Genomic DNA, 57,287 nt, shown 5'->3' on the forward strand with positions numbered 1-57,287 from the left:
GCGCTGAAGGATCCGGCGACGGGCCTCCCGAACGGCAAATTCGCCTTTATCGTTGATAAGGGCGCTTCCGGGGTCGAAGCTCATTTCTATGAAGCCAATGGCACGCCGAGCAAGGATACGCTCGGCAACGATCTCGTCACCAGCATCGGCGGGGCGAAGCCGAATTCCGACTTCGATTGCGTGAGCGCGACGGCCTTGAAGAGCGGCGGACTCGCCGTCGCCTATGTTGCGGCGGACGGCCCTGATTTCGGCGACGTCTACGTTCGCATCGTCGGGGCCGACGGCGTGGCGGGTCAGCCGCTCAAGGTCAATGCCCGCGCATCCCTCGACGGTCCGGGCTCGCAGAAGGACCCGGCCATTTCGGAAACGGCCGACGGGCGCCTGGCCGTTTCATGGCACGACCCGTCCCTTGGCAACGGCCTGATCTCCACAACCGTCCTGGACCTCCGGACGGCCAAGGTCACCGTGACCGGCACGTCGCATAGCGATATCTATGCCCCATCGGAGTTCTCTGGCGACAACCTCGATGGCAAGGATGGAATCGACACTCTGACCTTCAAAGGGGCGAGCGCGGGCGTCGCAGTCAACCTCGCCGAAGGCAAGGGTACAGCGGGCGATGCAGCCGGCGATACCTATACGAACTTCGAGAACGTCATCGGCTCGAACTTCGCCGACAACCTCGTCGGCGGCGCAGGCGTCAACGTGCTCAATGGCGGCGCAGGGAACGACTATCTCGACGGAGGCGCTGGCGCCGATGTGATGATCGGCGGGGCCGGCGGCGACACCTTTATCGTGAACGATGCCGGCGACGTGCTCCAGGAGAGTGCCGACGGGAGCATTGACACGGCTTATTCTTCCGTCAGTCACACGCTCGAAGCCTATATCGAGAACATGATTGCCACGGGCTCCGATGCGATCAGCCTCACCGGCAACGGCTGGAACAACAGCCTGGTCGGCAACAGCGCCAACAACACGCTCCTCGGCTATGGCGGAAACGACATGCTGAACGGCGGCGCGGGCGCCGACTACATGGACGGCGGCGCGGGCAACGACGTCTACTACATCGACAATGTCGGCGATGTCGTTCGCGACAGCGGCTCCGGCGATGTCGATACGGTGATCGTCAATGTCAGCTACGATCTCGGCACCCTCGTCGGGATCGAGAACATCACCGGCTCCGGCACCGCCTCGATCACCCTGAAGGGCAACGCCTACGCCAACCTCCTCGCCGGAAACGATGGCGCCAACATCATCTACGGCAATGCCGGCAGCGACTCCCTCCTCGGCTATGGCGGTAACGACCGGATCCATGGCGGGCTCGGCGCCGACAAGCTCACAGGCGGCACGGGCCGCGACATCTTCGTGTTCGATTCGAACCCGAAGACGAAAGGCAATGCCGACAAGATCCTGGACTTCGTGGTGAAGGACGATTCGATCTACCTGGAGAACAAGTACTTCAAGGTCGGCTCGAAAGGCTCCCTCACGAAGCCGGCCGCGCTTGCGAGCAAGATGTTCTACACCGGCGCCAAGGCTCACGATAAGGATGACCGGATCATCTACGACAAGAAAAAGGGCGTCCTTTATTACGACGACGACGGCATCGGCGCGCACAAAGCCGTTGCCTTCGCTACGCTGAAGAAGGGCCTCAAGATGACCTATCACGACTTCTTCGCGATCTGACCATCGGACTGGCGAAGTGCCGGACCGCAAGCAAGGAGGCGCCCGCATCGGGCGCCTTTTTGTTGCTGGCGAGACCCTTTTCCAACCCGGCCCCTGCGCCAGATGGTGGTTCGTCGAAACCCTCGGTCGATCGGGTGACGAGGGCGTGTCAGGAGCCCTTCATGTCCTACGAACTCTACTATTGGCCCAGCATCCAGGGACGCGGGGAATTCGTGCGGCTCGCGCTCGAGGATGCAGGTGCGGATTATGTCGATGTGGCACGGGAGCCGAAGGGCATGTCTGCCATGATGCGCCTGATGGAGACCTCGGACAGGCCGCCATTCGCTCCGCCCTTCCTGAAGGACGGCGATACGATAATCGGGCAGACGGCGGCGATTCTTCTCTATCTCGGCGCCCGGCACGGTCTGGCTCCCAAGGACCCGGCGGGCGGGCTGTGGACGCACCAGATCCAGCTCACCATCGCCGATTTCGTCGGGGAAGCCCATGACACGCATCACCCGGTTGCGATCAGCCTCTACTACGAGGACCAGAGGGAGGAAGCGCTCCGCCGAGCCGCCGAGTTTCGCCGGAACCGCATGCCCAAATTCCTCGGCTGGTTCGAGACCATCCTCGAGCGGAACCAGGCCGGCCACGCTCACCTCGTTGGCGCGGCGGCCACCTATGCCGACCTGTCCCTTTTCCAGGTCCTGGCAGGCCTCTCCTACGCGTTTCCCGAGGCTGCGAGGCGGGCCTTGCGCAAGACCCCGCACGTCGCGGCCCTGTGCGATGCCGTAGCGGTGAGGCCACGGATCAGGGCCTATCTCGCCAGCGAGCGGCGCATCCCCTTCAACGAGGACGGGATTTTCCGGCACTATCCCGAACTCGACGGCTAGCGCACTTACAGGAGCCGGTTCGCCGTGACCGGCGTGCGCCGCCCGAGGACACGAGCATCGGCTGGAATGTCCCTCAGGCAAACGGCAACGATGCCTTAACAGTCACATGCGCAATGTCGGGCCGCGGGCGGTCCGCGGCGCGGCGACAGCCAAGGCCATGGATGTCCGCGATGCATGCGCGGAGGATCCGATGAGCGACGAATCAGAAACCATTGCGACCCGCCTCTGGCGCGACCGGGTGAATCTGCGCGAAGCGGAGCGCGATGCCGCCCTGGTCCGGGTCCGGCAGATGGAAGCCCGTCTGGCGGACCTGACGGCCGAGAATGCCCGGCTCACTGCGGAGATTGCGCGCCTCAGGATGGCGGCTGCCTCGGAGGCCATGGCTCCCGTCTCGGAGACGGAACTCCAGATGGAGGCCCTGCGCGGCGCCCTCCTCCCCCTCATCTCGTCGCCGGATCTCTCCCGCGACGCAGCCTGAGGCGGGCGCGGACAAAAGCCTCAGGCCGCCAGGCGACCCATGGCCTCGTTGAGGCACTCGACCGCAACGTTTCTGCCGACGCGGGCGGCGAGGCTGCAGCCTTTGGGCACCTCGCGCCAGCCCATGGCCTTGTCGTCGATGGGCTCGGAGACCACGAGAAGGTTGCCGGCACTCTCGCGGAAATACAGGGTCGGCGGCTGGCCATCGCAGGACCAGCGATAAGCCCAGAGGCTGTCGCCGTCGGTCACGGCAGCCGTGAATCGCAAGGGCTCGGCGATGCCGGCCTCCTCCATCAGGCCGCGCACCTGCTTGAGGGTGCGTGCCATGGCCGCCACGGGATTGGCTTCGAGTCCGTTGGCAAGGGCGAGGAGGAAGATCGCTTCCGAATCCGTCGTGCCGTGCCGCTTGTCGTAAAGCTCGTCGGGAATGAGCGCCTCGAGGCGACGCTTGATTCGCCCGTAACCGCCGATCTGGCCATTGTGCATGAAAAGGTGACGCCCATGGGCGAAGGGATGGCAATTGGCCCGGGTTGTGGAGGTGCCGGTGGAGGCGCGCACATGAGCGAAGAAAAGCCGGGAGCGTACCTGATCGCACAGGCTCCTGAGGTTCTCATCCGACCAGGCTGGGCGAACCTCGCGATAGAGCCCCGGCTCGTCACGCTCGCCGTACCAACCGATGCCGAACCCGTCCCCGTTGGTCTCTGTCTTGGCCTCCACCGCGTGGAGCGACTGGTGGACAAGGGAATGCGCAGGCGCGCAGACAAGGTCGGTCAGGAAGATCGGCTCTCCCCGATAGGCAAGAAAGCGGCACATCTTTGTTCCCAGTCCCCGAGCGGCACCGTCTGAAACGTTGTTTTACTGTCTTTCGGACAGGGTGAACAGCCGGTTAACGGGCCGGCGGTATCCCATTCCATGCCTCGCGGGGAGTGCCGTCGCCCCTCGGTTTTGAAAACCGGTTCCCACTTTCCGCCAAATTGCTCTAAACGTCGCGGCGTCGCACAACGCAGCGGCATTTGGCCAGCCGCACTGGCGAGGGGGGATTTTTATGCTTCGTGCCTTGAGCCTGGCGCTTGCCGCAGCGCTGATCGTTTTGCCGGAGGCCGCCTTCGCGGCGGAGCTCGACGGGCGCAGCCTCGGCCCGGTCTGGGCGTTGCCTTTCGCGGGCATCCTGCTCTCGATCGCCCTCTTCCCGCTGCTGGCGGCCCACGCCTGGGAGCATCACCAGGGGAAGATCGCCACCCTGTGGGGACTTCTCGTCCTCGTTCCGATGGCTCTCGCCTATGGGCCATCGACGGCCGTCAGTGCTCTCGTCCATACGGCCTTCCTCGAATACATTCCTTTCATCCTGCTCCTGCTCGCCCTGTTCACGGTCGCGGGCGGCATCCTCATCAGGGGCAATATCCACGGCGCGCCGGCAACCAACACCGTCCTGCTCGCCATCGGCACGGTGCTGGCGAGCCTCATCGGCACCACCGGCGCGTCGATGGTGATGATCCGCCCCGTCCTGCGCGCGAACGACGACCGCGTCCATAATGCCCATGTGGTCGTGTTCTTCATCTTCCTGGTGTCGAATATCGGCGGTTCGCTGACTCCGCTGGGCGACCCGCCGCTCTTCCTCGGCTTCCTGCGCGGGGTCGACTTCTTCTGGACCACGACCCATCTCTTTCCGGAAACCGTGTTCGTCAGCGTCGTACTGCTCGCGCTCTTCTTCGTCTTCGATGCCTATCTCTATCGCAAGGAGGGGCGCGTCCGTCCCGACCCCACCCCGGACCAGCCGGTGCATATCAAGGGCGGCATCAATTTCATCCTGATTCTCGTCATCATCGGTGCCATTCTCTTCAGCGCCACCGCCGATCTCGGCCGCTTCACCCTCTTCGGCACGGAGATCGAGACCGCCAATGCGATGCGCGACGCGATCATGATCGCCGTGACCCTGGTCTCCCTCGCCCTGACCCCACAGGCGAGCCGCGAGGAGAACGGCTTTTCGTGGGGCCCGATCAAGGAAGTCGCCAAGCTCTTCGCCGGCATCTTCGTGGCGATCATCCCCGTGCTCGCCATGCTCAAGGCCGGCGCGGAAGGGCCCTTCGCACCCCTCGTCGCATTGGTCTCGAATCCGGACGGCAGCGCCAACAATGCCGCCTATTTCTGGCTCACCGGCGGCCTGTCGTCGTTCCTCGACAACGCCCCGACCTATCTCGTCTTCTTCGAGCTCGCCGGCGGCGATCCCCAGCATCTGATGACGACCGGCGCGCTGACCCTGGCCGCCATCTCGGCCGGCGCCGTGTTCATGGGCGCCAACTCCTATATCGGCAACGCTCCGAACTTCATGGTCTATGCCATCGCCCGCGAGAACGGCGTGAGCATGCCGAGCTTCTTCGGTTATCTCCTCTGGTCGGGACTGATCCTGATTCCGATCTTCATCGTCGCGACCCTGCTGTTCTTCCGGCATTAGGGGGGCCGCTCCTGTCATTCCGGGACGGCCTATGGGCCTGGCCCGGAATGATGGAGGAGATCAGTCGCCCAGCCGATCCGCCACATCTTCCGCGATCGACAGGCTCGAGGTCAGCCCGGGACTCTCGATGCCAAAGAGGTGCACGATCCCGGGCAAGCCATGCTCCGCGGGACCATCGATGATGAAATCCGCCGCCTTCTCACCGGGTCCGGTGAGTTTCGGGCGGATGCCCGCATAATCGGGCACCAGCGCGCCGTCGGGGAGGCCGGGCCAGTAGCGGCGGATGGAGGCATAGAAGCTCTCGGCGCGATGCGGATCGACTTGGTAGGCCTCACGCTCGATCCATTCCACGTCCGGACCGAAGCGCATGCGCCCGGCAAGATCCAGGGTGACATGGGTCCCCAGGCCGCCATCGACGGGGGCAGGATAGATCAGGTGCGAGAAGGCGGGCTTGCCGAGGCAGCCGAAATAATTGCCCTTGGCGAGGACCAGCGGCGGCACGCGGCTTTCCGGATAATCCTCCGTCGTGAGGGCCAGTGCCTGGGCGCCCAGGCCTGCGGCATTGATCACGGCATCGACGGGAAGGGCCGCCGGCTCCGCGCCGCCCGTATGCGCCTCCCAGCCATTCGCTGCCCGCGCGATACGCTCGACCCGGGAGTGGAAGGCGATCATGCCGCCCGCGGCTTCGAGGTCGCCCTGGAGGGCCAGCATGAGGGCATGACTGTCGACGATCCCCGTCTCGCGGGAGAGCACCGCGCCGGTGCAGGCGAGGTTTGGCTCGAGGGCCTTCGCCTCGGCAGCGCTCAGGAAGGACAATCCCTCGACACCGTTGGCGATGCCCTGCTCGTAGATGCCTTCGATCTTCGCCTGCTCGAGATCGTTCGTCGCGACGATGAGCTTGCCGCACCTGGCATGGGGAACGCCGTGGCTCTCGCAGAACGCATAGAGCATCCGCCGTCCGGCGACGCAGTGGCGGGCGCGCAAGGAGCCCGAAGGGTAATACATGCCCCCGTGGATCACCTCGCTGTTGCGGGAGGACACGCCGTTGCCGATCCCGCCCGTCTCCTCGGCGACGATCACGCTATGGCCGCGCCGGGCGAGCGCTCGGGCAACGGCGAGGCCGACAACCCCGGCACCGATGACAAGTACGTCCATTTCCGACACCTCAACGAAAAGCGGCGGCCCGAAAGCCGCCGCCTCTTCCCTTCAAAGCAGGAAAGCACCTAGGCCGCAATCGAGGTCTGCGGGGCGGCTGCCCTCACATCGGCGTCCACATGATCCTCGAAGCGCTTGAAGTTCTCGTTGAACATGTCGACGAGGCGCTTCGCGGTCTGGGCGAAAGCCGCCTTATCCGCCCAGGTCTTGACCGGGTAGAGGATGTGCGGCTCGACACCGGGCACGGAGGTGGGCACGGCGAAACCGAAATACGGGTCGCGGCGGAAATCCGCGCGAGAGAGCGAGCCATCGAGGGCGGCGGTCAGCAGGCGGCGCGTGACGCGGATCGGCATGCGCCGGCCGGTGCCGTACTTGCCGCCGGTCCAGCCGGTATTCACCAGCCAGCAATCCACGTGGTGCTTGGCGATGAGGTCCCGCAGCAGGTTGCCATACACGGACGGATGGCGCGGCATGAACGGCGCACCGAAGCAGGTGGAGAAGGTCGCCTCCGGATCCTTCACGCCCTTCTCCGTGCCCGCCACCTTCGCGGTGTACCCGGAGAGGAAGTGATACATGGCTTCAGCCGGGGTCAGCTTCGCGATGGGCGGCAATACGCCGAAGGCATCGCAGGTGAGCATCACGATGTTCTTCGGAATCCCCGCGCGGCCCGTGGGGCTGGCATTCGGAATGAAGTCGAGCGGGTAGGCGCAGCGTGTGTTCTCGGTCTTCGACGCATCGTCGAAATCGGGAATGCGGGTGATCGGATCGACAGTCACGTTCTCGAGCACCGTGCCGAAGCGCTCGGTGGTGGCGAAGATCTCGGGCTCGGCCTCGCGCGACAGGCGGATGGTCTTGGCATAGCAGCCGCCCTCGAAGTTGAAGACGCCGTTCGGACTCCAGCCATGCTCGTCGTCACCGAGCAGGATCCGGTTCGGATCGGCCGACAATGTCGTCTTTCCGGTGCCCGAGAGCCCGAAGAAGACCGCAACGTCATTCGAGTGGCCGACATTGGCCGAGCAATGCATCGGCATGACGTATTCGCCGGGCAGCACGTAGTTGAGATAGGTGAAGACAGACTTCTTCATTTCGCCCGCATAGGACGTGCCGCCGATCAGCACGATCTTGCGCGTGAAGTCGCAGGCGATCACCGTTTCCGAACGGCAGCCGTGACGGGCCGGATCCGCCTTGAAGGAGGGCAGGTCGATGATGGTGAGTTCCGGAACGTAATCCTTCAGCTCGCCCAGTTCGGGACGGATGAGCAGGTTGCGGATGAACAGGGAATGCCAGGCGTATTCCGTGAAGACCCGCGCCTTGACGCGATAGGACGGATCGGCGCCGCCGTAGAGATCCTGGGCGAACAGTTCCTTGCCCCTGGCATGGGCCAGGAAGTCCTGCAGCAGGGTCTCGAAATGCTCGGGCGTCATGGCGCCGTTGTTGTCCCACCACACGGCGTCCTCGGTTGCGGCGTCCCGGACGACGAACTTGTCCTTGGGAGAGCGGCCGGTGTGCACGCCGGTCTCGGCGAGGAGCGCCCCACCGCGGACGAGCTGGGTTTCACCCCTGGTCAGGGATTGCTCGTAAAGGGCTGGGGCCTCGAGATTCCAAAAGACCCGTTTCAGATTGCGGAAGCCGATGGCTTCAGCGCCATGCGCGCTGTTGAAGACGCCGATAGTGTCCACGAAAGACTTCTCCTGATCGCCGGCCGCGCGAAGCGGCCCGGATGCCATGCCAGATGGCGCTGTCTCTTAACGGCCCCTTGCGGTATAAGGTTTCCTTCCGCACGAGGCGGGGGGATTGTTTAAGACCTGAAGCGTCGCCGTCAACCGACGGCGTTCCATTTCATTCCATTTTTGCCATGGGGCCCACCTAATACCCGTTCATCTACGGTTGAGGTGACATCGTTAAATATCCGGAACGGCTTGCCGACCCCTGGCACTTTGCCGGGGAAACCTTACTTATGCCATCAGAAAGGCACAGTTCGGCACGTTTTCTCGCCTCAGGCGTTATTTCGGAACGCGCCGCCGCCGGTCGATTCAAGCAAGGAAGAGTTCATGCCAACGATCGCTCTCGTCGATGACGATCGCAACATCCTCACCTCGGTCTCCATCGCCCTCGAGGCGGAGGGATACCGGATCCAGACCTACACCGACGGTGCCTCGGCTCTCGACGGCCTGAAGCATGCCCCGCCGGATCTGGCGATCTTCGACATCAAGATGCCGCGCATGGACGGGATGGAGCTCCTGCGCCGGCTGCGTCAGAAATCCGATCTGCCGGTGATCTTCCTGACCTCCAAGGACGAGGAGATCGATGAGCTGTTCGGCCTCAAGATGGGCGCCGACGACTTCATCCGGAAACCCTTCTCCCAACGGCTTCTCGTCGAGCGCGTGAAGGCGGTTCTGCGCCGCTTCGCACCACGGGATCAGTCCTCCCCCCGCGAGGCGGATGCGAAGGCGCTTGAGCGCGGCCAGCTCAAGATGGATCCGGAGCGCCATGCCTGCACCTGGAAGGGCGAGCCAGTGACGCTCACCGTGACCGAATTCCTGATCCTTCAGGCACTCGCGACCCGCCCCGGCGTGGTGAAAAGCCGCAATGCGCTGATGGATGCGGCCTACGACGACCAAGTCTACGTGGATGACCGCACCATCGACAGCCACATCAAGCGCCTGCGCAAGAAGTTCAAGTCGGTTGACCCTAGCTTCGAAATGATCGAGACCCTCTACGGCGTCGGCTATCGCTTCAAGGAAGGCTGACGCCCGAAAGCCCTGAGAGAGGCATGAAGGCTGACCCGATCGACGTTGAAGCCGTGACCGACGACCCTCCTCCACCGCGCGGATTGCTTGCGCGGCTGAGGCGCCTTGGCCGCATGCTGACGCAGCGCGCCTCGTCGAGTCTGACCCGGCGCATCGTGGTGCTCAATCTCGGCGGACTCGTCGCCCTGCTCATCGGCTTCCTCTACCTCAACCAGTTCCGGCAGGGACTCATCGAGGCCCGGGTCCTCAGCCTCCTGACGCAGGGCGAGATCATCGCGGGCGCCATTGCCAGCTCGGCGACGGTGGAAACCGACACGATCACCATCGATCCCGACAAGCTCCTGCAGATGCAAGCCGGCCAGACGGAGAGGTTCAACGAGGAGAGCTTTTCGCCGCTCGAGTTCTCGATCAATCCCGAGCGGGTCGCTCCCCTCCTCCGTCGCCTGGTGACCCCGACCCGGACACGCGCCCGGATCTTCGACCGGGAGGGCGCTCTCCTGCTCGACTCGCGCAACTTCTATTCCCGTGGCGACATTCTCCGCCAGGACCTGCCCCCGGTTGCGGACGAGGATACGAGCTTCATCGAGCGGAGCTGGAACACCATCCGCAGCTTGTTCCGACGGAAGAAACGCGCGGTCTATGAGGAACCGGGACCCAGCAACGGCAAGTCCCTCCCGGAGGTGCAGCAGGCCTTCGGCGGCCAGCGGGCCTCCGAGGTTCGCACCGACGCCCGCGGCGACACGATCGTGTCCGTCGCCGTTCCGGTCCAGCGATTCCGGGCGGTCCAGGGCGTTCTGTTGCTTTCGACGCAGGGCGGGGACATCGACGCCATCATCGCTTCGGAACGCTTCGCCCTGCTCCAGGTGTTCGTGATCGCCGCGCTGGTCATGATCGTGCTCTCGCTCCTGCTCGCGGGCGCCATCGCCGGTCCCGTCCGGCGCCTGGCTGAAGCCGCCGAGCGGGTCCGATGGGGAACGAAGTCGCGCCAGGAGATCCCGGATTTCACGAACCGCTCCGACGAAATCGGCCATCTTTCCGGTGCGCTGCGCGACATGACACGGGCGCTCTACAACCGGATCGATGCCATCGAGAGCTTTGCCGCGGACGTTGCCCATGAACTGAAGAACCCCCTCACTTCCCTGCGCAGCGCCGTGGAGACGCTCCCTCTGGCCCGCAGCGAGGATTCCCAGAAACGTCTCATGTCGATCATCCAGCACGACGTGAGGCGCCTCGACCGGCTGATCAGCGATATTTCGGATGCGTCGCGCCTCGATGCCGAGCTTGCCCGTGCCGATGCCGAGCCGATCGACATGGCGCGACTTCTGGAAGCCGTGGTGTCGGTGGCGAACGAGCGCCGGCGCGAGGGTGATCCTGTCGTGCTCCTCAAGGTCGAGCCGGAAGGGCGCAAGCTCTTCACCATCTTAGGCCACGACAACCGGCTGGGCCAGGTGTTCAACAACCTGATCGACAATGCCCGCTCCTTTTCGCCCCCCGGCGGGACGGTGCGGATCTTCCTGCGCCGGCGCAAGGGCGACGTCGAGATCGTCGTGGAGGATGACGGCCCCGGCATCGAGCCTCATGCCTTCGACCGGATCTTCGAGCGCTTCTACACCGACCGGCCCGAACAGGGGTTCGGCCAGAATTCCGGGCTCGGCCTGTCCATTTCCCGGCAGATCATCGAGGCGCATCGCGGCACGATCCGGGCCGAGAATCGCCTGGGGCCGCCGGACGAGACCGGCGAGCCGCGGCGGCTCGGCGCCCGCTTCGTCATCCGCCTGCCGGCGGCCGGCCAGCAGGGGTGACCGCCATGACGGGCGACGGAACGATCCACGCCGGCTGCGCCATGATCGGCGAGGCGGGGATCCTGATCCGGGGGGCATCCGGCTCCGGCAAGTCGACCCTCGCCCGCGAGCTGGTGCGGCAGGCCCATGCGAGCGGTCTTTTCGCCTGCCTCGTCAGCGACGACCGGACCAGGCTGCAGGCGCGCAACGGCCGCCTGGTGGCGCGACCGGTCGCATCCATCGCCGGCTATCGGGAAATCAGGGGTATCGGGATCGTGCAGGGCCCGTTCGAGGGAGCCGCGGTGATCCGGCTCGTCATCGACCTTTCGGAGGAGGAGCCGCTTCGCCATCCCGAAGCCGCGGATTCCCACATTCTGCTCTGCGGCGTCTTGCTCCGTCGCATCCGCGCCCAAACTGGGGCACCCTTGCTCGACATCGCCCTGGGCAGTCTGAGCGGTGTCTACGACGCGGTGGTGACGGTGTGATGAAGTTTTTATCTTCTCTGCTCTTGCGCTTAGCTTCGCGGTGCACAAAATAGCGGCTCCGCTCAAAGGAGCGATCGGACCAGTAACATTATGATTGGCATGGTGCTCGTCACCCACGGGCAACTCGCGACAGAGTTCAAGGCTGCGCTCGAGCACGTAGTGGGGCCCCAGGAGCAGCTCGAAACGATCACGATCGGACCGGACGACGACATGGAAACGCGGCGCAAGGACATCATGGCCGCGGTCTGTCGCGTCAATTCGGGCCAGGGCGTCGTGGTCCTCACCGACATGTTCGGGGGAACGCCCTCGAATCTGGCCCTGTCGTGCATGAACGGCAGCTCGGTCGAAGTCGTCGCCGGGATCAACCTGCCGATGCTCATCAAACTGGCCAGCGTCCGCGACGAGGAATCGTTGACCGACGCCGTCTCCCATGCTCAGGAAGCGGGTCGGAAATATATCAACATTGCATCGCGTGTTCTGACCGGGAAATAGACTCACATGGACCGTTCCGTCGACGAGGATTGTGACTGCCCGCCAACCTCCGTCCCCGATGGCGCCCAGGTCCGGGAGATCCGGATCACCAACCGGCGGGGGTTGCACGCCCGCGCCTCCGCCAAGTTCGTGCAGACCGTGGAACGCTTCGGTTCCGATGTCACCGTCACCCGCTGCGGCGAGACCGTGGGCGGGCGATCGATCATGGGGCTGCTGACCCTGGCTGCGGCCCAGGGCACCACCATCACCGTCATCGCCAAGGGACAGGACGCCGATTCCTGCCTGCAGGCCATCGACGACCTCGTCTCGAACAAGTTCGGCGAGGACGAGTGACCGGGAACATATAAAGACATCTTTATATCTTGATTGCCTCGTCGACGGCTCTCTGATAGACACGGCACCAATTCATCCGGTGCAACGAAAGAGCCTGAGAGAGCCCCATGAGCCAAGCTGCCGTGACAAGCGCGAGCGCCGCGCACGATTATTTCGTCAAAGACATCAGCCTTGCCGATTTCGGCCGCAAGGAGATCTCGATCGCCGAGACCGAGATGCCCGGCCTCATGGCGGTGCGCGAGGAATACGGGCCGAAGCAGCCCCTGAAGGGCGCCCGCATCGCCGGCTCGCTGCACATGACCATCCAGACCGCGGTCCTGATCGAGACCCTGAAGGCTCTGGGCGCCGATGTCCGCTGGGTCTCCTGCAACATCTACTCCACCCAGGACCACGCCGCCGCCGCGATCGCCGCCGCCGGAATCCCGGTCTTCGCCTATAAGGGCGAGACCCTGACGGAGTACTGGGACTTCACCGCCAAGCTGTTCGACTGGCACGGCGGCGGCGTCCCGAACATGATCCTCGACGATGGCGGCGACGCCACCATGCTCGTCCATCTCGGCCTGCGCGCCGAGCAGGGCGACGTCGCATTCCTGGACAAGCCCGGCGCCGAAGAGGAGGAGGTTCTCTTCGCCCTCATCAAGCGCCTCCTGAAGGAGAAGCCGAAGGGCTGGTTCGCCGAGGTCGCCCGGTCGATCAAGGGCGTCTCGGAGGAGACCACAACGGGCGTGCATCGCCTCTACATCATGGCGAAGGAAGGCAAGCTCCTCTTCCCGGCCATCAACGTCAACGACTCGGTCACCAAGTCGAAGTTCGACAATCTCTATGGTTGCCGCGAATCCCTGGTGGACGGCATCCGCCGCGGCACGGACGTGATGATGGCCGGCAAGGTCGCCATGGTCGCGGGCTTCGGCGACGTGGGCAAGGGCTCCGCCGCCTCGCTCCGGCAGGCCGGTTGCCGCGTCATGGTCTCCGAAGTCGATCCGATCTGCGCCCTCCAGGCCGCCATGGAAGGCTATGAGGTCACGACGATGGAGGATGCCGTTTCCCGCGCCGACATCTTCGTCACCGCCACCGGCAACAAGGACGTGATCACCCTCGACCACATGCGCGCCATGAAGGACCGGGCGATCGTCTGCAACATCGGCCACTTCGACAACGAGATTCAGGTCGCAGGCCTGAAAAACCTCAAGTGGAACAACATCAAGCCGCAGGTCGACGAGATCGAGTTCCCCGACGGGCACCGCATCATCCTGCTCTCGGAAGGCCGTCTCGTGAACCTCGGCAACGCCATGGGTCACCCCTCCTTCGTCATGTCGGCCTCGTTCACCAACCAGACGCTGGCGCAGATCGAGCTCTTCACCAACGAAGGCAAGTACGAGCGCAAGGTCTACACCCTGCCGAAGCACCTCGACGAGAAGGTCGCCTCGCTCCACCTGGAAAAGATCGGCGTGAAGCTCACCAAGCTGCGCCCGGACCAGGCCTCCTATATCGGCGTATCCGAGAAGGGCCCGTTCAAGCCGGATCACTACCGCTACTGAGCACCCTCCGAAGGGTCTTTGGACAAGCCCGGCAATGCCGGGCTTTTTCATGCCTCCTTTTCTCCGCTGCCCCTCCGATTCGGCAGGCTTGACCCTGAGCTGTGGCTCCGCTGCAATGCTCGCCGACAGATTGTCCACAGGTTCTCCAAAGGAAGCTTAAGGGGACCTTAACCCCCTTTCTGGCGGAGTCGGGGGTGGTCTAGAGTGAACGCGATTCGTCCGGTCGTGTCGGGTTTTTCGAACCGGGACGCAGTTCCGTTCATGGATAGATCGAGACCCATTCCAGCGGCGCCGAGGGCGCACCGGGAGAGGGACGGCTTTGGCCTGGCGTCAGGGCGCCAAACGAGGGAAGGACAGCACGGGATGGCCCGGCAGAGGGAGCGTCACGACGGCAGCGAGGGCAGGAAGCGACCGCGCATGCCCGCCTTCGCGCCTCTGGCGGCAGCCTTCCTGGCGGGGACATCCTGGCCCGCCCTCGGCGCCGAGCTCCCGCTTTCGCTCCCGGAGGGGGCCGCCGACATCCTGGGCTTTTTCCAGGACCTCAAGCTCGAAAGCGCTGCCTATTTCGGCCTTTTTCTCGGGCTCGTCGCGTTTTCCACCACGTCGGCGCTGATGCTCCTGCGCGAGCAGCGGCGCCATACCCGGATCGAGCGGGCCCTGCGCGCCGAGGTGGCGTCCTTACGCGGGGCCGACGACCGTGCGACTCTCCTCATGGGGTCCGAGCGTCAGCTCCTGGTGAGCTGGCAGGGCCGCGATGCCGAACCGCGGTTCGAAGGAGATCCCTCGATCATCGCCGAAGGCGCGCCCGCCCAGCGTGCTCTCGCCTTCGGCGCCTGGCTCGCCGCAGCGGACGCGGCAGCCCTCGACACGGCCCTGGAACAGCTCCGGGAGCGCGGCGAGATCTTCCGCCTCACCGCCCGCACCCTCGGACACCGCTTCATCGATGTGGAGGGACGCACCGTCGGCGGCCGTGCCATCCTGCGTCTCAGGGACGTGACCATCGACCGGGCGGAGCTGCTCACGGTACGGTCGGACCTCGCCGTGGCGCAGGACGATCTGCGGGCCATGACGACCCTGCTCGACGCCATCGTCTATCCGCTCTGGATCCGCGACGAGACGGACAGGCTCATCTGGGCCAACCAGGCCTATCTGCGCTCCATCGAAGCCGCCGACATCGCGGACGCGGCGGCCCGCTCTCTCGATCTCCTGAGTCAGCGGACGCGGGAGGAGTCGCAGCGGCGGCGCCAGAGCGGCGCGACCTTCGCGGCCCGTGTCACGGCCGTGATGGCAGGGCAGCGCTCGATCCTCGACGTCGTGGAGCATCCGACACCCAGCGGGAGCGCCGGCATCGCCATCGACGTGTCGGAACTCGAAGCCGTGCGCACCGACCTGCAACGGCAGATGGACGCCCATGTCCGCACGCTCGACCAGTTGCCCACGGCTGTGGCGATCTTCGACGGATCGCAGCAGCTCATCTTCAGCAATGCCGCCTATCAGCAGCTCTGGGGCCTCGATCCCGCGTTCCTCGCCTCCCGTCCCACCGACGGCGAAGTGCTCGATCGGCTCTATGCTGCGCGCAAGCTGCCGGAGCATGCGGATTTCCGCGCCTGGAAGACCGAAATCCTTGCCAGCTACCGTGCCGTCGATTCGCACGAGACCTGGTGGCACCTGCCCGACCGGCGCACCGTGCGCGTCGTGATGAATCCCAATCCGCAGGGCGGCGTGACCTATCTCTTCGACGACGTCAGCGAGCATATCCAGCTCGAGTCGCAGGTGACGGCGCTGACAAGGGTCCAAAGCGAAACCCTCGACACGTTGAAGGAAGGTGTCGCGGTGTTCGGTTCCGACGGGCGGCTCAAGCTTTCGAACCGCGCTTTCATGGACATGTGGAATGTCCCGCCGGAGATGACGGCGGACCATCCCCATATCGATACGATCATCAAGACGTGCCGCGTCCTCGCTCCGCGGGACGAGCCCTGGGTCGACATTCGCGGCGCGGTCGCCGGCCTGCCGGACATGCGCATGGGCTTCAGCTGCCGGATCGAGCGGCGCGACGGCTCGACACTGGATTGCGGCGCGCAGCCGTTGCCGGACGGAGCCACGCTCCTGACCTTCATCGACGTCACCGCCAGCGTCAACGTGGAACGCGCGCTGACCGAGCGCAACGAAGCCCTGGAGAAAGCGTCGCGCCTGCGCGACGAATTCGTCCATCACGTCTCCTATGAGCTGCGTTCACCCCTCACCAACGTGATCGGCTTCGCACAGCTTCTCAGCGACGACGGCACGGGCGCGCTCAATCCGCGCCAGCGCGATTACACCGACCACATCATGCGGTCCTCGGCCTCGCTGCTCGCGATCCTGAACGACATCCTGGACCTTGCCTCCATCGATACCGACTCCCTCGAACTCACCCCCGAAATCGTCGACATCCGTTCCACCATCGAGGCCGCCATGCGCGGGCTTGAGGACCGGCTGGCCGAAGCGTCCCTCCAGGTGATCATCGACGCTCCCGAGGACATCGGCTCCTTCGTGGCGGACGGAAAGCGCGTCAGGCAGATCCTGTTCAATCTGCTGTCCAATGCGGTCGGCTTCTCCTCGCCGGGCCAGAGCATCACCGTCTCCGCCCGCAAGAGCGATGGCGAGGTGATCTTCCAGGTGAAGGATCAGGGCCGTGGCATCCCGCCCGAGATCAAGGCGCGGATCTTCGACCGGTTCGAGAGCCACACGCTCGGCACGCGCCATCGCGGCGTCGGTCTGGGACTGTCGATCGTGCGCTCCTTCGTAGAGTTACACGGGGGACGCATCGAACTGGCCTCGACGCTCGGAGCCGGCACGGTCGTGACCTGCATCTTCCCCAACGAGCGATATGAGTCGCCCTCCGATGGCCGTTCCGCGCATCATGCGGTCCCGTCGCTGGCTGCGGAATAGGAACAGCGATGGCGAATGGATTGGCTCTCATGACCGCGCAAGACGATTGGAACGATCCGGCCTGGATCGTCGCCCTGTCCGACGAGGAGGCCACGGAAGGTTTCGCCCGGCTTCTGATCGATGAACTGCGTCCCGGTGACCTCGTGACTCTCTCCGGTGGTCTCGGCGCCGGCAAGACGACCTTGGCGCGCGCTCTCGTGCGGGGACTGGCCGGAGACCCGCATCTCGAAGTGCCGAGTCCGACCTTCACCCTCGTTCAGTCCTATGAAGGAGCGCACCATCCCGTCGTGCATGCGGATTTTTACCGCCTCGGCGGCGGTCAGGAACTTCATGAACTCGGATGGGATGAGATGACGGAGAACGCCATCTCTCTCGTCGAATGGCCGGAGCGCGCCGACGAAGCCCTGAAGGAGGAACGTCTCGACATCCACCTTGACTTCGCCCCTGGCGGCGCAGGCGCGGGCCGGGTCGCGGTCGTGACCGGTACCGGCGGTTTCGCCGTGCGGCTCCGAAGGCTGAAAGCCTTCCATGCCCTCGTGGAGCGCAGCGGCTGGAGGGATGCGATCCGGGTGCCGATGCCGGGCGATGCTTCGGTGATCCGCTCCTACGAGCGCCTCGTGAAGCCGAACGGCGAGACCGCGCTTCTCATGATCTCGCCGCCCCGGCCCGTCGGACCGCCCGTGCGCCGCGGCAAGCCCTACACCACCATCGCGAAGCTGGCCGAGACCGTCCACGCCTTCGTCGCCCTGGACAAGGGCCTTCGGTCGCTTGGACTCAGCGCCCCCGAGATCTTTGGCGAAGACCTCGACACGGGCCTCCTGATCATCGAGGACCTCGGCAGCGAACCGGTCGTCGATGCCAACGGCCCGATCCCGGAGCGCTATGCGGAAGCGGTCCGGCTTCTCACGCGTCTCCACGGCATGGCCCTGCCCGAGGTCCTGCCGGTAACGGAGGGACTGGACTACGCGCTGCCGCACTACGATCTCGAAGCACTGCTCATCGAGGTGGAGCTCCTGCCCGACTGGTACGTGCCGCACATCATCGGCAGCCTTCTCTCGGGATCCGCGCGGGCGGAGTTCGTCAACCTCTGGACGGACACCCTGTCGGAAATTCTCGCGGGCCCGACGACCTGGACCCTTCGCGACTACCACTCGCCGAACCTCATCTGGATGCCCGAGCGCGAAGGCCTGCAGCGCGTCGGCATCATCGATTTCCAGGACGCGGTCCTGGGCTCTCCGGCCTACGATGTCGCCTCCCTGCTCCAGGATGCACGGGCAACCGTGCCGCCGGACCTCGAACTCAAGCTGATCGGCCTCTATGCCCGCGAGCGCAGGGCGAGCGATCCGTATTTCGACGTGGCGGCCTTCGCGCGCGCCTACGCGATCATGGGCGCGCAGCGCGCCACGAAGATCCTCGGCATCTTCGCGCGGCTCGACCGGCGCGATGGCAAGCCGCACTACCTCAAGCACCTGCCGCGGATCGAGGCCTATCTCGCCCGCAACCTCGCTCATCCCGCCCTGTCGCGGCTGCGTGCATGGTACGAGGCCTATCTGCCCCGCCTCATTCCGCATCTGCCCGCCGACGACTTTCCCCCAGCGCCCTGAGTTTGTCCTTGACCGACGTGTCCCACGCCCCCACCGCCGCCATCATCCTCGCCGCGGGCCTCGGCAAACGCATGCTGCCGATCACCGCGACGATGCCGAAGCCCCTGGTGAAAGTTGGCGGCAGGACCCTGATCGACTTCGCCCTCGACAGGCTCGACGAGGCCGGCATCGCCACCGTCGTCGTGAACGTCCACCACTTCGCGGACATGCTCGAAGCACACTTGCGCACACGCAAAATGCCGCACATCGTCATTTCCGACGAACGCGACGCGGTGCTCGAAACCGGTGGCGGCGTGAAGAAGGCGCTGCCTCTTCTGGGCGAACATCCCTTCATTACGTTCAATTCCGATTCCATCTGGGTCGAAGGCGCGGAACCGAATCTGTCCCGCCTCAGGAAGGCCTGGGATCCGGCAAAGATGGATGTGCTGATGCTCGTCGCCCCTTTATCCACAAGCATTGGGTATGAGGGCCGTGGCGATTTCAGCATGGATGCGGATGGCCGCCTGCAGCGTCGCAGGGGCGATGAATCGGTGCCTTTCGTCTACGCGGGCGTCGCCATCGTGAAGCCGGAACTCGTCGCCGATACGCCGGACGGGCCATTCTCGGCGAACCTTTTCTATGATCGCGCCATTGCGAGAGAGCGCCTCTACGGGTTGCGCCTCGACGGGCAATGGCTGCATGTTGGTGAGCCTCAGGCCATTGCTGAGGCGGAAGAGTGCCTTGCCGCCCATGCACGGTGAGGCGCGCGATGTCGAGTACGATCGGACATGATGGATCTACCCCGGAACGGGGCGACGATCCTTCTTCCAGGCGCGTTGCCCCGACTCGAGACACTTCCTCGCGGGTTTTCTCCATTCCGCCGGGCTGTCCCTTTCTGCCGACTCTCGTCGATGCGCTGATGAATGGGTGCCTCGTCGGTCCTTTGCCCGACGACCCCGCCGCCCTCGCCGATGTCACTCTCTACGTTCCGACACGCCGTGCGACGCGGGCACTCGTGACGCTTTTCGCCGAACGCGGCGGCGGGCGCGCGCAGCTTCTGCCGCGCATCGTGCCGCTCGGCGAAGCGGACGAGGCCGAGTTCGAACTCACCGGCCTCGAGGGCACCCCGCTCGAGGAAGCAGCATCCCTGAAGCCGCCGATCCCACCGCTCGAGCGGCGCCTGATCCTCACGCGGCTGATCCAGCGCTGGTCGGCGCAAGTGGATCGCACGCTCCTGCAACTCGGGCCGGACGTGCCCTTCCTCGTCCCTGGATCGCCCGCAGACGCGGTGAGTCTCGCGGGCGATCTCGAGACCCTGATGGATGCCTTCACGACCGAGGGCGTCGACTGGCATGCGCTCGAACTCGCCGTCGATGCCGATTATTCCGAGTATTTCAGGATCACCCGCGACTTCGTGCAGATCGTCAGCGAGAACTGGCCGAAGATCCTCGCCGAACGACAGGCGAGCGACCCGGCCGCACGCCGGGGCGCGCTGATCGAGGCGGAGGCGAGGCGTCTCCTGCGCGACCGGCCGGACGGCCCCATGATCGTTGCCGGTTCCACGGGCTCGATCCCGGCCACCGCCAATCTCATCGCTGCCATCGCCCGCCTGCCGAAAGGCGCCGTCGTCCTGCCCGGCCTCGACACGGATCTCGACCCGGAGAGCTGGGCCTCCATCGGCGATATCGCGGACAGCGACACGGATCCGGTCCACAGCCATCCCCAGGCGGCCTTGCGGCGCCTTGTGGATCGCCACCTGCGCGTGCCGCGCTCGTCGATCACCGTCCTCGGAGCGCTTCCCGCGGCCGCCAGGGCGCGCCACCGCATGCTGTCGGAGGCGCTGCGGCCGGCGGACACGACCGACCGCTGGGCGCAGATCCCGACGCAGGAGCGTCTCGCCCTTGCGGAGGAAGGCTGCGCGGACCTCACCGTCATCGAGGCCACGGACGAGCGCGAAGAGGCGGTTGCGATCGCCGTCGCGCTGCGCGAGACCCTGGCCGAGCCGGAGCGCACGGCGGCCCTCGTCACGCCGGACCGGGCGCTGGCGACCAGGGTCGCCGCGGAACTGGCGCGCTGGGGCCTTGCGGTGGAGGACTCCGCCGGCGTCCCCCTTTCGGAGACGCTGGGAGGACGCCTCGCGCGCCTTGCCGCCGATGCGGCTGCGGACAATCTGGAGCCTTTGCGGGTTCTTGCGCTCCTCGCCCATCCGCTGGTTCGCCTGGGCTGGCCCCGCGAGACGGTGGAGCATGCGGCCGGGGTTCTCGAAATCGGCGTGCTGCGCGGCCCCGCGCCGGCCCCGGGCTTCGCAGGCATGCGCCTTGCACTTGCGGAGAACCGCGCCGGGAAAGGACATCGCACACCACGGCCGCGCAGGCGCCTCAGCGACGAGGAATGGGATCTCGCGGACGCGCTTCTGCAGCGCCTGGAGATCGCCTTCGGCGACTTCACGCCCGCCTGCCGTGGCGAGGGCATTCTCGACCTGATCGCGCTGACGGAGGACCACCGGCGCGCCGTTGCCGCTCTCGCGGATCTTCCCCCCGAGGAAGCCGAGCGCGTCGAGCGCGACCCGTCGATGGAATCGCTCGAGGCGCTCTTCGACGACCTGCAATATTCCGAGATCCGGAAGGAAGAGGACCAGCCGCTGCAGGGTCGTTTCACGGATTACCCGGCCTTCTTCACGACGCTCGCAAAGCAGCAGAGCCTGAGTCCCTCGCCGCGCTCGACCCATCGCCGTCTCAAGATCTTCGGTCTCCTCGAAGCGCGCCTGCTCTCCGTGGACCGGGTCGTCCTCGGCGGGCTCGACGAGGGCACCTGGCCGCCACGCACGGTGACGGACTCGTTCCTCAACCGCCCCATGCGCGCGCGCATCGGCCTCGCACCGCCGGAACGGCGGATCGGCCAGACTGCGCACGATTTCGTCCAGGCCCTCGGCACCCGCGACGTCATCGTCACCCGCGCCCAGAAGCGCGACGGCTCCCCTATGGTTCCCTCCCGATTCCTGCAGCGCCTGAAGGCCTTCACCGGCAAGGATGCCTGGGAGGGCATGGTGCGGGCGGGCGAGCGCTATCGCCGTCTCGCGCGCAGCCTCGATGCGCCGCCCGCCAGCGCGCCTCTGGCACGCCCGCGGCCGAGGCCCGATCCGGCCCTGTTTCCGCGCTCCTTGAGCGTGACGGAAATCGAGACGCTGCTGCGCGATCCCTATTCGATCTTCGCCCGGCACATCCTCAAGCTCGACGCACTCGACGCGATCGCGGTCGCGCCCACCGCCGCCGATCGCGGGACCATCATCCACGATGTGCTCGGCGGCTTCGCGGAGACATATCCGAAGGCGCTTCCGGCGCTCGCCCTGGAAGATCTCCTCGGCCGCGGCGCGCAGGCCTTTACCGCCATCGAGACGGCGTTTCCGGAGCTCTACGCGGAATGGTGGCCGCGCTTCACGCGCCTCGCCGCGGCTTTCGTGGAGTGGGAGCAAGGCCGGCGTCCGGACCTCGTCGAAGTCTATCCCGAGCGCTCGGGCGCGCTGCCGATCACCCTCGCCGACGGCTCGGTGTTCACCCTGCGCGCCCGCGCGGACCGCATCGAGCACCGGCGCGACGGCGGCTTCACCATCGTCGATTTCAAGACCGGCCAGCCGCCCGGCGTGCGCGAGGTCTATGCGGGATTCTCGCCGCAGCTCACGCTGGAGGCGATGATGCTGATGCGCGGCGCCTTCAAGGGCCTGCCGGTCGCGAAGGACACGCCAGAGCTCCTCTATGTGCACACCACCGGAGGACGCACGCCTCTGAATCCCCGCGAGATCAAGCCGGGACGGGACGAGACGCGCACCGTTGCAGAAATCGTCGAGGAACATCGCCGCCGCTTCGAAGGAATGATCGCCCGCTATGCGGCGGGAGAGGCGCCCTACGTCTCGCGGCCCTTCCCGAAATATGCCCGGCGCTTTTCCGAATACGACCATCTGGCCCGCGTGAAGGAATGGTCTCTCGCCAGCAATGGCGGCGGGGAGGGATTCGAATGAGAGCCGATCTCGTCGTTCCCGATCACACCAAGGAGGCCCAGCGCCGCGCCGCCGATCCAAGCGCCTCCGCCTGGGTGTCGGCCAATGCCGGCGCGGGAAAGACGAAGGTGCTGACCGACCGCGTGGTGCGTCTCCTGCTCGCCGGTTCGCCGCCGGGGCGGATCCTCTGCCTGACCTTTACGAAGGCAGCCGCCGCTAACATGGCGATCCGCGTGTTCGAACGCCTCGGCAAGTGGGTGACGCTCGACGAGGACAGCCTGATCGCGGATCTGACCGAGCTCGAGGGAAAGCGCCCGAGCCGCGAGCAGGTGCGGCTCGCACGCACGCTTTTCGCACGGGCCGTCGAAACGCCCGGCGGACTCAAGATCGATACCATCCATGCTTTCTGCGAGCGGCTCCTCCATCTCGTGCCCTTCGAGGCCAACGTGCCGGCGCGCTTCGCGGTGCTCGACGAAAGCCAGACCGACGAGATGCTGGCGCAGGAAACCGCCAACGTGCTGGCCGATGCCGCGAGCGGCGACTATCCGCATCTCAACGAGGCGCTCGCGGTCGTGAGCATGGAGGCCGCCGGCGACACCATGACGGCGGCGCTCAACGCGGCGCTGCGATGCAAGGCGTTTCTTCATCATCCCAATGGTCTCGATGCCGGCCTCGCACGCATACGGACGGCTCTTGGGCTGGAGCCTGGGGAAGACCTTGCATCCATCGAGCGCGCCATGCTCGAAGACGGCATCGCTCCGTCGGAATGGCCCGGCATCGCGCAGGACCTGCTGCGCGGGAAGGTGACGGACCAGAAACGTGGAAGACTTCTGGCCGAAGCGGCGCTCATCGAAGTCCCGGCGGAAAAACTCGGACGCTATCTCAGCGTCTTCTTCAACAAGGATGGTACGAAGGCGAAAGGTTCCGCCTTCCTGACCAAGGATGTCGACGGCGTCCTCCTCGAACGGATGCTCAAGGAGCAAGAGCGCCTTTCGAAGTTCGACGACAAACGCAAGGCTGCCCGCGCGCTCGAGCGCACAGGGGCGCTGTTTACGCTCGCCGCGGAGATCGGCACACGCGTCGAGCGGGCAAAGGGACGCTATGGAGCGCTCGACTTCCAGGATCTCATCGACAGAACGCTGACGCTTCTGTCCCGCCACGACGCGGGCTGGATCCTCTACAAGCTCGATCGCGGCATCGATCATGTGCTGATCGACGAGGCGCAGGACACCAATCCCGAACAATGGGAAATCCTGCGCCGCATCACCGAGGATTTTACGTCCGGACATGGCGCAAGCGGACGGCGGATCCGGACGCTGTTCGCAGTCGGCGATCCGAAGCAGTCGATCTACGGCTTCCAGGGCGCGGCGCCGCAGGAGTTCGAGGCCGGCCGGCAGGCATGGGCGCGCAAGGTCGCCGCGGCGAGCCTGCCTTTCGAGGATGTGCGGCTGACGGTCTCCTTCCGTTCCACGCGCGCGGTGCTCTCGGCGGTCGATGCCACCTTCGCGGTTCCGCGGCACTTCAAGGGATTGTCCTTCGAGGACGAAGCCGTCGGCACGGTGCACGAGACGGCCCGCCCGCATGCTCCGGGGCAGGTGGAACTCTGGCCCACCGAAACGCCCGCCGACGAGGAGGAGCCGGAAGCTTGGGTCCTGCCCGTCGACGGGCAGGAACAGCAGGCGCCCCCCGTAATCGTTGCGCGGCGCATCGCAAAGGCTATTCTGACCTGGACGACCAGCGGCGACGAGCGCGGCCGGATCTGGACCGCCGGTGACATCCTTGTGCTCGTGCGCAAGCGCGGCGCGGCGTTCGAGGCCGTGATCCGCGCCCTCAAGGAAGCTGGCGTGCCGGTGGCGGGCGCCGACCGACTCAACATCGGTGAGCATATCGCCGTTCTCGACCTCGTCGCGGCCGGGCGCGCGGCGCTTCTTCCGCACGATGATCTCACTCTCGCGACGGCCCTCAAATCGCCCCTGGTCGGCCTGACCGACGATGACCTGATCCGCATCGCGGCCGGCCGTCCCGATGACGAATCGCTTCTGTCGGCTCTCGAACGCCACGCGAAAGAGGGTGACAAGGCGGCCCTTCGCGCGCTGGATGCCCTAGGGGCATGGCGCGGTCTCGCCCGCACCCATGGCCCCTTCGGCTTCTTCGCGACCCTGCTCGGCCCGATGCAGGGGCGCCGGCGGCTCGTGGCGCGGCTCGGCAGCGAGGCGGGCGATGCCATCGACGCGTTTCTCTGCTTCGCCCATCAGGCGGAGCAGACGGAGACACCCTCGCTCACCGTGTTCCTCAACCGGTTCGAATCGGCCTCTCACACCATCAAGCGCGATCTCGACTCGGGCAATAACGAGGTGCGGGTGATGACGGTGCACGGGGCCAAGGGCCTGGAGGCGCCGATCGTGATCCTGATCGACGGCTGCGACGTGCTCGGCCGCGATCCGCCTCTCCTCCAGCTGCCTGTCAGCGGAGCCACGGTCCCGGTCTGGGCACCGGGAAAGAACTCCGACTGCGCGGCGATGGGCGCGGCCCGCAATGCGCTGCACGCGAAGGGGTACGAGGAGCACAACCGGCTGCTCTATGTCGCCATGACCCGGGCGAAGGACCGGCTCGTGATCGCGCCCTATCTGACCGGCCGCAAGGACTCGCCCCAGGAGGCCTGGTGCGAGATGGTGCGCCAGGGCTGGCTTGCCGCCCGTCATGGCAAGGAGCTGCCTGCAGTCCCGTTCGATCCCCTGGTCCTGTGGCAGGACGATCACTCCGGGCTGGCGGCGTCCGCGGAGGAGGCCGCCGCCCTCGCCCCCGTCGACGTCCCCGATTGGCTGACCGGCGAGGCGGAACCGGAGCCGGAGCCGCTGCCGCCGATCAGGCCCTCCAGCGCGCTCGGAGCGGCCGACCGCATGACGCGCCCCGGAGATGGCCCCTATGCGCCGGAGGCCCGGCTGCGCGGCACCCTGATCCATGCGCTTCTGGAGCGGCTGCCGAGCCTGCCCCGGGCGCATCGGGAGCCCATGGCCCGCGCCTATGTGAAGGCGCGCGCACCCCGTCTGCCCGAGGAACTGCGCGAAACCGTCGTCGCCCACGCGCTCGCGGTCATCGACCACGAAGCCATCGCCCCGCTTTTCGGGCCCGGCTCCCGTGCCGAGGCGCCCATCGCAGGGCGGATCGAGACCTCTGAAGGATTCATCCTCGTCTCGGGCCAGATCGACCGCCTCGCCATCCTCGACCGGGAGGTGCTGGTGGCGGATTTCAAGACCACGGCGCGTCCGCCACGACCGGGCCAGGCCCCCCCGCGCTCCTATGTGGCCCAGCTCGCCCTCTACCGGCGGCTGCTGCAGGAGATCTATCCGGAGAAGGCCGTGAGAGCGTTCCTGGTCTGGACAGCGGGGCCCGTCATCCACGAGATGTTGGAGGCGGAGATGAACCAGGCACTAACTTTTGTGGCTGCATGATCTGTGGCCGGCGCAGGGCCGTTGCTTGATTCCACCTTGGGCCGTTCTTACCTTGATGGAATCGTCGAGCGGCTCGCTGCTGAGTCGCGCTGAAATGACAAAGGTGATGGTATGGCGACCGTGAAGGTGACCGACGCGAGCTTCTCGCAGGACGTCCTGAATTCCTCCGAACCCGTCGTGGTCGATTTCTGGGCGGAATGGTGCGGCCCGTGCCGCATGATCGGCCCGGCGCTCGAGGAAATCTCCAACGAGATGGCCGGCAAGGTAAAGATCGCGAAGCTCAACGTCGACGAGAACCCGCAGGTTTCGTCCCAGCTCGGCATCCGCTCGATCCCGGCCCTGATGATGTTCAAGGATGGCAAGGTCGTGGCCCAGAAGATCGGCGCCGCCCCGAAGGGCGACCTCGCCAAGTGGATCCAGGCCTCCGCCTGATTCCCTCAACCCAAGGACTTTGAAAGGGGCCGGAAGGCCCCTTTTTCATGTGTGCTGTCAGTCCGGATGCTGCTCATGGAAACGCCTCCGCATGACCGGGTGCGCCGCTATTCCGGCAGCGTCCCGTTGGCCGCCAGAACCTCGCCGGCGAGATAGAGCGAGCCGCAGATGAGGATCCGCGGGGGGCGATCCCAGACATAGTCGTGCAGCGACGCGAGGGCCGATTCGACGCTCGGCTTCGTGGAAACGGTCAGGCCCACGCTTTCCGCGATGCTCGCCACCTCCTCCGCCGGGCGGGCGGCGATCTGGCCGGCGATCGGCACGGCGATGACTTCCCGGGCGAGCCCGAGGAAGTTCCTGAAGAACGCCTCCGAATCCTTGGTCCCCAGCATGCCGACGACGAGCACCAGCGGCACGTCGCTGCTGTCGCTCCGGTCGGCCATGGCGGCGGCGAGCACCCGGCCCCCATCGGCGTTATGGCCGCCGTCGAGCCAGATCTCGCAGCCTTCCGGCGCGACCTCCGGCAGGCGGCCCCTGGCGAGGCGCTGCAGGCGGCCGGGCCATTCCGCCCGGGTCAATCCTGCCTCAAAGGCCGCGGTCTCGAAGCGGTCGAACCCGGCTGCCCGCAAAGCCGCGACGGCGGTCCCCGCATTGATGTACTGGTGGCGCCCCACGAGTTTCGGACGCGGCAGATCGAGGAGTCCCTTCTCGTCCTGATAGACGAGACGGCCGCCCTCCTCATGCACGGAGAAGTCCTGCGAGCCGACAAGGATGGGAGCCGCACCGACCCGCTCGGCCTCGTCGCGCAGGGTCTCGTCGGCGGCGAGATAATCCTGCGCCGCGATGACGGCCGGACAGCCGCGCTTGAAGATGCCGGCCTTTTCCCGGGCGATGCCCTCCAGGGTCGTGCCGAGATATTCCGCGTGGTCGTGGCCGATGGAGGTGACGACGGCGGCGGCGGGCGCATCGACGACATTCGTGGCGTCAAAACGACCGCCCAACCCCACCTCGAGCAGGAGCACGTCGGCCGGCTCCTCGGAGAACAGCAGCAGCGCCGCGGCCGTGGTGATCTCGAAGACGGTGATCGGCGCGCCCGCGTTGACCTTCTCGCAGCGCCGCAGCGCCTCGACGAGCCGGTCCTCCTCCACATAGCGGCCGCCGCCGAACCGGCCGAGGCGGATGCGCTCATGGAAGCGCACCAGATGCGGCGAGGTATAGACATGCACCGCGAGGCCGGCGCTCTCGAGGATCGCCCGCATGAAGGCGATGGTGGAGCCCTTGCCGTTGGTGCCCGCCACGTGGATGACGGGAGGCAGGCGCCGCTCGGGATGGCCGAGCTGGGCCAGAAGCCGTTGGATGCGCCCGAGCGACAGGTCGATGGTCTTCGGGTGCAGGGCGAGAAAGCGCGCGATCAGCGCATCGGAGGAATCCATCACCCTGCTTGTCCCGTTCAGGCGGCCTTGGCCGGAGCCTTGGTGAGAAGGCGGGAGAGCCGGGCGATGGTGGGCTTCAGGTCATGCCGGTGCACGACCATGTCGACCATGCCGTGGTCCTTCAGGTATTCCGCGCGCTGGAAGCCGTCGGGCAGCTTTTCGCGGATCGTCTGCTCGATCACCCGCGGACCGGCGAAGCCGATCAGGGCGCCCGGCTCCGCGAGCTGCACGTCGCCGAGCATGGCGTAGGACGCGGTCACGCCGCCGGTCGTCGGATTGGTGAGGACGACGATATAGGGCAGCCTCGCATCGCGAAGGCGCCGGACGGCCACGGTGGTGCGCGGCATCTGCATGAGGGAGAGAATGCCCTCCTGCATGCGCGCGCCGCCGGAGCCGGCGAAGAGGACGAAGGGGGTCTTCTTGTCGAGTGCCGTGTCGGCACCCTTCACGAAGGCCTCGCCGGCCGCCATCCCGAGGGAGCCGCCCATGAAGCCGAAATCCTGCACGGCGATGGTCATCGGCACGTCCTCGACGCGGCCGAAACCGACCTTGAAGGCGTCCTGCTGGCCCGTCTTGGCACGGGCATCCTTCAGCCGGTCCACATAGCGCTTCTCGTCACGGAACTTGAGCGGATCGACGGGAGCCTCTGGCAACGCCACATCGAGCCAGGTGCCGCTGTCGAACATCAGGCCGAGGCGCTGGGTGGCGGAAATGCGCATGTGGTGGTTCGAACCGGGAATGACCCACTGGTTCGCCTCCACATCCTTGTGAAAGACCACCTGCCCCGTATCCGGGCACTTGATCCAGAGATTGTCCGGCGTCTCACGCTTGAAGAGCGTCTTGATCTTCGGTCGGACGACTTCGGAAATCCAGTTCATGACTCATACCCTTTCGTCATGCCCGGACCGGATCCGGGCATCCACGCTTTGAAGCGTGGTCGGACGTGAAGAACCGGGCCAGGCCCGGTCTCGCCGCCCATGGTTCACGCAGCGGCCTTCTTCGCCACCGAGCGCACGCCCTCGCTCAACTCCTTCACCAATGTGGTGACGGCCTCGACCGTGTGCGAGGTGGCGCGGTCGTCGGCGTCGAGGGTGCCCTTCAGGGCGTCGATCAGCGCCGAGCCGACCACGACCCCGTCCGCCCCTTGAGCCACCGCCGCCGCATGGGCGCCGCTCTTCACGCCGAAGCCCACCACAACGGGCAGGGGCGTGTGGCGCTTGATGCGCTCCACCGCCGTGGCGACCTTGCCGAAATCGGGGGTCGCCGCGCCGGTGATGCCGGTGATCGAAACGTAATAGACGAACCCGGCCGTGTTGGCGAGCACCGCCGGGAGGCGCTTGTCGTCGGTGGTCGGCGTCGCGAGGCGGATGAAGGCGAGCCCGGCCTTCAGGGCCGGCAGGCACAGCTCGTCGTCCTCCTCCGGGGGCAGATCCACCACGATCAGCCCGTCGACGCCGGCTTCCTTGGCGTCGGCGAGGAAGCGGTCGACCCCATAGACATAGATGGGATTGAAATAGCCCATCAGGATCACGGGAGTCTCGCCGTCCTCCTTCCGGAAGCGGCGGACGAGCTCGAGGGTCTTGACGGTGTTCTGCCTGCCCTTCAGGGCCCGCAGGCCCGCCGCCTGGATCGCCGGGCCGTCGGCCATCGGATCGGTGAACGGCATGCCGAACTCGACGATGTCGGCGCCCGCCTTCGGCAGGGACCGCATGATCTCGAACGAGGTCTCGAGATCCGGATCACCGGCCATGATGTAGGTCACGAGGGCGGCGCGGCCTTCCGCGCGGCACTTCTCGAAACGGGCTTCGATGCGCTGTGTCATGGGCTCTTCTCCACCTCTCCCTCAGGGAGAGGCCGGCGCGGAGCGCCGGGTGAGGGGTTAAGGCCAAGCCGGGCGGGACACAAGCCCTCACCCGCTCGCCATGGGCTCGCGAGCTCTCCCCGGCGGGGAGAGACGAAGGGGTTGCCTTACAGCTTGGTCCCCAGAATCTCGGCGATCTGCGGGACGTCCTTGTCGCCGCGGCCGCTGATATTGACGACCATCAGATGGTCTTTCGGCTTCTTGGGCGCGAGTTCCATGACCTTGGCGATGGCATGGCTCGATTCCAGCGCCGGGAGGATGCCCTCGAGCCGCGAGCAGAGCTGAAAGGCGTCGAGCGCCTCCTGGTCGGTGGCGGAGATGTAGGTCACCCGGCCGACATCGTGCAGCCAGGAATGCTCCGGGCCGATGCCCGGATAATCGAGGCCCGCCGAGATGGAATGGGCGTCCTGGATCTGGCCGTCGTCGTCCATCAGCAGATAGGTGCGGTTGCCGTGCAGCACGCCGGGGCGGCCGCCGGTCAGCGAAGCCGCATGGAGCTTGTCGAGGCCGTGGCCCGCGGCCTCGACGCCATAGATCTCGACGCCGCGGTCGTCGAGGAAGGGATGGAACAGGCCGATGGCGTTGGAGCCGCCGCCGACGCAGGCGATGAGCGAATCCGGCAGGCGGCCTTCCGCCTGCATCATCTGCTCGCGGGTCTCGTTGCCGATGACGCACTGGAAATCGCGCACCATGGCCGGATAGGGATGCGGTCCCGCCACCGTGCCGATGCAGTAGAAGGTGTCGGCGACATTGGTGACCCAGTCGCGCAGGGCCTCGTTCATGGCGTCCTTGAGCGTCTTCGTGCCCGACTGCACCGGCACGACCTTGGCGCCGAGCATGTTCATGCGGAAGACGTTGGGCTTCTGCCGCTCCACGTCGACGGCGCCCATATAGACGATGCACTCCAGCCCGTAGCGGGCGCAGAGGGTCGCGGTCGCGACCCCGTGCTGGCCGGCACCGGTCTCGGCGATGATGCGCTTCTTGCCCATGCGGCGGGCGAGAAGGATCTGGCCGAGCACGTTGTTCACCTTGTGCGCGCCGGTGTGGTTCAGTTCTTCGCGCTTGAAGTACACCTTCGCGCCCCCGAGATGCTCGGTCATGCGCTCGGCGAAATAGAGCGGACTCGGGCGGCCGATATAGTGGGTCATCATCGACGCCATCTCGGCATGGAAGGCCGGGTCGGCCTTGGCCTCCTCGTAGGCCTTTTCCAGGTCGAGGATGAGCGGCATCAGAGTCTCGGCCACGAAACGGCCGCCGAACGTGCCGAAATGGCCGCGTTCGTCCGGGCCGGTGCGGAAGGAATTGGGTTGCGCCTGAGCTGTCACGCCTGTTTTCGCCTTGCGCTGTTGAGCATTCGCCGGGATGGATAGCGGATTTCCGACGGGGATGCGCGTTTTTATTGACCCTTCGCGGCAAATGCCGCACGGGCCGACCTGATGAAATTCTCGATGCGGGACGGATCCTTGATCCCGGGTCCGCGCTCCACCCCCGACGACACGTCGACGGCCGGCGTTCCGGTCAGGCGGATGGCCTCGGCCACGTTGTCGGGCGTGAGCCCTCCTGACAGCATGAAGGCGAGGCTGGGGTCAAGCCTGGCGAGGAGCCGCCAGTCGAAGGGAAGGCCGTTGCCGCCGGGCAGCGCATCCGCCCGGGCCGGGGGCTTGGCATCGAGAAGGAGGCGGTCGGAGACCTCCTCATAGGGTGCCAGGGCGGCGAGATCGGACGCGTCGGCGATGCCGATGGCCTTGATCACCGGCCGCCCGAAACGGGCGCGGATGTCCCGCACCCGGGCCGACGATTCACGGCCGTGCAACTGAAGAAGGTCGGGATCGAGCGCCGCGATCGCCTCCGCGATGGCGGCATCGTCCGCGTCGACGAGCAGCACGACGCGCTGCGCCCGGCCCCGGGCCTGCCGGGAGAGGGCGCGGCCCTGATCCAGGTTCACATGGCGCGGACTCTTGGGAAAGCGCGCGAAGCCGACGAGGTCCGCGCCGGCGTCCAGGGCGGCGTCGAGGGTCTCGGGCGTCGAAATCCCGCAGATCTTGATCAGGGTGTCCATGGCCGCATGTTATCCCGGTTGCGCGACCTTGCGCCATACCAGCATCGCCGCAGCCAGATCCTCGAGGGCGGCCCCGACCGACTTGAAAACCGTGATGGCGTCCTCGGCGCGCGGCGGAGCATGGCGGCAGAGAAGGGCCAGATCGCCCCTCACGTGGCTTTCCGGGATCGCGCCGGCTTTCAGGGCCACCGCCACGTCCCCGCCCTCGTGTTTGGCGGCCTGGGTGTCCACATGGACTTGCCCCCGCAGCAGGGCCTCGTCGTCCGCCTCGCGCATGGAGAGGTTGAAGGCGCCGACGAGGTCGAGATGCGCGCCGGCCTTCAGCCAGGCTCCCTTGACGACGGGCGCGGTGGACAGGGTGGCGCAGGAGACGAGATCCGCCTGGCGTACGGCCGCTTCGAGATCGGTCGCCGCCGTCACGGGCAGCCCCTCGGCCCGGAGCGCCGCGGCGAGGCTTTCGGCCTTCTCCGGCCGGTGGTTCCAGAGCGTCACCTCGGCGATCGGGCGCTGGCTCATATGGGCGCGGATCAGGAACGGCGCGAGGGCGCCCGATCCGACCATGACCATGCGCCGGGTGTCCTTGCGGGCCAGAAACCGTGCCGCCAGGGCCGAGGCGGCAGCCGTGCGCCACACCGTGAGCCGCGTGCCGTCGAGGGCGGCGCGGGGCTCCCCGGTCGCTCCATCCATGAGCAGATAGGTGCCCATGACGCTGGGAAGGCTCCTGGCGCCATTGTCGGGGAAGACCGAGACGATCTTCACCCCGACGAAGCTGTCCGCCGCGGCCGGGCCCGTCCAGGCGGGCATGAGCAGGAGCGTGCCGTGGCTGCCCGGACGCTCGATGTCGTGATGGTGACGAACGGGGGCGACCATGTCGCCGCGAAAGGCATCGCCGAGGGCATCGATCAGGTCGGGAAAGCTGAGGGCCCGATCGATCTCGGCAGAGGTGATGACGCGCATGAACGTTAGAAGGTTGGAGTCCGAGAAGGGGGAAGGGACGGCAGGGACGACGTCGTCTGGCCTTGCGCGCGCAGACGCTCGGTCTCGTTGCGCAGGCTGGTCACCTCGCGGCGGAACTGGCGGCGCGCACGCCGGTGCTTGCCCTGGGCGAGCCAGGTCGCCGTGCCGCCGATCACCACGCCGACCATGACGGCAAGGAAGATCACCGCGAAGAGCGGCAGCTGCATGGCGAATTCAGGCACGTCGCGGGTGAACGGGTCCAGGGAGAGGGTCACCGGCGACCGGTTCGCGACCGCGAGCAGCACGATGAGAACCGCAACCGGCAAAAGGACGAGCGCCTTGAGAAACCGAACCACGAAGCCATCCTCTCCCGTTACTGGGCCGCTGCCGCCTTGAGCGGCCTCGGCGACGTGTTGAGGCGCTGGCGCATTTCCTTGCCGGTCTTGAACACGGGCACGACCTTTTCCGAAATCTCGACCGATTCGCCGGTGCGCGGATTGCGCCCGGTCCGGGCATCCCGCTTCTTGACCGAGAACGCCCCGAAGCCGCGAAGCTCAACCCGGTCCCCCCGCGCCAGAGCGTCGGCGATCGTGTCGAGAATCGCGTTCACGATGTTCTCCACGTCTCGCTGATACAAATGCGGGTTCTGCTCAGCGATCTTGAGCACGAGTTCGGATTTTATCATTGGGCGTTATATCTTTGATGCAACTTTACTTTTCGGAAGGGTGCCAGACGGCCAGAAGACCGTCAAGCCGCGCCGCCTCGAGTCCGGAGGCGCTTCGGCGCAGGGTGCCCGCCAGGGTCTCGAGGCCCATCAGGTCGGCACCGGCGGCGGCCAGGGCGAAGATCGACAGGTCCCGCTCGCCCCGCGGCTTCCAGTCGCGCACCGGCAGGTTCGGATGGACGCCCTTCTCCCGTTCGAGCCAGGCGATGGCGTCGCGCTCCGTGCCGAGGGCATCCACGAGCTTGAGCGGGAGTCCCTGGTGGCCGCTGAAGACCTGGCCCGTGGACACGGCCGCAAGCTCCGCATCGTTCATCTGCCGCCGCTCGCGGACGAGGCGCTTGAACCAGTCATAGGTGTCGCCCACCACCTGCATGATGGCGGCGCGGGCCTCCGGGCTCGTGGGCGTGAAGGGATTCGGCTCCGCCTTGAGGGGCGCCGACTTGATCGCCTCGACCTTGACCCCGACGTGATCGAGGAGACCGGATACGTCGGGGTACTGGAAGAGGACGCCGATGGAGCCGACGAGCGCGGTCTCGCGGGCAACGATGTGATCGGTCGCCATGGCCGTGATGTAGGCGCCGGAGGCCGCCGTCCCGTCCACGAAGGCCACGACCGGCTTCTTCTCCGCGAGGCGGCGGATGTTGCGGAAAAGCTCCTCGGACCCGGTGGTGGTGCCGCCCGGGCTGTTGATGGAGATCACGACGCCCGAGACCGAGGGCGCCTTGCCGACCCGCTCCATGAGGTCCGCCATGCGCTGGTTGCCGGTGATCAGGCCGCTGACCGAAATGCGCGCCACCTGGGCGCTCGCCGGGAAGCCGAGACGGTCGGAGGCGGAATAGCCGAGGACGAGGACGGCGGCGATGAGGGCAAGCACCCCGACGACGCGCCAGAAGGTGATCTTGCGGCGCAAGCGGCGGCGGTCGGCGATGGCTTCGGCGTCGATCGGCATCGGTCTCGTCTCGCGATTCTGGCAAACCCTGAAGGTCCTACCTTAAGCCCTTTTTCGGATTCATCGACTCCGAAAGCGGCGCAAGGTCTTCCTGACTGCATCCTCCCCGGCCGGATCCGGCCGGGAGAAATGCTTTATGGCGGAAGCAGATAGGGCGGCAAGGGCGCGCGCCAATGAAGCAGCGGCTCTTTTCTAGATCCCTGGACGCGGCCAGAAGATGCGGATCAGGAATGCCGCGGCGGCAACCCACAGCAGAATGATGACTACGGCGGCCGCCCGGCTCACCGGCCGCTCCATCCGCGTCCTCGCCTCTGCCCGCAACTCCTCCATCAGCGGGGGTGGAATCAGCCGGATCGCCAGGAGAATGCCGAGCGGGACGAGCACCAGGTCGTCGAGATAGCCGAGGAGCGGGATGAAATCGGGGATGAGATCGATCGGGCTGAGCGCATAGGCCGCGACGAGCCCGGCCACGAGCTTCGCCAGCAGCGGCACCCGCGGATCCCGCGCCGCGAGATAGAGCGCCACCACATCGGTCCTGACCGCCCGCGCCCAGCGGCGGGCCCTGGCGAGCGGTCCGGGATCCTCGCTCCCACTGTTTCCCATGCGGCGGCTCCGGTGGACAACACACCATCATAACAAAAAACCCGCGCGAAGATCGCGCGGGTTTCGTTTCTGATCCCGGATCGCCCCGAGGTCGGGGCGATCCAAGCCGTTGCCGGCCGGATTACTTCTTGTCCGTCGTCTTGGCCTTGAGGGCCGCGCCGAGGATGTCGCCGAGCGACGCGCCTGAATCGGCCGAGCCGTACTGCGCCATGGCTTCCTTCTCCTCCGCGACCTCGAGGGCCTTGATGGAGAGGGTGACGCGGCGAGCCTTGCGGTCGAACTGGGTGACGCGGGCGTCGACCTTCTCGCCGGCCGCGAAGCGCTCGGGGCGCTGGTCGGCACGGTCACGCGCAAGCTCGTTGCGCTTGATGAAGGTGGTGAGGTCCGTATCGACGATCTTCACCTCGATGCCGCCGTCCTTCACCTCGAGAACCTCGCAGGTGACGACCTGGCCCTTGCGGATCTCGCCGGCTTCCGCGAACGGATCGCCGCCGAGCTGCTTGATGCCGAGGGAGATGCGCTCCTTCTCGACGTCCACGTCGAGAACCTGGGCGCGCACCATGTCGCCCTTCTTGAACTCGTCGATGACCTGCTCGCCCGGACGGTTCCAGTCGAGGTCCGAGAGGTGGACCATGCCGTCGACGTCGTTCTCGAGACCGATGAAGAGACCGAACTCGGTCTTGTTCTTCACCTCGCCCTCGACTTCCGAGCCGACAGGATGCTTCTCGGCGAAGGCCTCCCACGGATTCTGCAGGGTCTGCTTCAGGCCGAGCGAGATACGGCGCTTCACCTGATCGACCTCGAGGATCACGACCTCAACCTCCTGCGAGGTGGAGATGATCTTGCCGGGATGGACGTTCTTCTTGGTCCAGGACATCTCGGACACGTGGATCAGGCCTTCGATGCCCGGCTCCAGCTCCACGAACGCGCCGTAATCGGTGATGTTCGTGACGCGGCCCTTCAGCTTGGCGCCGACGGGATAACGGGCAGCGATGCCCTCCCACGGATCGGCGAGCAGCTGCTTGATGCCGAGCGAGATGCGGTGCGTGTCGTGGTTGATCTTGATGATCTTCACCTTGACCGTCTGGCCGATGTTCACGACCTCGGACGGATGGTTCACGCGCCTCCACGCCATGTCGGTGACGTGCAGCAGGCCGTCGATGCCGCCGAGATCAACGAACGCACCGTACTCGGTGATGTTCTTGACCACGCCGTCGATGACCTGACCCTCTTCGAGGTTCGCCACGAGCTCGGAACGCTGCTCGGCGCGGCTCTCTTCGAGAACCGTACGGCGCGACACGACGATGTTGCCGCGGCGGCGATCCATCTTGAGGATCTGGAACGGCTGGGCCACGCCCATGAGCGGGGTGACGTCGCGCACCGGGCGGATATCGACCTGGGAGCGCGGCAGGAACGCCACGGCGCCGTCGAGGTCGACGGTGTAGCCGCCCTTCACCTGGTTGAAGATCACGCCGTTGACGCGCTCGCCGGCCTCAAAGGCCTTCTCGAGCTTCACCCACGACTCTTCGCGGCGGGCCTTGTCACGGGAGATGACGGCCTCGCCCAGCGCATTCTCGATGCGCTCGACATAGACCTCGACCTCATCGCCGACCGCAATGGTCTGATCGCGGTTGGGGCCGGCAAATTCCTTCAGGGCCACGCGGCCCTCGGTCTTGGCGCCGATATCGATGACCGCGACGTCTTTCTCGATCGCGACCACCTTGCCCTTCACGACCGAGCCTTCGCTGATCTCGGACGTACGGAAGGATTCTTCGAGCAGGGCCGCGAAATCCTCACGGCTCGGCGCTTGTTGGTATGCTGCGGACATATGTTCTCCTGAATGGCCCATCTTGTAGGGGCAACGCCGGCGGCTCGTGTGAACGGGCCGTTTCCAGCCGCCGCTGCCGGGGACGCCCCTCGAGGGCCAGGTCCGCGGCATGCCGCTCCTTGGAGCGGGCCGGCGTATCATCGACGGATGGAAACGCTTGCTCCGGCAGGCATTTTCGGAAGCGCGGCAAGGGCGCGCCTGACGCACCCAAACTTTCAGCGACCGTTCCTGTCCTGTCGGATGGCCCTTATCTATCGCCTTTCGCGGCCCTTCACAAGGGTTTCAGGCCATTTCACAGCGTCCCCGCCTTCAGGCCCGCCCGCCCGGGACATCAGGCTCCTTAGATCACACCGGCAGCTGCGAGCATTGCACCCGTTCGACGGCCCAGGTCAGGGCCTGTTCGAGGCGGTCGTTGCCCCAGAACATCTCCCCGTCCTCGGCGAAGAATGTGGGAGCCCCGAAGAGGCCGCGGGACTGGGCCTCCTCGCCGGCGCGGCGCAGGCGCGTCTTCGCGGCCTCGGCCTGTGCCTCCTCGATGACCGATTGCGGATCGGCACCGATCCCGGCCAGGATGTCGGACAGGACGACCGGGTCGCCGATATTGCGCCCCTTGCCGAATTCCGCCGTGAAGACCGCCTGGGTGAAGGCGGGCGTCCATCCCCGGTCGCGACCGACCAGGGCGACGCGGGCGGCGAGAAGGCTGTTCTGCGGGAAGGGGTTGGGCCGATAGAACGGCAGGCGCAAGCGGGCCGCCTCCCGCTCCATGTCGCGCCACATGTAGCGGCCCTTGGCCGGATACAGATTGAACGGCGAGGTGTCCCATCCCTGCGCCCCGAAGATCGGGCCGAGCAGGAAGGGACGCCAGATCACGGTAACGCCCGCCGCCTCGGCGGCATCCGTGATGCGCATGGCGGAAAGATAGGAATAGGTCGAGGCAAACTCGTACCAGAATTCGAGGGTCGGCCGGGGCATGACACGGGGCCTCTCGTTACGACGGTGGCTTCGGGCGGGCAGGCCTTTCCCTCTTGGACCCGTTCGACCGCATGAGAGGCCATCGGTAGTTCATCGCAGTAGCGCGAGGCAGCCGCGCCGTTTCCGATCCGGGATGCTCTGGACGCATAGCGGAAAATGCCCGGTTGCGCCGCCCAAGCTTCCGTTCTAAGTCGCCCTGTCCTCTCTTTCTTGGAACTCCTGCTATGGCTGACAAGCGCGTGAACAAGGTCGTGCTCGCCTATTCCGGCGGCCTCGACACCTCCATCATCCTCAAGTGGCTGCAGACCACCTATGGCTGCGAGGTCGTGACCTTCACCGCCGATCTCGGCCAGGGCGAGGAACTGGAGCCCGCCCGCAAGAAGGCCGAGCTCCTCGGCATCAAGCCGGAGAACATCTTCATCGAGGACCTGCGCGACGAATTCGTGCGCGACTACGTGTTCCCGATGTTCCGGGCCAATGCCCAGTACGAGGGCCTCTATCTGCTCGGCACCTCCATTGCCCGGCCGCTGATCGCCAAGAAGCAGATCGAGATCGCGGAAAAGGTCGGCGCCGACGCGGTGGCCCATGGCGCGACCGGCAAGGGCAACGACCAGGTGCGCTTCGAGCTCTCCTATTATGCCCTCAAGCCCGACGTGACGGTGATCGCCCCCTGGCGTGAATGGGACCTGACCTCGCGCACCAAGCTCATCGAGTTCGCGGAAGCGAACCAGATCCCGATCGCCAAGGACAAGCGCGGCGACGCGCCCTTCTCGGTGGATGCCAACCTCCTGCACGCCTCCTCCGAGGGCAAGGTGCTGGAGGACCCGTCCCTGGAAGTGCCGGACTATGTCTATTCCCGCACCAACGATCCCGAATCGGCCCCCGACAAGCCGACCGTGATCTCCATCACCTTCGAGAAGGGCGATCCGGTCGCCATCGACGGGAAGAAGATGGGCCCGGCGGCACTGCTGGCGAAGCTCAACGAGCTCGGTCGCATCAACGGCATCGGCCGCCTCGACCTCGTCGAGAACCGCTTCGTGGGCATGAAGAGCCGCGGCATGTACGAGACCCCCGGCGGCACGATCCTTTACCTGGCCCATCGCGGCATCGAGTCGATCACTCTCGACCGCGGCGCGGCTCACCTGAAGGACGAGCTGATGCCGAAATATGCCGAGCTGATCTATAACGGCTTCTGGTTCTCGCCCGAGCGCGAGCTGCTCCAGGTCATGATCGACAAGAGCCAGGAATTCGTCACCGGCGAGGTCAAGCTCAAGCTCTACAAGGGCGGCGTCCACCTCATCGGCCGTGAAAGCCCCTACTCGCTCTACGATCAGGACCTCGTCACCTTCGAGGAAGGCGCCGTCGCCTACGACCACCGCGACGCCGCCGGCTTCATCAAGCTCAACGCGCTCCGCCTGCGGACGCTGGCGCAGCGGAAGAAGAAGTTGGGACTGTAAGCGGAGAGGCGCTGCCTTTCCCGGCCTCCGTCCCCGGATCCGCATCGGGGACGGTTCAGCGTTGCCAGGCGCTTTCGTTCTTCCGTTCGTAGTCGCCGAATGCCTTCTTGAGCCCGCCCAGTACCTCTGCGGCCGTTTCGAACATGGCCTTGAGCTGCGGCTCGTCGACCGTGTCGATGTCCTGACGCAGGTGGTCGATGATCTCCTGGAGGCGCATCTGCATCTTCCGGGTATGGTGCCGCGGATGGCGGTCGGCTTCGCTGGCCATGTACCCCTCCTGGGATCGGCAGTCCGTTCGACGCCGCGGAGCTTTTGGCGGATTGTGAGTCCAACCCGGTCTTCTAGGATCGGTTCCTCTGCCGGCCGGAAGCCCCCCGCCTCCACCGGCCCTTCCCGAGGCCGAACCGATGCTCATGTCCAAGCGCGAAACATCTCAGAAAACGCCCCACGGCCATGCGGGCGAGGTCTTCGCGGCCTTCCTCAAGCTCGGTCTGACCTCCTTCGGCGGTCCTGTCGCCCATCTCGGCTACTTCCACGACGAGTTCGTGGTCCGGCGGCGCTGGTTCGACGAGCGGGCCTATGCGGATCTCGTTGCCCTGTGTCAGTTCCTGCCGGGACCGGCCTCGAGCCAGGTCGGCATGGCCATCGGCCTGTCGCGGGCCGGCTACCTCGGGGCGCTGGCCGCCTGGACAGGGTTCACGCTGCCCTCCGCCATCGCCCTGGTGCTGTTCGCCTTCAGCGTCGGTTTCCTGGGCCAGGCTCTCGGCTCGGGCTGGCTCCATGGCCTCAAGGTGGCCGCGGTGGCGGTCGTCGCCTTGGCCGTGCTCGGCATGGCCCGGTCCCTGACGCCGGACCGGGAGCGCGCCACCCTGGCGGTGGCGGCCGCCGCCATCACCCTGGCCGTTCCCTCGGCCTGGGGACAGATCGGCGCCATCGTGCTCGGCGGCCTCGTCGGCGTCACCCTCCTCAGGGGTGGGGGACCCATCGCCCATGCCGAGCTTCCCCTGTCCGTGAGCCGGCGGGCCGGCGCCGTTGCCCTGGTCGCCTTCTTCGCCCTCCTGGTCGGTCTGCCGTTCCTGGCGTCCGCAACAGGAAGCCAGAGCATCGCCCTGTTCGATGCCTTCTACCGGGCAGGCTCCCTGGTCTTCGGCGGCGGCCACGTGGTCCTGCCGCTGCTCCAGGCCTCGGTCGTGCCGCCGGGCTGGGTCTCGAACGATGCCTTCCTCGCGGGCTACGGCGCGGCCCAGGCGGTGCCGGGCCCGCTCTTCACCTTCTCGGCCTACCTCGGCGCCGTCATGGGCCCGGAGCCACATGGCTGGGCCGGGGCGGCGTTGTGCCTCGTGGCCATCTTCCTGCCGTCGTTCCTGCTGGTCGTCGGCGCCCTCCCGTTCTGGGAGGATCTGCGGCGCACGCCGACCGCGCAGGCGGCCCTGAAGGGCGTCAATGCGGCGGTGGTTGGCCTGCTCCTGGCGGCGCTCTATCATCCGGTCTGGACCGCCGGGATCCTCGGCCGGGCCGATTTCGCCCTGGCGGCAGTTGCGTTCCTGCTGCTGTTCATGTGGCGGACGCCGCCATGGCTGGTGGTGATCCTCAGCGCTCTCGGCGGCACCCTGATCTCGGCTCTCTGATCCGATGCCGGAGGTTCTCGAGGCCGCCGGTTTCGAAAAGCGCCTCCCGCAACCGTCGGCCGTCGCCGCGGAGTAGCCTGCCGCCGCGCCTGCCTCTCCGGCGGGGACAGGGAGGACCATGCGCCGAACCACCCTCGTCATTCCGGGACAGCGCAGAGCGCTGGGCCCGGACCCCATCACCGCTTCCAGTGCAGCGGGAAGCGCCGCGGATGGCGCCGCTCTCCCACTGTGAACCCTCAGCCGGGCCGGTGTTCCGTCTTTGTTCTTGACGCCGCGCTCAAGCTAGGCTATATCATGACCTGTCCCGCCGCAGCGAGGGGCGCGCGCGCGAGGCGTCGCTGGTGTGGCGGTGGGAACGGTCCCGCAGGCAAGGTCACGCCGCCTTTGCCGGGCGGGGGGCCCAGGCTGTGCCCGGGGCTGCCGGTTGGTCCGCCGCCGCCCGCTGTCGCGAACAGCGGTGTCCGCGCCGGGCAGCAGGCCAGCCCTGCGCCGCCTGTCCGCCGCAACAAACCGTGCGCGATGACGCTTCGGCTCTTCGCTTCACTCCCATCCCACCCGAGCCGGAGCCGACACCGCGCCCCCCTCGAGCCGGCCTCCCCTCCGGGCCACCAAGCCCGGAGGCCGAAGCGGCGTGGCTGTCGCTATCCATGAGGACCCGACCGCCCGTGTCCGAGAGAACCGTGATGCTGCAACGGCGCGAAAAGCCGTCTTCCTTATGCCCCTGCGACACCCTACCTTGAGAGTTGAGCCTGCTGGCGGAGAGCCTCATGACCTGGTCCATTCCCGTCGCGCGCATCGCCGGCACGGTGGTGCGCATCCATGTGACCTTCCTCCTGTTTCTCGTCTGGATCGGCGCTTCCTATTGGCGGATGGGCGGGCGCGAGGCGGCACTGGAGGGAGTGCTGTTCATGGTGCTCCTCTTTGCCTGCGTGCTGGCGCATGAATTCGGGCATATCCTGACCGCGCGGCACTACGGCATCCGCACCCCGGACGTGACCCTGTGGCCCATCGGCGGCATCGCCAGCTTGGAACGCATCCCCGAAAAGCCCCGCGAGGAGCTGGTGATCGCCATCGCCGGACCCTTGGTGAACGTGGTCATCGCGGCGGTGCTCATGGCCGTTCTCGGGCTCGGCTTCGACGCAGCGGCGCTGACGGCGCTCGACGAGCCGCGTGCGAACCTCCTGGCGCGGCTGGCCTCCGCCAATGTCTTCCTCGTCGTCTTCAACCTCCTTCCGGCCTTCCCCATGGATGGCGGGCGTGTACTGCGGGCCCTTCTCGCCATGCGGATGAACCGGCTGGAGGCGACCCGCGTCGCCGCCCGGATCGGACAGGGCGCGGCCTTTCTGTTCGCCCTCATAGGCCTGTTCGTGAGCCCGATGCTGATCGTCATCGGCCTGTTCATCTATCTCGCCGCGACGGCGGAGGCCCAGGACATGGCGTTCCGCGACGCGACGAGGGGAATGCCCGTGAAGTCGGTCATGATCACCTCCCTCGAAACGCTGCCCACCTCCGCGACCCTGGACGACGCAGTCGATCTCATGCTCCGGACATCCCAGAAGGAGTTTCCGGTCGTAGACGGTGCGAAGGTTCCGCGCGGGCTGCTGACACGGGAGAACCTGATCCAGGCTCTGCATCAGGGCGGCGCGGCGACACCGGTGCTGGAGGCCATGACGCGGGACGTGCCGACGGTTCTTGACCACCAGCCCTTCGACGCCGCCCTCGCCCTTCTCACCGCGACCAAGGCCCCGGCCCTGTTCGTCCTCGACGGGGCCCAGCATCTCGTCGGGCTGGTGACCATGGAAAATATCGGCGAGATGATGATGGTCCGCAGCGTCCGCCCCGAATGGCGTTTCCGGACCGGACAATCCTCCATGCCCTCCGTGCCGCAGGTCGGCCGGTCGGTATCTTCGGGCGCCGGGGTTGCAAAAACCGGGCCCGACAACCCATATCGTGATGAACCGTCATAAGGCGGTCATGCGGCTGCGGGCTCTAATATTACCGCCTGCCCTATTGCCGGTTTGCGCGCATCACGATATTGCAGCGCAATCAATTTTTCGCCCGGTTGAGCCAGGGGCGCGGCCAAGCTTGCCGCGAACCGGGCTGTTTTGCATTGAAAGTCTCGCCTGATGAAGCTGCGCAATATCGCCATTATCGCCCACGTCGACCATGGCAAGACCACCCTCGTCGACAAGCTGCTCCAGCAATCGGGCAGCTTCCGCGAGAACCAGCGCGTGGAAGAGCGCGCCATGGATTCCAACGACCTGGAAAAGGAGCGCGGCATCACGATCCTGGCCAAGGCGACCTCGGTCGTCTGGAAGGACACCCGCATCAACATCGTCGACACCCCCGGCCACGCCGATTTCGGCGGTGAGGTGGAGCGCATCCTGAGCATGGTCGACGGCGCCATCGTCCTCGTGGACGCGGCCGAGGGGCCGATGCCGCAGACGAAGTTCGTGGTGTCCAAGGCCCTCAAGATCGGCCTGCGCCCCATCGTCGCCATCAACAAGATCGACCGTCCCGACGCCCGCCATCAGGAGGTGATCAACGAGGTGTTCGATCTCTTCGCGGCGCTCGACGCCACGGACGAGCAGCTCGATTTCCCCATTCTCTACGGTTCGGGCCGCAACGGCTGGATGGCGCAGTCGCCGGAGGGGCCGAGCGATCAGGGCCTCGCCCCGCTGTTCGACCTCGTGCTCGACCATGTGCCGCCGGCCAAGGTCGAGGAGGGTCCTTTCCGGATGCTCGGCACCCTGCTCGAAGCCAACCCGTTCCTCGGCCGCATCGTCACGGGCCGCATCGCCTCGGGCTCGGTCAAGCCGAACCAGTCGATCAAGGTGCTCGACCGTGACGGCAAGGTGGTCGAGACCGGCCGCGTCTCCAAGATCCTGGCCTTCCGCGGCCTCGAGCGCCAGCCCATCGAGGTGGGCGAGGCGGGCGACATCGTCTCCATCGCCGGTCTCGAGAAGGGCTCGGTCGCCGACACCTTCTGCGCGCCCGAGAACGACATCCCGATCCAGGCCCAGCCTATCGACCCGCCGACCGTCACCATGTCCTTCATCGTCAACGACTCGCCCCTCGCGGGCACCGAGGGCGACAAGGTGACGAGCCGCATGATCCGCGACCGTCTGTTCAAGGAAGCGGAAGGCAATGTCACCCTCAAGATCGAGGAAGCCGCCGACAAGGATTCGTTCTACGTCTCCGGCCGTGGCGAATTGCAGCTCGCCATCCTGATCGAGACCATGCGCCGCGAGGGCTTCGAGCTCGCCGTGTCGCGTCCGCGCGTCGTCATGAAGAAGGACGAGGCGACCGGCCAGCTCCTCGAGCCGGTCGAGGAGGTGGTGATCGACGTGGACGAGGAATTCTCCGGCGTCGTGGTGCAGAAGATGTCCGAGCGCCGCGCCGAGATGGTCGAGATGCGCCCCTCCGGCGGCAACCGCCAGCGCCTGGTGTTCTACGCTCCCACCCGTGGCCTCATCGGCTATCAGGGCGAGCTGATGACCGACACCCGCGGCACGGCGATCATGAACCGCCTGTTCCATGCCTACGAGCCCTACAAGGGCGAACTCGCCGGCCGTAACAACGGCGTGCTCATCTCCAACGACCAGGGCGAGGCGGTGGCCTATGCCCTCTGGAACCTGGAGGATCGCGGCCCGATGGTGATTGAGCCGGGCTGGAAGGTGTATCAGGGCATGATCGTCGGCATCCACAGCCGCGACAATGACCTGGAAGTGAACGTGCTGAAGGGCAAGAAGCTCACCAACATCCGCACGACCTCCAAGGACGAAGCGGTGCGCCTGACGCCGCCGATCCGCATGACCCTGGAGAAGTCTCTGGCCTGGATCCAGGACGACGAGCTCGTAGAAGTGACCCCGAAGTCGATCCGCCTGCGCAAGGCGATTCTCGATCCGAACGAGCGCAAGCGCGCCGAGCGCTCGAAGGAAGCGATCAGCGCCTGATCGGGACCGCCCGTTTTTCGAAAACGCGAAAAGCCGCCCTTTCGGGCGGCTTTTTATTCTGCCGTCCCTTGCCTCACCCCGCTGCTGCCGCAGCGGGGTCGACAACGGGCTCCGGCAGCGCGGCGAGCCTCGACACGGGGGAGGACAGGATGATCAGCAGCTGAACCACGAAGCCGACAGCGGCCACGACGATGCAGGCCCCGAGTCCGTAGGTCGCTCCGATGGCCGCGCCTGCCGCCGCTCCGATCGGACGCGCGCCCGCCGTCGCCGTCATGACCAGGGCCGATACGCGTCCGAGAAGGGAGACCGGCGTCACCGTCTGGCGAAGGGTGGTCTGGCTGATCGTCCAGAGGATCGGCCCGGCGCCGAACAGGAAGAACGAGAGCGCGGCGAGGTGGCCGGACGGAATCCAGAGCGTCGACGCCATGGCCAGGGCCGCCGCCACCGAGACGATGGGTCCGACTACGATGGCCGTCCCGAAGCTGAGACGGGCGACGAGCCGTGACGCCAGCAGGGAGCCGACGATCATCCCGATGCCGTAGGTCGCCATCGACGTTCCAATGCCCGAAGCGGTCAGTCCGAGGACATGGACCGCATAGGGGACGTACGCCGCCTGCAGCACGAACCAGGCGAGATTCCAGGCCACCGCTGTCAGAAGGATCGGCCTGAGGAAGGGATGGGTCCAGGCGAAGCCCGCGCCGTCCTTCAGGTCTTGCCAGATATGAGGCCTGCTCGAAGGGCGTTGCGGCGCCTCTGGCACCCGAACGAGGAAGACAACCGCCAGCATCGACAGCGCCGCCGCCAGCACGAAGGTCTGTGACGGCCCGGCCCAGCCGACCAGGCCGCCGGCGAGGGCGGGGCCGGCCGCGAAGGCGATGCTGCGGGCCAGTTCGAGCTGTCCGTTGGCCCTCGTCAGCAGGCTGCGCGGCACGAGGGACGGAACCAGCGCCGGAGCGGCGACGCTGAAGGCCACGGTGCCGGTGGCGGCTGCGAAGCCGATCACGGCGAGGAGCGGGATAGACAGCAGTCCGAGCATGGCCAGAACGGGCAACGCCAGGAGGGCCAATGAGCGGAAGGCCTCGGCCGCGGCCATCACGGCCCGGCGCGGCGCCCGGTCGGCGAGAAGGCCGGCGGGAAAGGAGAGAAGCAGGAAGGGCAGAGCCTGGACAGCGGCGAGAAGGCCCGTTTCTCCCGGTCCTGCGCCAAGCGTCAGAACGGCGATCAGAGGCGCCGCGGCCAATCCGATCTGCTCCGCGGACTGGGCAGCGAGATTGGACCAGGCAAGGGACCGGAAGGAGGCAGGCAAGGGGGACATGGCAAATCCAGGGCAAAGATCCGTGATTGCCCAGGGTTAGGCGCCATGCCGCGCGGCGGCCACCCGATACCTGCGGGCAGTGCCGGCGTCTCCGTCACGCCGGCCGTTGTCGCTATCCTTCCGCCTTGTCGGTCTGGCCTTTCTTCGCACCGGGACCGGTGGGATTCGTGGAATCCTCCCCGGCCGCGTCGGGACTCGTCCGGCCCTGCGGCGTCAGGCGGGGCTTGCTGATATCGGCGTCCCGGGCTTGACGCTGCTTCCTGTCGGACTGGCTCATCATCGTGTCCTAGCCGCTGGTGGAATCGGTTGCGTCGCGCGCACCGGCATCGGGCAGGGTGCCCGTGCCGGGAGTGTTCTCGTCGGTCGTCAGACCGGGTTTATCGTGAGGTCCTGCCGCAGGCAGATCCTTGGCGGCTTGGCCGCCCCGGTCCTTGGCTCCGCCCAGATCGAACCCGGGGCGGTCCTGGCCCTTCTCCGGGGTCTGGCCAGCCGCCTTGGGATCGGGCTTCTCAGGCGCCTTGGAGTCCTGCTGACTGTTGTTGCCGTAACTGGCGTAGCCCATGGAGAAATCTCCTCGATCAATATTGTCTGGAAATGACTTAGGTCGGGCGGTGACGTGGCTCCTTATGTCGGTTCCGGGCAGCATCGCCCATGCCCTTCGTCCGCTCGGATCGGGAGAGGCCGCCGGCGACCTTGCGGTTTTCTGCGGGTCCACGGGACGCGACCTGATCGGAATGGCCGCCGGACGAGCCTCCGAGACCCGGGTTGGCGTTATCGGGCCGGCCCGGATTCATGCGGCTGCGCTCCACGTCGCTCAGGCCGCCGCCATCCTGCTCGACGAGATCGGCCTGCTGGGAGGTCTGATGGCCGCCATTGACCGGGGGTCCCTCGGCCTGTCCGACGATGTTGTCGTTTTTCTTGGGCATGGGCTCAGCCCTTCTTTCCGGTGGCGCGCTCGATGGCCTCGGCGGTGGCGTCCTTGTCCTTCGGGGACAGGGTGGGATCGCTCAGATGCCTGGTAGCCTCCGGCGTTTCCGCCGCCGTCAGGTCCGAATGTCCTTCATCGCGACCGCCTGCGCCACCCATGGACTGGCGATAGGCATAAGCCTCGCCGCCCGGCTCGTCCCAGACCTTGCGCATGGTGTCGTTGGCTTCGGGACCCTTGTTCGAGGTATCGGCAACGCCACCACTGCGCTGCTGGTTGCGGATCTGGTCCGCGGTCTGGTCTTTCAAAGAATGGGGTGGGCGCCTGTCCGCCATGGCAGATCTCCTTGAACTTGCGTTTCAAGGGCAACCCGGCGGGAGGGTGAAGGTTCTGGCCACGCTTCGACCACACGGAAAAGAAAAAGGGCGGCCGCAGCCGCCCTCCATAATCCTGCCGGGAAGGGATCAGAGCCCTTCGAAGAGTGGGCTCGAAATATAGCGCTCGGCGAAGGAGGGGGCGACCGTGATGATCCGCTTGCCCTTGAATTCGGGCCGGGCCGCGACCTCGAGCGCCGCCGCCACATTGGCGCCGGTGGAAATGCCGCCCGGAATGCCCTCGAGCTTCGAAAGCTGACGGGCCGTGTCGAAGGCGGTCTGGTTGCCGACCGTGACCACGTCGTCGATGATCGAACGGTCGAGCACGTCGGGTACGAAACCTGCGCCAATGCCCTGGATCTTGTGCGGCCCCGGCTGTCCGCCCGACAGGATCGCCGAGTCCTCGGGCTCCACCGCGATGATCTTCAGGTTCGGCAGGCGCGGCTTGAGCACCTGTCCGACGCCGGTGATCGTGCCGCCGGTGCCGACACCGGCCACGAAGGCGTCGAGTTGCCCGTTGGTGTCGTTCCAGATTTCCTCGGCGGTGGTCTTGCGGTGGATCTCCGGATTGGCAGGATTCTTGAACTGCTGCGGCATCACGGATCCCGGAATCTCCTTCAGGAGTTCCTCGGCCTTGGCGATGGCGCCCTTCATGCCCTGCGGGCCCGGCGTGAGGGCGAGCTCCGCACCGAGAAAGGCCAGCATCTTGCGCCGCTCCAGGGACATGGTCTCCGGCATGACGAGGATCAGCCGGTAGCCCCGCGCCGCTGCCACGAAGGCAAGCGCGATACCCGTGTTGCCCGAGGTCGGCTCGACCAGGGTTGCTCCCGGCTTGATCGCTCCCGCCGCTTCCATGGCATCGATCATGCTGACGCCGATACGGTCCTTGACGCTCGAGATCGGGTTGAAGAACTCGAGCTTGACCAGGATCTCAGCGTCGATCCCGCGCTCCTTCGGCAGGCGGTTCAAGCGGACGAGGGGGGTATTGCCGATAGTCTCCGTGATGGAGCCGTAAATCCGGCCTCGGCCAGGCTTCTGAGCAGTGTCAGCCATGGAACTCTCCTTGGGTCAGAGCGATATCTATCGTTTTTAACGATTCCTGTCGATTAATTCCTACTAATACATCTCTATATTGTAAAATCGGCGGGAGACGGTGGCTCTGCCGCGGTCTCAGCCTGCGCCCGGCTGCAAAGCTCGTCCACGCTCACCTGATCCAGTTCCGCCAGAAAGGCATCGATTCCCCGCTTCACGAGCGGCGCGACCACGGCCTCCGCCAAGTGCGATTCCGGCTGGGGCGACACATCCTCTTCCTCATGGGACGTCATCGCGACCCGCACAATGTCACCGGCGCTGATCCTGCGGCGCTCCCGAGCCAGTTCGTAACCACCGCGCGGTCCGCGCACACCCTTCAGGATGCCATTGCGGACAAGAGCCTGGAGGACGGGCTCGAGATGACGCGGCGGCAAATTGTGCCGGGCGGCCAACGCCTTCGCCGAGACCGGCATCGGCCGGGCGTGCAATGCGATGTCCGTGACGGCCGCGATGGCAAGGAGCGACCGGCGCGAGAGAAAGTTCATCGGCCTCTCCCCCCGAGCCCGGTCGACCCGAACCCGCCCTGTGCCCGCGCGGTGTCGTCGACCGCCTCGACCGCAACCGGCTCGACCCGGGTCACCGGCGCAACGATCATCTGGGCGATGCGCATGCCCCGGGTGATCGTAAAGGGCTCCTGGCCCAGATTGACGAGCAGCACCTGCACCTCTCCGCGATAGTCCGCATCGACTGTTCCGGGTGCGTTGAGCACCGTTACGCCGTGCTTGAAGGCGAGGCCCGACCGGGGACGGATCTGGGCTTCGAAACCACGCTCGAGCTGGATCACGAGGCCCGTGGGCACGAGGGCCCGCGCCAGCGGCGCGACGACGAGCGGTTGATCGTCGGGTATGGCTGCGATCAGGTCCATCCCCGCGGCTCCCGCCGTCTCATAGCGCGGAAGCGGAAGGTCACCGGCATGGGCGAGGCGCTGGACGCGAAGAACGGAGGTCATCCTCATGCACTCCCCGCCATCCGACTGAGGCGCTCGACCAGTGTGCGCGCAACATCCGTCTTCGAGAGCGTCGGCCATGTCTCGACGCCCGACGCGCTGACAAGATGAACCGTGTTGCTGTCGCCGCCCATCACACCCGTCTCCGCCGACACGTCGTTGGCGATGATGAGGTCGCAGCCCTTCTTGGCAAGCTTCTGCCGGGCATGCTCGATCACGTGCTCCGTCTCGGCGGCGAACCCGACCATGAGCGGCGGACGGCCCTCGTTGCGCCGGGAGATGGTCGCGAGAATGTCAGGGTTTTCCGTCAGGCGCAGCTCCGGCAGGGCGCCAGCATTCTTCTTGATCTTCTGATCACCCGCACGGTCGACCCGCCAGTCGGCGACGGCGGCGGCGAAGATGCCGATATCGGCGGGCAATGCGCGCTCGACGGCCTGCAACATCTCCCGGGCGCTCTCCACATGCACGGTGGAGATCCCCGGTGGATCGGGAAGATCGACCGGGCCGGAAACCAACGTAACCCGTGCACCCGCTTCGGCAGCGGCGCGGGCAATGGCGTATCCCTGCTTCCCGGAGGAGCGGTTGGCGATGTAGCGCACCGGATCGATGGGCTCGTGGGTCGGCCCCGCCGTCACGAGGACATGCTTGCCGGCGAGCGGCCCGGACGGGCTGAGCATATTCTCGGCGGCGGCGACGATCTCCAGCGGCTCGGCCATGCGGCCCGGCCCGGTCTCCGCTTCCGCCATGGCGCCCTCGTTCGGCCCGACGACCGCCACGCCGTCCGCGCGCAGCGTCGCGTGATTGCGCTGCGTCGCCGGATGCAGCCACATGCGCACGTTCATGGCCGGCGCGATCAGGATCGGCAGCGTGGTGGCGAGCAGCACGGTCGAGGCCAGATCGTCCGCATGCCCGCCCGCCATCTTCGCCATGAGATTGGCGGTGGCAGGCGCGACGACGACCAGATCCGCATCGCGGGCGAGCCGGATATGGCCGATATCGGCCTCATCTTCCCGGTCGAAGAGATCCGTATGGGTGCGCTGGCCGGAAATGGCGGAGGCCGCGAGCGGCGTGATGAAGTGCTGCGCACCGGCGGTCAGGATGCAGCGCACGGACGCACCACGCTCGCGCAGGCGGCGGATGAGGTCGAGGGACTTGTAAGCCGCGATGCCGCCGCCGATGACGAGAAGGATCCTTTTGCCCGACAGCGCCATGTCTCAGTAACCCCGTATCAGCATGATCATCAGCGACAGCGCGATGATCCACAAGGCCACCGTGCTCCACCGGTTGCCACGCGCCTCCGCGCGTCCGATGCCGGAGACACTGTCCTTGTGAAGGGGAACGCCCTGCGCCGTCACGTCCTCCAGCTGGTTCAGAACCCGCTTGGCGCGGAGGGCCATGTCCGGCACGTCGGCGGCCAGCCCGGCGAGCGTCGCGAGGCCGGACCCCATCTCCTCGATCCGGCCGATGGGCCCGAGATGGCGCTCGATCCAATCCCGCACGACCGGCTCCGAGGTGGTCCACATGTCGAGCCGCGGATCGAGATTGCGGGCGACGCCCTCCACCACCACCATGGTCTTCTGCAGCATGACGAGCTCGATGCGCGTCGCCATGTCGAACAGGGCGGTGATCTCGAAAAGCAGCGAGAGCAGCTTCGCCATGGAAATTTCGTCGGCGCGCCGGTCATGGATCGGCTCTCCGATGGCGCGCAGAGCCTGCGCGAAATCCTCCACCGAATGGTGCGGCGGCACGTAGCCCGCCTCGAAATGCACCCGCGCGACCCGCAGATAGTCGCGCCGGATGAAGCCGAGGAGAATTTCGGCCAGGAAACGCCGCTCCTTCATGCCGAGCCGGCCCATGATGCCGAAATCCACCGCGACGAGACGGCCCTGCGGGTCGATGAACAGGTTGCCCGGATGCATGTCCGCGTGAAAGAAACCGTCGCGGATGGCGTGGCGCAGGAACGACTGGATCACCGTGCGTGCCAGGGCGACCCGGTCGAAGCCCGCGGCCTCGATCCGCCCAATGTCGTTGAGGCGGATCCCGTCGATCCAGGTGATGGTGAGCACGTCGCGGGCGGTGAGATCCCATTCCGGCTTCGGCACGCGGAAATCGGGATCGTCCTTCGTGTTCTCTCCCAGCTCCGAGACGGCGGCCGCTTCGAGGCGCAGGTCCATCTCCACGGAGACGGAGCGGGCGAGCGCCTCGACGACCTCGACAGGCTTCAGGCGTTTCGCATCCGGCACGAGGCGCTCGAACAGGCGTGCGGCTGCGCGCATGGCCTGGAGGTCGCGGGCGAAGCCCTCGCGCACGCCGGGCCGGACCACCTTCACCGCCACCGTCAGCGGCCCTTCCGGGGTCCGGATGACGGCCTTGTGGACCTGGGCGATGGATGCTGCCGCGATCGGCTCGCTGAACTCGAGAAAGAGCTCCCCGACGGGACGGCCCAGCGCCAGCTCCACCATGCGCACCGCGTCTTTCCGAGGGAACGGCGGCATGCGGTCCTGCAGGTGTTCCAGGTCGCGGGCGGCTGCGACGCCGACGATGTCGGGCCGTGTCGCGAGGAACTGGCCGAACTTCACGTAGGACGGTCCCAGCCGGGTCAGGGCGGCCGAGAGCCGCGCCGCGCCGTCGCCCGCCTGTCGTCGTTCGATCATGCGGGCGAAGCGCAGGCCGATCCGCGCCGCCGGCGGCAGGACGTTGGGGTCGATCAGCGCCAGCGCGCCTTCGCGCGCCAGAATGAAGCCGGCACGCAGGTTGCGGGAGAGATGGACGAGGCTGCCGATCACGTCAGATCTTCCAGCCGGAGTGGATCGCGACGATTCCGCCCGTCAGGGGGCGGTGGGTGACACGTTTGAATCCGGCCTCCTCGATCATTCGGGCGAAGGCGGCCGGGGGCGGGAAGCGCCGGATCGATTCGACGAGATACTGGTAGGATTCGGAATCGCCCGTCACCATCCGGCCGAGCCGCGGGATCACATTGAAGGAATAGGCATCGTAGATCCGGTCGAGGCCGGGCACGTCCACCTTCGAGAATTCGAGGCACAGGAAGCGTCCGCCGGGCTTGAGCACACGGTGCGCTTCGCGCAGGGCCGCATCGATGCGCGGCACGTTCCGGATGCCGAAAGCAATGGTGTAGGCATCGAAGGCCTTCGATCCGAGCGGCAGGGCCTCCGCGTTCGCCTCGACGAAATCGATGCGCCCGTCATACGGACGGCCTGCCCGCTCCTGGCCGACCTTCAGCATGTCGCCATTGATGTCGAGGACAGTAACGTGGGTCTGCGGGCCTCCGGCGTCGAGGATGCGGAACGCGACGTCCCCGGTGCCGCCCGCCACATCGAGGTGGCGGAAGGAGCGGTCCCGCGGCGGGCGAAGCATGGACACCAGTGCGTTCTTCCAGAGCCGGTGGAGTCCGGCCGACATGAGGTCGTTCATCAGGTCGTACCGATCGGCCACCGAATGGAAGACCTCGTTGACCCGGCCCTGCTTTTCGTCGAGCGGCACGGACTGGAACCCGAAATGGGTCTTCTCGTCGGTCATCTCTCACACCTCTCGTCGCCTGTTGCCGCGATCCATAGCGGAAGAGGGCCCGGATGGCTATGTAAGGAGCCTCCTGACGCGAAGAGATGGTTGATGCCCGAACTCCCCGAAGTCGAAACCGTCCGCCGGGGCCTGGAGCCCGCCATGGTAGGGGCGCGGTTCACGAAAGTGGTCCAGCGCCGGCCCGACCTGCGCTTTCCCTTTCCCGAACGGTTCGTGGAGCGGCTCGAGGGACAGGAAGTGACCGCCCTGGGCCGCCGCGCCAAGTACCTCCTGGCCGATCTGTCCTCGGGGGAAGTCCTGGTGATGCATCTCGGCATGTCGGGGCGCTTTCTCGTCAGGCAGGCCGGCGGGACCGTGACGCCGGGGGACTTTCACCATGAACATGGGACCGTCGGCGCCCATGACCACGTGGTCTTCGCCCTGTCGAATGGCGCGACCGTCACCTACAACGACACGCGTCGCTTCGGATTCATGGACCTGGTGCCACGGTCAGGGGTCGAGACCTCCCGGCATTTCAAGGGGATGGGCATCGAACCTCTCGGGAATGCCCTGTCGGGCGAGGCCATTGCGCAGCTCTTTGCGGGCAAACGCGCGCCTCTGAAGGCGGCGCTGCTCGACCAGCGCCTCATCGCCGGCCTCGGCAACATCTATGTCTGCGAAGCGCTATTCCGCACCGGGCTCCACCCGGAGGCCCCTGCGGGCTCCCTTGCCACGGCCAGTGGCAAGCCGAAAGCCGAGGCGCATCGGCTGGCGGAGGTCATCCGCGATGTGCTCAACGAGGCCGTCGAGGCGGGCGGCTCGACCCTGCGCGACCACGCCCAGGTCGACGGGTCGCTGGGCTACTTCCAGCATCGTTTCCGGGTTTATGACCGCGAGGGCGAACCCTGCGTCACACCCGGTTGCACGGGGACGGTCGCGCGCCTCGTGCAGGCGGGACGCTCGACCTTCTATTGCCCCACCTGCCAACGGTAGAAATTGCCGTGATGCGTTCCGTCATTCCGGAACGAAACTCAGCGCCGGCCCGGAATGACAGGCGTGTGAGAGCCCCCTAGGAGACAGATCCCGCGAACGCAGCTACACTGGATGCGTCGATGGGCAGATTGTGGCTCCGCGTTGTCAGCGGCCTCCCGGGGGCAAAGGCCCACTGCACCACGTCGGCGTCGTGACTGCCCGAACAGAGGTTCTCGGAGGTTATGGCTATGGCGAAACTCCATGCGATGCCCGGCGTAGGCTCTGCGCTGGACAATCCCGTTGTGCGGACCATCGGCATGGCGGATCTCAAAGAGGCGCTCCGCAGCGGGATCGACGATTTCATGGCGATGCCGACGCACGCCTTCTTCATTGCCCTGATTTATCCCATTCTCGGCCTTTTTCTCGCAGGCGCCATTTTCGGCAACAACGTCCTGCCGCTGCTCTTTCCCCTGGTCGCCGGCTTTGCCCTGGTCGGTCCCTTCGCCGCCATTGGTCTGTATGAGCTGAGCCGTCGCCGCGAACGGGGCGAGGAGCTGACCTTGGCGCAAGCCTCGCGGGTCCTGCGCTCGCCTTCGATCGGCTCCATCGCCGCCCTTGGCGTGCTGCTCGTGGTGATCCTGCTCCTCTGGCTTGCCACGGCACAGGCGCTCTATCACACGATCTATGGCAACTCCGTCCCCACCTCGATCATGGCGTTCCTGCAGGAGGTCCTCACGACCCGTCAGGGCTGGACGATGATCGTCGTCGGGAACGCCGTCGGACTGGTCTTCAGCGCGCTCGTGCTCTCGATCAGCGTGGTGTCCTTCCCCATGCTCCTCGACCGCAATGTCAGTGCCGCCACGGCAGTCCAGACGTCGCTTCAGGCGGTGGGTGCCAATCCCGGACCCATGGCCGTGTGGGGCCTGATCGTGGCCGCGCTGCTTTTCATCGGCTTCATCCCCCTCTTCTTCGGCCTCGCAGTCGTCATCCCCATCCTCGGTCATTCGACCTGGCATCTCTATCGCCGGCTGGTGGCGCGCTGAGGAAGACCGCCCGGTCGGCCGTGGATGCTGGACCACCACGGCCGGCCTGGATGCCTTTCACGATTTTTTCTTGCCTGCCACAAGCACCTCGCCTACCGGTGAGCCTCCATCGAGGAGGCGACGGCATGGCTTATGAAACGATCATCGTCGAGACCCGCGGCAAGGTCGGGCTCATCACCCTCAACCGACCGCAGGCGCTGAATGCGCTCAACTCGACCCTGCTCGGCGAGGTCAACCATGCCCTTGACGGGTTCGAAGCCGATGCCGGGATCGGCTGCATCGTGGTGACCGGCTCGGAAAAAGCCTTCGCCGCCGGAGCCGACATCAAGGAGATGGCGGCCCTCACCTATCCGCAGGTCTATGCCGACAACCAGTTCGGCGGCTGGGACCGGGTGGCGAACCGGCGCAAGCCCATGATCGCGGCGGTCGCGGGCTTCGCGCTGGGTGGAGGCTGCGAATTCGCCATGATGTGCGACTTCATCATCGCCGCCGAGAACGCCAAGTTCGGCCAGCCCGAAATCAAGCTCGGCGTCATGCCCGGCATGGGGGGTACCCAGCGGCTCACCCGCCTCGTCGGCCGGGCCAAGGCCATGGAGATGTGTCTGACAGGCCGCATGATGGGGGCAGAGGAAGCCGAGCGCTCCGGCCTCGTGGCGCGGATCGTGCCGACGGCCGAACTTCTCGCCGAGGCGCTGAAGACCGCGGAAACCATCGCCTCCATGTCCCAGCCCATCGTCATGATGACCAAGGAGACCATCAACCGCGCCGACGAGGTGTCTCTGTCCGAGGGCATCCGCTTCGAGCGTCGCGTCTTCCATGCCATGTTCGCCACAGCCGACCAGAAGGAGGGCATGGCCGCCTTCGTCGAGAAGCGTGCGCCCCAGTTCACCGACCGCTGATCCGTGGCCCCCCTGGACCTCGACACGATGGCGGCCTTGGCCGCCATTTCTCTGCTGGCCGGATTTGTCGATTCCATCGCCGGCGGCGGCGGGCTCCTCACGGTTCCCGCCCTGATGATCGCCGGGTTCGACCCGGCCCAGGCGATCGCCACCAACAAGGTGCAGGGCGCGTTTGCCGCTGCCTCGGCCACCTATACGTTCGGCCGCAAGGGTCTGATCGCATGGTCCTCGGCCTGGCGCTTTTCGATCATCGCCTTCCTGAGCGGGGTGGCCGGTGCGCTCTGCGTCCGGTTTCTGCCCAAGCCCGTTCTCGACGGGCTGATCCCGCTCCTCCTGATCGCCATTGCCCTGTTCTTCGCCCTGTCGCCCAAGGTGCGGAACGAGGATGCCCATGCCCGCATGACCGCTCTCACCTTCGGCCTGACAGCGCCGGTGGCGGTGGGATTCTACGACGGCATTTTCGGTCCCGGCGCCGGCTCCTTCTATATGCTCGCCTTCGTCACCCTTCTCGGCTACGGCGTGGTTCGGGCGACGGCCCATACCAAGCTGCTCAACCTCAGCAGCAATCTCGGCAGCCTGTTTCTCTATGCGGCGACTGGCGCCGTGGTCTGGCCGGTCGGGCTGGTGATGGCCGTCGCCTCGCTGCTCGGAGCGCAGATCGGCTCCAGGCTGGCCCTGCGCCACGGAGCCAAAATCATCCGTCCGCTGCTGGTTGTGGTCTCGAGCCTGATGGCGCTCAAGCTTCTTCTCGACCCCGCCAATCCGTGGCGGCTGGGGCTCGAAGCGCTTTTTTGACACGCAAACCCCGCTAAGCGTTGACGTTCGGCATACACGCCGGTATAAGCCGCCCCACATGAGCCCGCGCGCCCCGCGGGCTCTTCGGTTTCCATGCAATCAACCGATCGCCGTCTCACGCCGGAATCTCCGGCTCGACCGTGTCGGATTTTAGAGAACGAGGACTGGCCATGGCCAACACCGTGTCGGCCAAGAAGATGACCCGCAAGATCGCGAAGCGCACCGCGGTCAACCGCTCGCGCCGCAGCCGTATGCGGACCTTCATCCGTAAGGTCGAGGAGGCGATTGCCTCCGGCAACCAGAACGAGGCCGTCGCCGCGCTTCGGTCCGCCGAGCCCGAGCTCATGCGCGCCGCCCAGAAGGGCATCGTGCACAAGAATACGGCATCGCGGAAAGTGTCCCGCCTGGCACAGCGCATCAAGACGCTGAGCGCCTGAAAACGGCTTTCGCCGTCTCAATTCGAGAATGGAAGAACCCGGCCTGAGCGCCGGGTTTTTTCATGTCCGCGCACAGCTTTCGAGGCGCTCGCTTTATCCACATTGCCCCTTGACTCTCATGTCCGTTGGAGGGGTGATT

Annotated in this window: 52 protein-coding genes (1 of these 52 cut by a window edge); 25 read left to right on the top strand and 27 right to left on the bottom strand. The window is 66.3% G+C overall.

The genetic code is table 11. The features are described 5' to 3' along the window. From AC522E_RS18995 to AC522E_RS19005, 3 genes are all read left to right on the top strand, one after another. Positions 1-1,680 carry the 3' portion of a calcium-binding protein gene (locus AC522E_RS18995; protein ID WP_500747790.1) on the top strand. It extends 636 nt beyond the left edge of the window, so the window shows 1,680 of its 2,316 coding nt (coding positions 637-2,316); its start codon lies off the left edge, out of view; it ends in the stop codon at positions 1,678-1,680. 161 nt (positions 1,681-1,841) lie between these two features. Next, entirely contained in the window at positions 1,842-2,552 is a 711-nt protein-coding gene (locus AC522E_RS19000) for a glutathione S-transferase (RefSeq protein WP_500747791.1), read from the top strand. A gap of 190 nt (positions 2,553-2,742) precedes the next feature. Then, the gene (locus AC522E_RS19005) at positions 2,743-3,030 is read left to right on the top strand and encodes a hypothetical protein (RefSeq protein ID WP_500747792.1); all 288 of its coding nucleotides are present in this window, start codon (positions 2,743-2,745) and stop codon (positions 3,028-3,030) included. Between the two features lie 20 nt (positions 3,031-3,050). Here the strand turns inward: AC522E_RS19005 and AC522E_RS19010 are convergent, their stop codons facing one another. Then, positions 3,051-3,842 (bottom strand): class II glutamine amidotransferase, encoded by a 792-nt coding sequence (locus tag AC522E_RS19010; RefSeq protein WP_500747793.1) that lies wholly within the window; start codon positions 3,840-3,842, stop codon positions 3,051-3,053. Between the two features lie 232 nt (positions 3,843-4,074). On the opposite strand from AC522E_RS19010, the gene AC522E_RS19015 reads away from it, so the two are divergent. Next, a complete protein-coding gene (locus tag AC522E_RS19015) occupies positions 4,075-5,481 on the top strand; it encodes a sodium:proton antiporter (protein ID WP_500747794.1) in 1,407 nt (468 codons plus the stop codon). 60 nt (positions 5,482-5,541) lie between these two features. Here the strand turns inward: AC522E_RS19015 and AC522E_RS19020 are convergent, their stop codons facing one another. Next, complete coding sequence (locus tag AC522E_RS19020; protein WP_500747795.1) at positions 5,542-6,636, bottom strand: NAD(P)/FAD-dependent oxidoreductase; 1,095 nt, start codon at positions 6,634-6,636, stop codon at positions 5,542-5,544. 68 nt (positions 6,637-6,704) lie between these two features. After that, positions 6,705-8,315, bottom strand: coding sequence for a phosphoenolpyruvate carboxykinase (locus AC522E_RS19025; protein ID WP_500747796.1), 1,611 nt, complete (start codon positions 8,313-8,315; stop codon positions 6,705-6,707). A gap of 372 nt (positions 8,316-8,687) precedes the next feature. Here AC522E_RS19025 and AC522E_RS19030 point away from each other — a divergent pair, with 372 nt between their 5' ends. The 12 genes from AC522E_RS19030 (at position 8,688) to trxA (ending at position 26,404) form a co-directional block, all read left to right on the top strand. Next, complete coding sequence (locus AC522E_RS19030; protein WP_500747797.1) at positions 8,688-9,386, top strand: response regulator; 699 nt, start codon at positions 8,688-8,690, stop codon at positions 9,384-9,386. A gap of 23 nt (positions 9,387-9,409) precedes the next feature. After that, positions 9,410-11,188 carry a sensor histidine kinase gene (locus tag AC522E_RS19035; protein WP_500747798.1) on the top strand — a complete coding sequence of 593 codons (1,779 nt, stop codon included), beginning with the start codon at positions 9,410-9,412 and terminating at the stop codon, positions 11,186-11,188. Positions 11,189-11,193: 5 nt separating this feature from the next. Continuing rightward, on the top strand, positions 11,194-11,652 hold the full coding sequence (locus AC522E_RS19040; RefSeq protein WP_500747799.1) for an HPr kinase/phosphorylase: 459 nt from the start codon (positions 11,194-11,196) through the stop codon (positions 11,650-11,652). 90 nt (positions 11,653-11,742) lie between these two features. Continuing rightward, positions 11,743-12,144: a PTS sugar transporter subunit IIA gene (locus AC522E_RS19045; RefSeq protein WP_500747800.1), complete on the top strand. Its 402-nt coding sequence runs from the start codon at positions 11,743-11,745 to the stop codon at positions 12,142-12,144. A 6-nt stretch (positions 12,145-12,150) separates the two neighbouring features. Next, positions 12,151-12,477 (top strand): HPr family phosphocarrier protein, encoded by a 327-nt coding sequence (locus AC522E_RS19050; protein ID WP_500747801.1) that lies wholly within the window; start codon positions 12,151-12,153, stop codon positions 12,475-12,477. Positions 12,478-12,584: 107 nt separating this feature from the next. Further along, positions 12,585-14,015 carry an adenosylhomocysteinase gene (gene ahcY / locus AC522E_RS19055; protein ID WP_500747802.1) on the top strand — a complete coding sequence of 477 codons (1,431 nt, stop codon included), beginning with the start codon at positions 12,585-12,587 and terminating at the stop codon, positions 14,013-14,015. A gap of 363 nt (positions 14,016-14,378) precedes the next feature. After that, complete coding sequence (locus AC522E_RS19060) at positions 14,379-16,943, top strand: PAS domain-containing sensor histidine kinase (protein ID WP_500747803.1); 2,565 nt, start codon at positions 14,379-14,381, stop codon at positions 16,941-16,943. A gap of 29 nt (positions 16,944-16,972) precedes the next feature. After that, the gene (tsaE, locus tag AC522E_RS19065) at positions 16,973-18,547 is read left to right on the top strand and encodes a tRNA (adenosine(37)-N6)-threonylcarbamoyltransferase complex ATPase subunit type 1 TsaE (RefSeq protein WP_500747804.1); all 1,575 of its coding nucleotides are present in this window, start codon (positions 16,973-16,975) and stop codon (positions 18,545-18,547) included. A gap of 8 nt (positions 18,548-18,555) precedes the next feature. Further along, entirely contained in the window at positions 18,556-19,287 is a 732-nt protein-coding gene (locus tag AC522E_RS19070) for a nucleotidyltransferase family protein (RefSeq protein ID WP_500747805.1), read from the top strand. 113 nt (positions 19,288-19,400) lie between these two features. Beyond that, complete coding sequence (addB, locus tag AC522E_RS19075; protein WP_500750762.1) at positions 19,401-22,541, top strand: double-strand break repair protein AddB; 3,141 nt, start codon at positions 19,401-19,403, stop codon at positions 22,539-22,541. Next, positions 22,538-25,972, top strand: a complete 3,435-nt coding sequence (gene addA, locus AC522E_RS19080) for a double-strand break repair helicase AddA (RefSeq protein WP_500747806.1) — start codon at positions 22,538-22,540, stop codon at positions 25,970-25,972. Before addB ends, addA begins: the two co-directional genes overlap by 4 nt. 111 nt (positions 25,973-26,083) lie before the next feature. Beyond that, positions 26,084-26,404 (top strand): thioredoxin, encoded by a 321-nt coding sequence (gene trxA / locus AC522E_RS19085; protein ID WP_441997192.1) that lies wholly within the window; start codon positions 26,084-26,086, stop codon positions 26,402-26,404. 107 nt (positions 26,405-26,511) lie between these two features. Here the strand turns inward: trxA and AC522E_RS19090 are convergent, their stop codons facing one another. The 12 genes from AC522E_RS19090 to AC522E_RS19145 all read right to left on the bottom strand — a co-directional run bounded on the left by AC522E_RS19090 (position 26,512) and on the right by AC522E_RS19145 (position 37,790). Continuing rightward, the gene (locus AC522E_RS19090) at positions 26,512-27,837 is read right to left on the bottom strand and encodes a bifunctional folylpolyglutamate synthase/dihydrofolate synthase (RefSeq protein ID WP_500747807.1); all 1,326 of its coding nucleotides are present in this window, start codon (positions 27,835-27,837) and stop codon (positions 26,512-26,514) included. 17 nt (positions 27,838-27,854) lie between these two features. After that, positions 27,855-28,715: an acetyl-CoA carboxylase, carboxyltransferase subunit beta gene (gene accD, locus AC522E_RS19095; RefSeq protein WP_500747808.1), complete on the bottom strand. Its 861-nt coding sequence runs from the start codon at positions 28,713-28,715 to the stop codon at positions 27,855-27,857. Between the two features lie 104 nt (positions 28,716-28,819). Then, positions 28,820-29,659, bottom strand: a complete 840-nt coding sequence (trpA, locus tag AC522E_RS19100) for a tryptophan synthase subunit alpha (RefSeq protein WP_500747809.1) — start codon at positions 29,657-29,659, stop codon at positions 28,820-28,822. 146 nt (positions 29,660-29,805) lie between these two features. Continuing rightward, positions 29,806-31,023, bottom strand: coding sequence for a tryptophan synthase subunit beta (gene trpB, locus AC522E_RS19105; protein ID WP_500747810.1), 1,218 nt, complete (start codon positions 31,021-31,023; stop codon positions 29,806-29,808). A gap of 71 nt (positions 31,024-31,094) precedes the next feature. Continuing rightward, the gene (locus tag AC522E_RS19110) at positions 31,095-31,757 is read right to left on the bottom strand and encodes a phosphoribosylanthranilate isomerase (RefSeq protein WP_500747811.1); all 663 of its coding nucleotides are present in this window, start codon (positions 31,755-31,757) and stop codon (positions 31,095-31,097) included. Positions 31,758-31,766: 9 nt separating this feature from the next. Then, positions 31,767-32,714, bottom strand: coding sequence for a bifunctional Delta(1)-pyrroline-2-carboxylate/Delta(1)-piperideine-2-carboxylate reductase (gene lhpI, locus AC522E_RS19115; protein ID WP_500747812.1), 948 nt, complete (start codon positions 32,712-32,714; stop codon positions 31,767-31,769). Positions 32,715-32,719: 5 nt separating this feature from the next. Continuing rightward, a complete protein-coding gene (locus AC522E_RS19120; RefSeq protein WP_500747813.1) occupies positions 32,720-33,070 on the bottom strand; it encodes a lipopolysaccharide assembly protein LapA domain-containing protein in 351 nt (116 codons plus the stop codon). 17 nt (positions 33,071-33,087) lie between these two features. Next, on the bottom strand, positions 33,088-33,399 hold the full coding sequence (gene ihfB / locus AC522E_RS19125; RefSeq protein WP_500747814.1) for an integration host factor subunit beta: 312 nt from the start codon (positions 33,397-33,399) through the stop codon (positions 33,088-33,090). Between the two features lie 25 nt (positions 33,400-33,424). Then, the gene (gene sppA, locus AC522E_RS19130) at positions 33,425-34,387 is read right to left on the bottom strand and encodes a signal peptide peptidase SppA (protein WP_500747815.1); all 963 of its coding nucleotides are present in this window, start codon (positions 34,385-34,387) and stop codon (positions 33,425-33,427) included. 192 nt (positions 34,388-34,579) lie between these two features. After that, complete coding sequence (locus tag AC522E_RS19135) at positions 34,580-34,990, bottom strand: YkvA family protein (RefSeq protein WP_500747816.1); 411 nt, start codon at positions 34,988-34,990, stop codon at positions 34,580-34,582. Positions 34,991-35,111: 121 nt separating this feature from the next. Beyond that, positions 35,112-36,818, bottom strand: coding sequence for a 30S ribosomal protein S1 (gene rpsA, locus AC522E_RS19140; protein WP_500747817.1), 1,707 nt, complete (start codon positions 36,816-36,818; stop codon positions 35,112-35,114). A 345-nt stretch (positions 36,819-37,163) separates the two neighbouring features. Continuing rightward, on the bottom strand, positions 37,164-37,790 hold the full coding sequence (locus AC522E_RS19145) for a 2-hydroxychromene-2-carboxylate isomerase (protein ID WP_500747818.1): 627 nt from the start codon (positions 37,788-37,790) through the stop codon (positions 37,164-37,166). A 224-nt stretch (positions 37,791-38,014) separates the two neighbouring features. On the opposite strand from AC522E_RS19145, the gene AC522E_RS19150 reads away from it, so the two are divergent. Beyond that, a complete protein-coding gene (locus tag AC522E_RS19150) occupies positions 38,015-39,247 on the top strand; it encodes an argininosuccinate synthase (protein WP_500747819.1) in 1,233 nt (410 codons plus the stop codon). A 55-nt stretch (positions 39,248-39,302) separates the two neighbouring features. Here the strand turns inward: AC522E_RS19150 and AC522E_RS19155 are convergent, their stop codons facing one another. Further along, positions 39,303-39,515 carry a hypothetical protein gene (locus tag AC522E_RS19155; RefSeq protein ID WP_500747820.1) on the bottom strand — a complete coding sequence of 71 codons (213 nt, stop codon included), beginning with the start codon at positions 39,513-39,515 and terminating at the stop codon, positions 39,303-39,305. 145 nt (positions 39,516-39,660) lie between these two features. Here AC522E_RS19155 and chrA point away from each other — a divergent pair, with 145 nt between their 5' ends. From chrA to typA, 3 genes are all read left to right on the top strand, one after another. Further along, a complete protein-coding gene (chrA, locus tag AC522E_RS19160; protein ID WP_500747821.1) occupies positions 39,661-40,875 on the top strand; it encodes a chromate efflux transporter in 1,215 nt (404 codons plus the stop codon). A 767-nt stretch (positions 40,876-41,642) separates the two neighbouring features. Then, positions 41,643-42,842, top strand: a complete 1,200-nt coding sequence (locus AC522E_RS19165; RefSeq protein ID WP_500747822.1) for a site-2 protease family protein — start codon at positions 41,643-41,645, stop codon at positions 42,840-42,842. Between the two features lie 159 nt (positions 42,843-43,001). After that, positions 43,002-44,831, top strand: coding sequence for a translational GTPase TypA (typA, locus tag AC522E_RS19170; RefSeq protein WP_500747823.1), 1,830 nt, complete (start codon positions 43,002-43,004; stop codon positions 44,829-44,831). 73 nt (positions 44,832-44,904) lie between these two features. Here typA and AC522E_RS19175 read toward each other — a convergent pair whose 3' ends face one another. The 11 genes from AC522E_RS19175 to ubiE form a co-directional block, all read right to left on the bottom strand. Further along, positions 44,905-46,146: an MFS transporter gene (locus AC522E_RS19175; RefSeq protein WP_500747824.1), complete on the bottom strand. Its 1,242-nt coding sequence runs from the start codon at positions 46,144-46,146 to the stop codon at positions 44,905-44,907. A gap of 112 nt (positions 46,147-46,258) precedes the next feature. Then, positions 46,259-46,426: a hypothetical protein gene (locus AC522E_RS19180; protein WP_500747825.1), complete on the bottom strand. Its 168-nt coding sequence runs from the start codon at positions 46,424-46,426 to the stop codon at positions 46,259-46,261. A gap of 6 nt (positions 46,427-46,432) precedes the next feature. Further along, positions 46,433-46,708, bottom strand: a complete 276-nt coding sequence (locus AC522E_RS19185) for a hypothetical protein (protein WP_500747826.1) — start codon at positions 46,706-46,708, stop codon at positions 46,433-46,435. A gap of 37 nt (positions 46,709-46,745) precedes the next feature. Continuing rightward, the gene (locus AC522E_RS19190) at positions 46,746-47,072 is read right to left on the bottom strand and encodes a hypothetical protein (RefSeq protein WP_500747827.1); all 327 of its coding nucleotides are present in this window, start codon (positions 47,070-47,072) and stop codon (positions 46,746-46,748) included. 4 nt (positions 47,073-47,076) lie between these two features. Beyond that, the gene (locus AC522E_RS19195; RefSeq protein ID WP_500747828.1) at positions 47,077-47,406 is read right to left on the bottom strand and encodes a hypothetical protein; all 330 of its coding nucleotides are present in this window, start codon (positions 47,404-47,406) and stop codon (positions 47,077-47,079) included. 129 nt (positions 47,407-47,535) lie between these two features. After that, on the bottom strand, positions 47,536-48,498 hold the full coding sequence (gene cysK / locus AC522E_RS19200) for a cysteine synthase A (protein WP_500747829.1): 963 nt from the start codon (positions 48,496-48,498) through the stop codon (positions 47,536-47,538). Between the two features lie 74 nt (positions 48,499-48,572). Then, positions 48,573-49,022 (bottom strand): RrF2 family transcriptional regulator, encoded by a 450-nt coding sequence (locus tag AC522E_RS19205; protein WP_500747830.1) that lies wholly within the window; start codon positions 49,020-49,022, stop codon positions 48,573-48,575. Then, positions 49,019-49,486, bottom strand: a complete 468-nt coding sequence (gene dut, locus AC522E_RS19210; RefSeq protein WP_500747831.1) for a dUTP diphosphatase — start codon at positions 49,484-49,486, stop codon at positions 49,019-49,021. Before dut ends, AC522E_RS19205 begins: the two co-directional genes overlap by 4 nt. Before the next feature lie 2 nt (positions 49,487-49,488). After that, entirely contained in the window at positions 49,489-50,694 is a 1,206-nt protein-coding gene (coaBC, locus tag AC522E_RS19215; protein WP_500747832.1) for a bifunctional phosphopantothenoylcysteine decarboxylase/phosphopantothenate--cysteine ligase CoaBC, read from the bottom strand. A gap of 3 nt (positions 50,695-50,697) precedes the next feature. Beyond that, the gene (ubiB, locus tag AC522E_RS19220; RefSeq protein WP_500747833.1) at positions 50,698-52,269 is read right to left on the bottom strand and encodes a 2-polyprenylphenol 6-hydroxylase; all 1,572 of its coding nucleotides are present in this window, start codon (positions 52,267-52,269) and stop codon (positions 50,698-50,700) included. Between the two features lies 1 nt (position 52,270). Further along, positions 52,271-53,020, bottom strand: coding sequence for a bifunctional demethylmenaquinone methyltransferase/2-methoxy-6-polyprenyl-1,4-benzoquinol methylase UbiE (gene ubiE, locus AC522E_RS19225; RefSeq protein ID WP_500747834.1), 750 nt, complete (start codon positions 53,018-53,020; stop codon positions 52,271-52,273). Between the two features lie 93 nt (positions 53,021-53,113). On the opposite strand from ubiE, the gene mutM reads away from it, so the two are divergent. The 5 genes from mutM to rpsT all read left to right on the top strand — a co-directional run bounded on the left by mutM (position 53,114) and on the right by rpsT (position 57,148). Then, entirely contained in the window at positions 53,114-53,995 is an 882-nt protein-coding gene (gene mutM, locus AC522E_RS19230; RefSeq protein WP_500747835.1) for a bifunctional DNA-formamidopyrimidine glycosylase/DNA-(apurinic or apyrimidinic site) lyase, read from the top strand. A gap of 227 nt (positions 53,996-54,222) precedes the next feature. Next, positions 54,223-55,017 carry a DUF2189 domain-containing protein gene (locus AC522E_RS19235; protein WP_500747836.1) on the top strand — a complete coding sequence of 265 codons (795 nt, stop codon included), beginning with the start codon at positions 54,223-54,225 and terminating at the stop codon, positions 55,015-55,017. 125 nt (positions 55,018-55,142) lie between these two features. Next, a complete protein-coding gene (locus tag AC522E_RS19240; RefSeq protein ID WP_500747837.1) occupies positions 55,143-55,916 on the top strand; it encodes an enoyl-CoA hydratase in 774 nt (257 codons plus the stop codon). 3 nt (positions 55,917-55,919) lie between these two features. Continuing rightward, a complete protein-coding gene (locus tag AC522E_RS19245) occupies positions 55,920-56,711 on the top strand; it encodes a TSUP family transporter (RefSeq protein ID WP_500747838.1) in 792 nt (263 codons plus the stop codon). A 170-nt stretch (positions 56,712-56,881) separates the two neighbouring features. Continuing rightward, positions 56,882-57,148, top strand: coding sequence for a 30S ribosomal protein S20 (gene rpsT, locus AC522E_RS19250; protein WP_500747839.1), 267 nt, complete (start codon positions 56,882-56,884; stop codon positions 57,146-57,148). Positions 57,149-57,287 lie beyond the last annotated feature (139 nt).

Source organism: Microvirga sp. BF8, assembly GCF_059888585.1.

Bases quoted from the DNA above. Each gene is read 5' to 3' on its own strand.
- AC522E_RS19000 (WP_500747791.1), top strand. From the start codon at position 1,842: ATGTCCTACGAACTCTACTATTGGCCCAGCATCCAGGGACGCGGGGAA.
- AC522E_RS19005 (WP_500747792.1), top strand. From the start codon at position 2,743: ATGAGCGACGAATCAGAAACCATTGCGACCCGCCTCTGGCGCGACCGG.
- AC522E_RS19010 (WP_500747793.1), bottom strand. From the start codon at position 3,842: ATGTGCCGCTTTCTTGCCTATCGGGGAGAGCCGATCTTCCTGACCGAC.
- AC522E_RS19015 (WP_500747794.1), top strand. From the start codon at position 4,075: ATGCTTCGTGCCTTGAGCCTGGCGCTTGCCGCAGCGCTGATCGTTTTG.
- AC522E_RS19020 (WP_500747795.1), bottom strand. From the start codon at position 6,636: ATGGACGTACTTGTCATCGGTGCCGGGGTTGTCGGCCTCGCCGTTGCC.
- AC522E_RS19030 (WP_500747797.1), top strand. From the start codon at position 8,688: ATGCCAACGATCGCTCTCGTCGATGACGATCGCAACATCCTCACCTCG.
- AC522E_RS19035 (WP_500747798.1), top strand. From the start codon at position 9,410: ATGAAGGCTGACCCGATCGACGTTGAAGCCGTGACCGACGACCCTCCT.
- AC522E_RS19040 (WP_500747799.1), top strand. From the start codon at position 11,194: ATGACGGGCGACGGAACGATCCACGCCGGCTGCGCCATGATCGGCGAG.
- AC522E_RS19045 (WP_500747800.1), top strand. From the start codon at position 11,743: ATGATTGGCATGGTGCTCGTCACCCACGGGCAACTCGCGACAGAGTTC.
- AC522E_RS19050 (WP_500747801.1), top strand. From the start codon at position 12,151: ATGGACCGTTCCGTCGACGAGGATTGTGACTGCCCGCCAACCTCCGTC.
- ahcY (WP_500747802.1), top strand. From the start codon at position 12,585: ATGAGCCAAGCTGCCGTGACAAGCGCGAGCGCCGCGCACGATTATTTC.
- AC522E_RS19060 (WP_500747803.1), top strand. From the start codon at position 14,379: ATGGCCCGGCAGAGGGAGCGTCACGACGGCAGCGAGGGCAGGAAGCGA.
- tsaE (WP_500747804.1), top strand. From the start codon at position 16,973: ATGACCGCGCAAGACGATTGGAACGATCCGGCCTGGATCGTCGCCCTG.
- addA (WP_500747806.1), top strand. From the start codon at position 22,538: ATGAGAGCCGATCTCGTCGTTCCCGATCACACCAAGGAGGCCCAGCGC.
- trxA (WP_441997192.1), top strand. From the start codon at position 26,084: ATGGCGACCGTGAAGGTGACCGACGCGAGCTTCTCGCAGGACGTCCTG.
- AC522E_RS19090 (WP_500747807.1), bottom strand. From the start codon at position 27,837: ATGGATTCCTCCGATGCGCTGATCGCGCGCTTTCTCGCCCTGCACCCG.
- accD (WP_500747808.1), bottom strand. From the start codon at position 28,715: ATGAACTGGATTTCCGAAGTCGTCCGACCGAAGATCAAGACGCTCTTC.
- trpA (WP_500747809.1), bottom strand. From the start codon at position 29,659: ATGACACAGCGCATCGAAGCCCGTTTCGAGAAGTGCCGCGCGGAAGGC.
- AC522E_RS19110 (WP_500747811.1), bottom strand. From the start codon at position 31,757: ATGGACACCCTGATCAAGATCTGCGGGATTTCGACGCCCGAGACCCTC.
- lhpI (WP_500747812.1), bottom strand. From the start codon at position 32,714: ATGCGCGTCATCACCTCTGCCGAGATCGATCGGGCCCTCAGCTTTCCC.
- ihfB (WP_500747814.1), bottom strand. From the start codon at position 33,399: ATGATAAAATCCGAACTCGTGCTCAAGATCGCTGAGCAGAACCCGCAT.
- sppA (WP_500747815.1), bottom strand. From the start codon at position 34,387: ATGCCGATCGACGCCGAAGCCATCGCCGACCGCCGCCGCTTGCGCCGC.
- AC522E_RS19135 (WP_500747816.1), bottom strand. From the start codon at position 34,990: ATGGGAAACAGTGGGAGCGAGGATCCCGGACCGCTCGCCAGGGCCCGC.
- rpsA (WP_500747817.1), bottom strand. From the start codon at position 36,818: ATGTCCGCAGCATACCAACAAGCGCCGAGCCGTGAGGATTTCGCGGCC.
- AC522E_RS19145 (WP_500747818.1), bottom strand. From the start codon at position 37,790: ATGCCCCGGCCGACCCTCGAATTCTGGTACGAGTTTGCCTCGACCTAT.
- AC522E_RS19150 (WP_500747819.1), top strand. From the start codon at position 38,015: ATGGCTGACAAGCGCGTGAACAAGGTCGTGCTCGCCTATTCCGGCGGC.
- AC522E_RS19155 (WP_500747820.1), bottom strand. From the start codon at position 39,515: ATGGCCAGCGAAGCCGACCGCCATCCGCGGCACCATACCCGGAAGATG.
- chrA (WP_500747821.1), top strand. From the start codon at position 39,661: ATGTCCAAGCGCGAAACATCTCAGAAAACGCCCCACGGCCATGCGGGC.
- AC522E_RS19165 (WP_500747822.1), top strand. From the start codon at position 41,643: ATGACCTGGTCCATTCCCGTCGCGCGCATCGCCGGCACGGTGGTGCGC.
- typA (WP_500747823.1), top strand. From the start codon at position 43,002: ATGAAGCTGCGCAATATCGCCATTATCGCCCACGTCGACCATGGCAAG.
- AC522E_RS19175 (WP_500747824.1), bottom strand. From the start codon at position 46,146: ATGTCCCCCTTGCCTGCCTCCTTCCGGTCCCTTGCCTGGTCCAATCTC.
- AC522E_RS19180 (WP_500747825.1), bottom strand. From the start codon at position 46,426: ATGATGAGCCAGTCCGACAGGAAGCAGCGTCAAGCCCGGGACGCCGAT.
- AC522E_RS19185 (WP_500747826.1), bottom strand. From the start codon at position 46,708: ATGGGCTACGCCAGTTACGGCAACAACAGTCAGCAGGACTCCAAGGCG.
- AC522E_RS19190 (WP_500747827.1), bottom strand. From the start codon at position 47,072: ATGCCCAAGAAAAACGACAACATCGTCGGACAGGCCGAGGGACCCCCG.
- AC522E_RS19195 (WP_500747828.1), bottom strand. From the start codon at position 47,406: ATGGCGGACAGGCGCCCACCCCATTCTTTGAAAGACCAGACCGCGGAC.
- cysK (WP_500747829.1), bottom strand. From the start codon at position 48,498: ATGGCTGACACTGCTCAGAAGCCTGGCCGAGGCCGGATTTACGGCTCC.
- AC522E_RS19205 (WP_500747830.1), bottom strand. From the start codon at position 49,022: ATGAACTTTCTCTCGCGCCGGTCGCTCCTTGCCATCGCGGCCGTCACG.
- dut (WP_500747831.1), bottom strand. From the start codon at position 49,486: ATGACCTCCGTTCTTCGCGTCCAGCGCCTCGCCCATGCCGGTGACCTT.
- coaBC (WP_500747832.1), bottom strand. From the start codon at position 50,694: ATGGCGCTGTCGGGCAAAAGGATCCTTCTCGTCATCGGCGGCGGCATC.
- ubiE (WP_500747834.1), bottom strand. From the start codon at position 53,020: ATGACCGACGAGAAGACCCATTTCGGGTTCCAGTCCGTGCCGCTCGAC.
- mutM (WP_500747835.1), top strand. From the start codon at position 53,114: ATGCCCGAACTCCCCGAAGTCGAAACCGTCCGCCGGGGCCTGGAGCCC.
- AC522E_RS19235 (WP_500747836.1), top strand. From the start codon at position 54,223: ATGGCGAAACTCCATGCGATGCCCGGCGTAGGCTCTGCGCTGGACAAT.
- AC522E_RS19240 (WP_500747837.1), top strand. From the start codon at position 55,143: ATGGCTTATGAAACGATCATCGTCGAGACCCGCGGCAAGGTCGGGCTC.
- rpsT (WP_500747839.1), top strand. From the start codon at position 56,882: ATGGCCAACACCGTGTCGGCCAAGAAGATGACCCGCAAGATCGCGAAG.